This window comes from Pseudomonas sp. Leaf129 (genome assembly GCF_001423465.1).
Classification (GTDB): domain Bacteria; phylum Pseudomonadota; class Gammaproteobacteria; order Pseudomonadales; family Pseudomonadaceae; genus Aquipseudomonas; species Aquipseudomonas coleopterorum.
The window spans coordinates 287,726-342,865 of record NZ_LMOC01000008.1; the positions used below are offsets into that span (position 1 = coordinate 287,726).

A 55,140-nucleotide genomic window follows, 5' to 3' on the forward strand; every position below is an offset into this window, starting at 1 on the left:
GGCAAGGAACTGGTCGCCCACGCCCTCCACCGGCACAGCCCACGGGCCGCTTCTCCCTTCATTGCGCTGAACATGGCGGCGATCCCCAAGGACCTGATGGAGTCGGAGCTGTTCGGCCATGAAAAGGGCGCCTTCACCGGCGCGGCCAACCTGCGCCGTGGACGCTTCGAACAGGCCGACGGCGGTACGCTGTTTCTCGACGAAATCGGCGACATGCCGGCCGATACCCAGACGCGGCTGCTGCGCGTGCTGGCCGATGGCGAGTTCTATCGCGTTGGCGGGCACATTCCGGTCAAGGTCGACGTGCGTATCATCGCCGCCACCCACCAGAACCTGGAAACCCTGGTGCACGCCGGCAAGTTCCGCGAAGACTTGTTCCATCGCCTCAATGTGATCCGCATCCACATCCCGCGCCTGTCGGACCGCCGTGAAGACATCCCGACCCTGGCCCGCCACTTCCTCAGCCGTGCCGCCCAGGAACTGGCGGTCGAGCCCAAGCTGCTCAAGAGCGAAACCGAGGAATACCTGAAAAACCTGCCGTGGCCCGGCAACGTGCGTCAGCTGGAGAACACCTGCCGCTGGATCACCGTGATGGCATCGGGTCGGGAAGTGCACACCAGCGATCTGCCGCCCGAACTGCTGAGCCTGCCGCAGGACGCAGCACCGGTGACCAACTGGGAGCAGGCGCTGCGCCAGTGGGCCGACCAGGCCCTGGCACGCGGCCAGTCGAGCCTGCTCGACAGCGCCGTGCCCAGTTTCGAGCGGATCATGATCGAGACGGCCTTGAAGCACACCGCCGGACGCCGTCGCGACGCCGCCGTGCTCCTGGGTTGGGGTCGCAACACCCTGACCCGCAAGATCAAGGAGCTGGGCATGAAAGTCGATGGCGCCGACGAGGACGAAGTCGAGGAAGCCTGACGTCCCGCACACCGCCTCGGGCATACCCGATCCCTGTAGCAGCGGCGCAAACCGCGTCCGGCCTCACCGCGGTGAGTCTGATGCACCGCACATACCGCCGACGCGGCTTGCGCCGCTGCTACAGGGGGGGCTTGAAGAAACTCTCCGCTTTTGTGCATTCGCGGTGTGCACTGCACCCACACGATGCGCTGTTGAACATCGCTGATCGCTCGGATGAAACCTCGTTCGTTTCAATGAGCTAAAAGACTGTTATCCGATAAAAATATTTTTCCTTATATTTCAATCAGATAGACAGTACGGCAAAAAATTTTGGGGTATTCAGAAAGCTTCTGCAACAAAACTGGCACGCGCGCTGCAATGTACTAATCATTACCCAGTTTCGGGAACCTTGGTACAGGCAGGCCGGGGATTCCCTCTTTACACCGCGACTCCAGCCAAGGCTGGAATACCGCACAACTGTTTTGGGGACCTTGGTACAGGCAGGCCGGGACTCCCCTTCTTTACACCGAAACACCTGGCCCCGCGCCAGGTATTTCATCCCCGCTTGGGGGGCTCCGGTACAGGCAGGCTGGAGTCCCCTCTTTTATTGCTCGCCCAGCTCGATGGTGGTTTGCCAACGTCCATCGACCTGCACCGCGCGCCAGTGCAGCTGCAAGGGGCGCGCCGCCACGGCGGTCAACAACAACCCCTCATCACTGCGCTGAATGCGCCAGGTCACCGGCTTGCCGTCCACCAGCAACCGCCCGCTGGCCGGCGCACCCGTGGCGTCGAACAGCATTGCCACCGTTCCTTCGACCAACTCGGCATGCACCTTCGGCTCGTCGTTGAACCACAGCACCAACTGGTCGCGGTGCACTTCGATGTTGTCCAGGCGAGCAGGCTCGGGATTGGTCAGGCGGCCAATCATCAGGCCGATCAGCAGGCCGAACAGGGCCAGCGAGCCCAAGACCCGTGGCCACAGTTGCGAACGCTCGCTCGGATCAGGAGTAGAATGCTGCCCGTCCTTCAGTTCGGTGCCGCGCATGTTTCACGTGATCCTTTTTCAACCAGAGATTCCACCCAATACGGGCAACATTATCAGGCTGTGTGCCAACAGCGGGTGTGCCCTGCACCTGATAGAGCCGATCGGCTTCGAGCTGGACGACAAGCGCTTGCGTCGGGCCGGCCTGGATTATCACGAATATGCCACGCTGCAGCGCCATGCCGATGTGGCCAGTTGCCTGGAAAGTTTGGGGCAGCCACGGGTGTTCGCGTTCACCACCAAGGGTTCGCGACCGTTTCATGATGCCAGCTTCGAGAAGGGCGATGCGTTCCTGTTCGGTCCGGAAAGCCGTGGGCTGCCGGCCGAGGTGCTGGACGCGCTGGACAGCCAGCACAAGTTGCGCCTGCCGATGCGCGAGGGGTGCCGCAGTTTGAATCTGTCCAATACCGTGGCGGTCGCGGTGTATGAGGCTTGGCGACAGCTGGGGTTTGAGTAGGGCTTGAGGGCCTCTTCGCGGGCAAAGGGCTCGCGAAAGAGGCAGCACGCACACACAAAAAAAGCGCCCCGAAAGGCGCTTTTCGTTCACAGCACGGCCATGCTTACTGGGCCGAAGGGGCTTCGCCCGATTCCTGCATGCGTTGCAGTTCCTGCGCGTAGAGCATGTCGAAGTTCACCGGAGCGAGCATCAGCGCCGGGAACGAACCGCGGGTTACCAGGCTGTCCAGGGTCTCACGGGCATACGGGAACAGGATGTTGGGGCAGAAAGCACCCAGGGTGTGGCTCATCGAGCCTTCGTCCAGACCCTTGATCAGGAAGATACCGGCCTGTTGCACTTCGGCGATGAACGCCACTTCTTCGCCGTTCTTGACCGTGACCGACAGGGTCAGCACGACTTCGTGGAAGTCACCTTCCAGGCCTTTCTGGCGGGTGTTCAGGTCCAGGGAAACGCTGGGCTCCCACTGCTGGCGGAAGATCGCCGGGCTTTTCGGGGCTTCGAACGACAGGTCACGCACGTAGATGCGCTGCAGCGAGAACTGCGGTTCGTTTTCGGCGGCAGCGCCATTGTTCGCTTGATCGGTCATCGCTGATCCTTGTGATCTTCAGAGGTGTGGGGGTAAAGGGGACCGAATCAGGCCCCCAGCAACGCGTCCAGTTTGCCGGCGCGCTCGAGGGCGAACAGGTCGTCGCAGCCGCCGACGTGCAAGTCGCCGATCCAGATCTGTGGCACCGAGGTGCGGCCGGCCTTGGCGGCCATTTCGCGGCGCAGCTCGGACTTGCCGTCGACCTTGATCTCGGTGAACTTCGCTTTCTTGCTTTCCAGCAGGTACTTGGCGCGCGAGCAGTAGGGGCAATAGTCACTGGAGTAGACGACGATCGGCTTCATGTCACTTCACCACGGGCAGGTTGTCGGCGCGCCAGCTCGATACGCCACCGGCCAGCTTGGCGGCGGTGTGGCCGGCCTTGACCAGCTCGGCACAGGCAGTACCGGCGTGCTGGCCGATGGCGTCGACCACGATCAGGGTCTTGCCCTTGTACTTTTCCAGCTCGCCGACGCGGCTGGCCAGCTTGTCCTGAGGAATGCTCAAGGCACCGACGATGTGGCCGGCGGCGTATTCCTTCTTGTTGCGGATGTCCACGACCACGCCCTGCTCGCTGTTGACCAGCGCAGTCAGCTCGCGGGGGCTGAGGCTTTTGGCACCCTTGCTCATTTCCAGCATGATCAGCATGACCAGCAGGACCACGAACGCGGTCACGAGCAGATAGTGATTTGTGGCGAATTCAATCAGGTGAGCAACCATCAGCGGGTTCCAGGGCGTTAAAATGTCGGCCAGTATACACAGCCGCCAAGTCCGGCCAAAGCCCGCCGGACGGAACCGCTCGGCCTCATTGCGGGTCTGTGCTTGTTGTTCTTGCGTCCGCGATGAAATAAACCGCCATGATTCGTCACACAGCCCCGCAATGCCCTAAAATGCCGGGCTTCTCCTGAATGCTCTTCTGACATAGCGAGTGGGATCCATGACAACCACGCCCAAACCCCTGGTCCTGATCATCCTCGATGGTTTCGGTCACAGCGAAAACCACGAGTACAACGCGGTCTATTCGGCGCGCAAGCCGGTGCTCGATGCACTCACGGCAAGCCAGCCCAACGGCTTGATCTCGGGCTCGGGCATGGATGTCGGCCTGCCCGACGGGCAGATGGGCAACTCGGAAGTCGGCCACATGAACCTGGGCGCCGGGCGTGTGGTGTATCAGGACTTCACTCGCGTGACCAAGGCCATCCGCGATGGCGAGTTCTTCACCAACCCCACCATCTGCGCGGCCGTGGACAAGGCCGTCGCAGCCGGCAAGACGGTGCACTTCATGGGTCTGCTGTCCGACGGTGGCGTGCACAGCCATCAGGACCACCTGGTCGCCATGGCCGAGCTGGCCGCCGGTCGCGGCGCGCAGAAGCTCTACCTGCATGCTTTCCTCGACGGCCGCGACACACCGCCCAAGAGCGCGCAGGCCTCGCTGGAACTGATGGACGCGACCTTCGCCCGTCTCGGCCACGGCCGCACCGCCAGCCTGATCGGGCGTTACTTCGCCATGGACCGCGACAACCGTTGGGATCGCGTCAGCGCCGCGTACAACCTGATCGTCGACGGCACCTCGGAATTCCATGCCGCCACTGCCGTGCAGGGTTTGCAGGCCGCCTACGAGCGTGGCGAGAGCGACGAATTCGTCAAGGCCACCACGGTAGGCGAGCCCGTCCGTGTCGAAGACGGCGACGCCGTGATCTTCATGAACTTCCGCGCCGACCGCGCGCGCGAGCTCAGCCGCGTATTCGTCGAAGACGATTTCAACGATTTCCCGCGCGCACGCCAGCCCAAGCTGGCCGGCTATGTCGGCCTGACCCAATACTCGGCGAAGATCCCGGCACCGGCGGCATTTGCCGCTACCGGCCTGAACAACGTGCTGGGCGAGTACCTGGCGAAGAACGGCAAGACCCAGCTGCGCATCGCCGAAACCGAAAAGTACGCCCACGTGACGTTCTTCTTTTCCGGCGGTCGCGAAGAAGAGTTCCCTGGCGAAGAACGCATTCTGGTGCCTTCGCCGAAGGTTGCAACCTACGACCTGCAGCCGGAAATGAGCGCGCCGGAAGTGACCGACCGCATCGTCGAAGCCATCGAGCAGCAGCGCTATGACGTCATCGTGGTCAACTATGCGAACGGCGACATGGTTGGCCACAGCGGCATCATGGCCGCCGCGATCCAGGCGGTAGAGTGCCTGGACACCTGCGTAGGCCGTATCACCGCCGCACTCGACAAGGTCGGTGGCGAAGCGTTGATCACCGCCGACCACGGCAACTGCGAGCAGATGGAAGACGTCTGCACCGGTCAGGCACATACCGCGCACACTACCGAGCCGGTGCCTTTCATCTATGTCGGCAAGCGCGACGTCAAGGTTCGCGAAGGCGGCGTGCTGGCCGACGTGGCGCCGACCATGCTCTGGTTGATGGGCCTGCCCAAGCCCGAAGAAATGACCGGCACCTCGATCCTGGTACAAGGCTGACCCATGCTCCGCGCCCTGACGTTCCTGACCCTGACCTGCCTGCTCGGCCCGGCCTTCGCCGACGAGCGCGCGCAAACCCAGCAGCAGATCGATGCCACCCGCAAGGACATCGCCGAGCTGCAGAAAACCCTTGGCACGCTGCAGGCAGAAAGATCCGGGGTGCAGAAAGAGCTGCGCACGACCGAAACCGAGATGGGCAAGCTGGAAAAGCAGGTGGAGGCCCTGCAGAAAGAACTAAAAAAGACTGAGGGCGAGCTGGAGCGTCTCGATGGCGAGAAAGCCAAGCTCCAGGCCGCCCGGGTCGAACAGCAACGCCTCATTGCCATCCAGGCCCGCGCGGCCTATCAGAGCGGGCGCCAGGAATACCTCAAGCTTCTGCTCAACCAGCAGAACCCGGAGAAGTTCGCCCGCACCCTGACCTATTACGACTACCTGAGCCAGGCCCGCCTGGAACAGTTGAAACGCTTCAACCAGACCCTGCAGAAGCTGGCCGGTGTGGAAAAGGACATCAATCTGCAGCAGGCGCAGCTGTTGGTGCAGCAAGGCAACCTAGACAGCCAGCGCGAAGACCTCGACAAGGTGCGCAAGGAGCGCCAGGTCGCCCTGGCCAAGCTCAACGACCAGTACAAGCAAGGCGATCAGAAGCTGCAGGCCCGCCAGCAGGATCAGGAAGACCTGGCCAAGGTGCTCAAGACCATCGAGGAAACCCTGGCCCGCCAGGCACGCGAGGCCGAGGAAGCGCGGCAGAAGGCCCTGCTCGCCGCTCAGGAGGCCGAACAGCGTCGCCAGCGTGAAGCGGCTGCAGCCGCAGCCCGAGAAGCCCCAACACCCGCGCCCCAGGCGCCTCGTGCGCCAACGGGCCCCATGGTGTCGAGCAGCGGCGAGAGCTTCGGCGGTGCATTTGCCTCGGCGCGGGGAAAACTTCCATGGCCTGTCGATGGTCGACTGTTGGCACGCTTCGGGGAAACCCGCGGTGACGACGTTCGTACCAAATGGGATGGGGTGATGATCAGTGCATCGGCCGGCAGCCAGGTGCATGCGGTGCACGGTGGCCGCGTGGTCTTCGCCGACTGGTTGCGTGGCGCCGGGCTTCTGGTCATTCTCGACCATGGCAATGGCTATCTCAGCCTGTACGGTCACAACCAGACCCTGCTCAAATCGGCCGGCGACGTGGTCAAGGCCGGTGATGCCATCGCCACCGTAGGAACCAGCGGCGGGCAGAGCACGCCAGCGCTGTATTTTGCAATACGCCAGCAAGGCAAACCGACCGACCCTTCGCAGTGGTGTCGCGGTTGACTGGCGCAGTCGTTCAAAAGCAGCCCTCAAAGGCGCGAACCCGTATCAGGAGTCTGTTAGACATGCCGCATCTGTCCCGCCTTACCTCGCTGGCCCTGACGATCGCCGTGGCCACCGCCGCCCCTGCGGTGGTCGCCGCCGATCTGTCCCCCCAGCCCGCCCGGGCGGCGAGCGCGGCACCAGCCGCCGCGCCTTTGCCATTGGACGAGCTGCGGACCTTCGCCGAGGTGATGGACCGCATCAAGGCGGCCTATGTCGAGCCCGTGGATGACAAGACCCTGCTGGAGAACGCCATCAAGGGCATGCTCAGCAACCTGGATCCCCACTCGGCCTACCTGGGCCCCGAGGACTTCCAGGAGCTGCAGGAAAGCACCAGCGGCGAGTTCGGCGGCCTGGGTATCGAAGTGGGCAGCGACAACGGCATGATCAAGGTGGTCTCGCCCATCGACGATACGCCAGCCTCCAAGGCCGGCATCGAGGCGGGCGACCTGATCGTCAAGATCAACAACCAGCCGACCCAGGGCCTGAGCATGACCGAGGCCGTCGACCTGATGCGCGGCAAGCTCGGCGAGAAGATCACCCTGACCCTGGTGCGCGACGGTGGCACGCCCTTCGACGTGACGCTTGCGCGCGCCACCATCCAGGTCAAGAGCGTCAAGGCGCAATTGCTGGAAAACGGCTATGGCTACCTGCGCATCACCCAGTTCCAGGTGAAAACCGGCGAAGAAGTCGGCAAGGCCCTGGCGAAGCTGCGCAAGGACAACAACGGCAAGCTCAAGGGGCTGATCCTCGACCTGCGTAACAACCCAGGCGGCGTGCTGCAAAGCGCGGTGGAAGTGGCCGACCACTTCCTGACCAAGGGCCTGATCGTGTACACCAAAGGCCGTATCGCCAACTCGGAACTGCGCTTCTCCGCCGACCCGGCAGACGCCAGCGAGCGCGTGCCTCTGGTCGTGCTGATCAACGGCGGCAGCGCCTCGGCGGCGGAAATCGTTGCCGGTGCGTTGCAGGACCAGAAGCGCGGCATCCTCATGGGCACCGACAGCTTCGGCAAGGGCTCGGTGCAGACCGTGCTGCCGCTGAACAACGACCGCGCCCTGAAGATCACCACGGCGTTGTACTACACGCCCAATGGTCGCTCGATCCAGGCCCAGGGCATCGTCCCGGACGTCGAGGTGCGCCAGGGCAAGGTGACCCGCGACGCCGATACCGAAAGCTTCAAGGAAGCCGACCTGCAGGGTCACCTCGGCAACGGCAACGGTGGCGCCGACCGGCCTTCGGGCAAGACAGCGATCGGCGCCCGCAAGGCGCGGCCGCAGGACGACGACTTCCAGATCAGCCAGGCGCTCAGCCTGCTCAAGGGCCTGAGCGTGACGCGCGGCAACTGACATGCGCCATGTTCTGTTGCTGGCCATGTTGCTGCTGACGGCCGGACCGGCCTTCGCCGGTCCGGCCTACCTGAGCCTGATCATCGACGACCTTGGCCAGTCACCTGCCCGAGACAGTCGCACCCTGGCCCTGCCCGGTCCGGTGACCCTGGCGATCATGCCCGATACCCCGCATGCGGCCGATTTCGCCCGTCAGGCGCACAAGGCCGGCAAGACCGTGATAGTGCACATGCCAATGGACCCGGCGACCGGCCCGTTCGCCTGGCGTCCCGACATGCCTGCCAGTGAATTGCTCGGCCGCCTGCAGGCTGCATTGCGGGCCGTGCCCTATGCCGCCGGCCTGAACAACCATGAAGGCAGCCGCATGACGTCGCAGCCCGAGGCCATGGCCCTGCTGATGAACGAATTGCAGCAACACGGCATGTTCTTCGTCGACAGCCGTACCAGCGCAGCCACCGTGGCCGCCGCCAAGGCCCAGAGCATTGGCCTGGCCAGCCTGTCGCGGGACGTCTTCCTGGACGACACGCGCACCGTCGAGGCCATCGCTGGCCAGCTCGAGAAAGCCATTGCCTTGGCGCACAAGCAAGGCACGGTGGTGATCATCGGCCACCCTTATCCACAGACCCTGGAAGTGCTGGAGCGCGAACTACCGCGCTTGAAGGCCAAGGGAGTGGAGTGGGTACCGGTCCGGCAGATGATCGGCGAGCGCGGCAACCGCGCGACGGCCGCTCACGGCAAGGGTGGGATCTACCACTGATCCACGCTTGCCGAGTGTCATAGATACTTGGCGAAGACCCGGTCGACCACGCCTTCGCGACGCATGTCATCGAGCGCTCGCTGCAGGCGCTCGACCACCTCCGGCGGCGTCTCCTTGTTCAGCGCCAGAAACAGCTCGGCGCTGTTGAAACGCAGCACCGTCTTGAGCCCATTGATCCCTTCCAGACGAGCCAGGTATCGACCCGCCGGGTCACCCGTGGCCCACAGGTCGATCTGCCCGTCGAGCAGCTTGCGCGCGTTGTCCTGGTCGCGCAGCGCGAGGATCGGACGCATGTCCCGCTCGGCCAGACTTTGCGCGATGGCATCGCCCTTGTAGGCGCCGATCCGATACGGCCGGGCCTGGTCGAGATTCTCCAGGGTGATCGGGCTGTCCCCCCGGGCCAGCATGATCCAGTCATCCGGCCCCAGAGGACCGACCCACTTGAAGGCCTGTTCGCGCTCGGGCAGACGGGCGGTGACGAACACCCCATAACCGGGATTGTTCAGGGCCAGCTTGTAGATACGGTCCCAGGGAAAGCGCAGGGTCATACTGTAGGGAATCCCGGCACGCCGATACATTTCCTGCACCAACTCGGTCGCGATCCCGCGAATGTTGTCTTCCTGAGCGAAGTTCTTGTCGTTGCTGGCCATGTTGTAGGGCGGAAAATTCTCGGTCAGCAACACCATCGAATAACCCGCCGGAACTTCGGCGCGCACGGCACTGCCACTGAACAGCGCAGCACAGAAGGCGAAGGCGAGAAAGGTGCGGTCGAGCATTACGAGGTCTCTGCAGCAATGACAATGGCCAGAGTGCCGGGCGCATCGACCGCTGTAAAGCGCTGCAACGATTACGCGACAATGTGTCTACAACGCGCTGTGCAGCAGGTTTTCCAGAGCGGCCAGGTCCGGCACCCGGGCTACGGTTTCGCCGACCTGCACGGCGGCCATTTCCAGCGGCTTGAGCGGCACGTCCACGTAGCTCAACTGACTGTCGACCCGGCACGAGCGAGGCACGTGCTGGATCAACACGGCGATGAAACGCATCGAGGTTTCGCCCAAGGCGTTGAGCACGACGATGCGTGCGCGCTCGCCGATCACCGCCTCGCCGCCACTGGCGGCCTCGAAGCTGACCAGCGGCAGGCGCAGGTTGCGCCACTCGATCATCCCCAGGTGCCAACGCGGGGCTCCCAGCACCGGCTCGCCGGGCAGGTAGTCAATCAGCTCGGCCACCGCCACGTTGGGCAGCAGCAGATTGCGGTCGGCAAGGGGCAGCATCAGCGCGGTGAGGCTGTCGCGACGACCGATCGCCCGGTCAAGCATGGGAGTCACCCCAGCGTTCGATGCATTCGAGCAACTGATTCTCCTGATAGGGCTTGCCCAGGTATTCGTTGACGCCAATGGCCATCGCCCGCTCACGATGCTTCTGCCCGGTGCGTGACGTAATCATAATGATGGGCAGATCCTTGAGCGTAGGATGCTGGCGAACCCGGCGCGCCACTTCGAAACCGTCCATGCGCGGCATCTCGATGTCCAGCAGGAGAATGTCGGGGCTGTACTCCTGCAGCAGCGCCATGGCATCGACCCCATCCTTGGCCGTCAGCACCTGCATGCCGTGGCGCTCCAGCAGGCGGCTGGTGACCTTGCGCACGGTCACCGAGTCGTCCACCACCAGTACCTGCAAGCGCCGCACCTGCGCGCCGTGCTGGTAGCCGGTACGGGGCACGTGCACCCCCTGGCGGGCCCGCAGCTGCGCCAGCAGATCGAGAATCAGGACCACGCTGCCATCGCCGAGAATGGTCGCCCCACCCAGGCCTGGTACCGCTGCGAACTGAGTGCCCAGGCTCTTCACCACGATTTCGCGGGAGCCGGCCAGGGCATCGACCTGTACCGCCACCTGCTGATCGAAGGCGCGCACCAGCAGTACCGGCAAAGGCTGGCTTTGCGCGGTCAGCGAGGGCACGGCAAGCCCATGCAGCAAGGTACCCAGGTAGCGCAGGTCGTAGACCCGCCCGGCGTAGCCGTAGCGCGGTGGAGCGGATTGGTAGGCGTCGTGCAACTCGCCGGGCAAGACCCGCACGATGCCCTCGATGCTGTTCAGCGGGATCGCGTACTGTTCCTCACCGCACTGCACCATCAAGGCACGATTGACCGACACAGTGAACGGCAGGCGAATCTGGAACCGTGCGCCCTGCCCTGGCCGCGAGTCGATACTCATGGCGCCGCCCAACTGCTTGACCTCTTCATGGACCACGTCCATGCCCAGGCCCCGGCCGGAAATCTGTGTGACCTTGGTGGCCGTGGAGAAACCGGGTTGCAGGATGAACTGCAGCACGTCGTGATCGCTGAGCTCGCTGTGCGGATCCAGCAAGCCGCGCTTGATCGCCTTGGCCCGCACCGCAGCCAGGGGCACCCCGGCACCGTCATCACTCATTTCGATGACGATGTCGCCGCCCTGGTGCAGCAAGGCCAGGCGAATGTGCCCCACAGCGGGCTTGCCGGCCGCCATTCGCATCTCGACCGGCTCCAGGCCATGGTCGACGGCGTTGCGCAGCATGTGTTCGAGCGGCGCGATCATGCGCTCCAGCACACTGCGGTCCATCTCGCCCTGGGCCTCGCTGACTTCGAACTCGACCTCCTTGCCCAATTCCTCGGCGACCTGCCGCACCACCCGCTGCAAGCGCGGCACCAGGCGCTCGAACGGCACCATGCGCGTTCGCATCAGGCCCTCCTGCAACTGGCTGTCGACCCGCGCCTGCTGCTGCAGCAAGGTCTGCGCCTCCAGGTTGCGTCCGGCCAGGGTTTCCTTGAGGTCGAGCAGGTCCGACGCGGATTCGAACAAGGCACGTGACAGCTGCTGCAACTGCGAATGACGATCCATTTCCAACGGGTCGAAATCTTCGTAACCCTGGCCCTCCACCTGCTGGCGGCTGAGGATGCGGCTTTGGGTTTCGGTGTCCAGACGGCGCAACTGGTCGCGCATGCGTTCGATGGTGGTTTCCATTTCCTGCAACGCCACCTGAGCGTCATTGACCTGCTGTTCGATGCGCCCGCGAAAGATGGATGTCTCGCCAGCCAGGTTGCCCAACTCGTCGAGCAGCTCGGCGCCGACCTTGATCACATCGACCGGACCACGCTCCGCCGCCACCGGTTCGGCAGCCGCAGGCTTGGGCAGGTTGGCAGGCGCTGGCTCACTGCCCGTAGCGAACTCGGCGATCGCGGCAATCAGCTTCCCGGCCGCCGGCAAGGGTTGCCCGGAGCGAACCGCATCGAGCATCTGCGCCAGACGGTCGTGACCTTTGTGCAGCAAGCCGAACAACTGCGTCGAGGCCTGCAGCTGGCCTTGAGAGATGCGTTCGTAGACCGATTCCAGTTCATGGGCCAGATCGCCCAGCGGACCGATCTCCACCATCCGCGCCCCGCCCTTGAGTGTGTGCAGGTCGCGCAGCAGGTTTTCCGCTTCGAGGTGGTTGGCGGGCTCGGCCTGCCAGCGCAGAAGCGCAGCGCCGGCGCTTTCGACGATGTCCAGGCCTTCTTCGATGAAGATACTCAACAACTCGCCGTCGTCGTCGGCGTCCTCGGCCTCGCTGTCAGCGTCCGACTCGCTCAGCCAGCGCCGCTGGGTCTGTTCAATCGATTCTTCGTCGCCAGCGTTGGCAACCCCGCTGCCAAGCCGGGCGAGATCGATCATCGCCCCACCGTCGCGCGGCACTACGCCCATGGCGTGCGGATCCAGAGACCCCTGCAGCAACGTGCGCAGGGCGCGCACAGGGATGGGCTGCGCCTTGACCTCCTGGCCTGCGGCCAACTGGTCGAGCATGCCGATCATGGCTTCCTGGGCCTGCTCGGCTTCCTGGAAAAAGCCGGGGCTAACGCTCAGGCTGCTTTCTTCGACCGCACCGTAGAGGTCGAGCAAGGCCTCGCACAGCTCGTCGAGCGCTTGCACATCGGTCAATTGCGCCTGTTCGCCCAACAGCGTCAGTTGGTCGAGCAGAATCGGCAATTCCTGGCGGCTGTCCGGGTGCTGCTGCCAGCGCTGCAGCAGACGCTCGGCATCCAGGAGGATATCCATGCCCTCGTCCAGCAGCCGCTCGATCAGCTGCGGCGCCTGGACCTGCCGGGCATCACCTTGCGCCTGCACGCCCTGCAGACGCTCGGCGGTGCGTTCCTGCACACGCTGGATCAACTCGACAGCGCCAGGGATGGCTGTCAATGGCTGCGTGGGCAACTGCAGGAGCTTCTGCCGCATCAGATAGTGGGCGTCGCCCAGCAGGCTCAACTCCCGGGCCTGGAACGGTAGCCGGTGGGCACGCAGCTCGCGGGCCATGACGTCGAACGCGGTGGCCAACTCGGCCAACGGCGTGACACCAGCCACCAGCGCACTGCCCTTGAGCGTGTGCAAGGCCCGCTGCAACTCGTCAGTGATCGCTACATCGCTGCCCTGCTCGTCCAGCGCGAGAAACCGCTCGACACCGCTCAGGTGGCTCAGGGCTTCACTATGAAAGATCTCCAGCAGTTGCGTATCCAGCGGTTCGGGCTCCAGGCCCCGCTCGGCCGCTGGCGTGCCGAGAGGCTCGGCTTGCGGCGCCGTCATTGCCAACGCCGCCTCAGCTACTTCCAACACAGCCTCATGGGCCAGTTGCGGTGTCTCGCTGGTGCGCTGCAGATAGTCCTCGACGGCTGTCAGGCCGGTCACGACCCGTTCCCAGGAAGCCTGCGGGCCGGCCAGCAGGCTGTCTTGAACGGCCTGGTTGCACGCTTGCAGCACGGCAGCCGCCCGGGGCAGTGCCAGCATGACCAAGGCGCCGCGCAACTGCGTCAGCAGCGGGGCCAGTGTCCGCAGGCGTGGCAGATCCCATTGCCCGTCAGTGGAGTCAATCAGGACGTCCCTGGCCTCCTGCAGCCCGAAGCGGGTTTCGCGCATCACCACCTGGCGAATCTGCATCAGGTCGGTGCTGGACGCCTGCGGCTCGTCGCGGCCGGGCGCATCGCTGGGGCCGGCCATGCCGGCCAGTGTGGACTCGACATAGAGCAGGGCTCCGGCGACGTCCATCAACACCGCATCGTTGGGTTCGCGCGTGCCCTGCACCAGACCCTGAATGACTGCCAACTGATCGATGATCACCTTGCGCGGCTGACCGAAACCCAGCACCGCCAAGGCGTCGGCAATCTGCCGCAACGGTGCCATCAGGGCGTTCAGTTCCTGGGTGTACTCGCGCCCGCCGCGCACGAACAGGTCCAGCTGCGACTTGACCTTGAGCAACTCCTCGCACAAGGCCGGGAGTACGTATTCGTGCCGTTCAGCCATGATCACTCCGGGTTCGCATCGGGGCTGGGCGCAGGCAGGGTGAAGCCGGACACCGAACGGCGCATCTCGCTGGCCATCTGCGCCAGGTTGCCGATGCTTTCAGCCGTGGCACTGGAGCCTGAGGACGTCTGCTCGGTGATCTGCTGGATCACCGACATGGTGTGCGAGATCTGCCCTGCCGAGCTAGTCTGCTGCTGGGCCGCGCTGGAAATGATCTGGATCAGCTCGGCCAGATCCTGGGATACGCCTTCGATCTCTTCCAGGGCAATGCCAGCATCGTGGGCCAGGCGCGCACCGCGCACCACCTCGAAGGTGGTCTGTTCCATGGAAGTGACCGCCTCATTGGTGTCGGCCTGGATCGCCCGCACCAGCGTCTCGATCTGCCGGGTCGCGGAGGACGAGCGCTCGGCCAGGCGCTGCACTTCATCCGCCACCACGGCAAAACCACGACCGGCCTCGCCCGCCATGGAAGCCTGGATCGCCGCGTTCAGGGCGAGAATGCTGGTCTGGTCGGCAATGTCGTCGATCAGGCTGACGATATGGCCGATCTCCTGGGACGATTCACCCAGCCGTTTGATGCGCTTGGCCGTGTCCTGAATCTGCTCGCGAATGTTGTCCATGCCCTGGATGGTGTTGTTCACCACCTCGCTGCCCTTGTTGGCGATGGTCACCGAACGATCGGCGACCTTGGCCGATTCCCAGGCGTTGGTCGACACCCGGTCGATCGACTGGGCCATGTCGCTGATCGCCACCGACGCATCGCTGATCTGCTGCGCCTGATGCCCCGACGCACGTGCCAGTTGGTGGGCAGTGGCCTGGGTGTCCTGGACGGCAGTCGCCACTTCTTCGGCGGTCAGGTTGATGGTGGCGACCAAGTCGCGCAGCTGGTCGATGGAGTGATTGATCGAGTCGGCAATGGCACCGGTGAATTCTTCGGTCACCGAGGCGGTCACGGTCAGGTCGCCATCGGCCAACCCGCCGATCTCGTCGAGCAGGCGCATGATCGCGGCCTGGTTGCGCTCGCTTTTCTCGGCCGTTTGACGCAGTTGCCGCTTGGTTTCACGCACCATCACCAGCGCGATCAGAATGATCGAAGCCAGCGCCAACAGGCCGAGGATATAGCCTCCGACCGTGCCGGCAGAACGGCCGTTGGCCAGATTCTCGAAGCCGCTGGCCAGGCGCGAGGCTTCTTCGAGCAGGGTCTGCGACTGGTTGAAGATGTTGCTGGCCGAAGCCCGCACCTGAAACAGTTCGGGCGAGGTTTCCAGGATCTCGTCGACACTGCCCGAGACGAACTGGAACAGCTCGGCGATCTCGCGCAAGCGGGCACGCGCTTCCGGGTCCTGCACCTGGGTCACCCGGATCAGCGCATTGCCGTCGAGCATGCCGCCCAGCACTTGACCGAAGCGGTTGGCGTCGCGACCAAAGCTCTCCGCTGCCTGGGCCGCGCTTTCATCGCCGGACAGCACCGTATTGACGGCGCCCAGAATGCGCTCGGCCAGCAGCGACTGACGTTGCGCCACGGCCACCTGGCTGGCAGGCGCTGCCCCGCGCAGCAGGGTGTCGACGACCTTGTCGTATTCGACCTGCAGCTGCGGCACCGTTTCGGCCAGGGTCGCGGCCACCTGGTGCAGCGACAACACGGTCTGTTCGCTGGCCAGGATGGCATCGGCATTCTGTCGCAACTCGTCCCAGTCACGCTGCACCAGGCGCATCTGCTCACGCATCGCCGCGGGGGCTGCAGGCAGCCCGGTGGCGCTGTCGCCTTCCTTGAGAAAGCCCCAGCGCCGCTCGAAATCGTTGCGCGCATCCGCCAGCAGCTTGAACGCTGCGGTCTTGCCGGCGGCGGCCTCGGTGGCGTTCTTGGCGATGCGCTGAGACAACACGCGCAACTCGCCAGCATGGCCGATGTACTGCTTGTCGTAGGTGGACTGGGTGTTGAGGTAGGTGAAGTTGGCGAACAACAACACGATGAAGATCACCAGGGCCACGAACAGACCGATGATCTGCGCACCGGCTCGGGAGCCCAGCAGGGAATTGCCTGGCCAGCGCTTGATCATCGCGCGGGCCTGCGCATGAAGAACTCGGTGCAAAAGATGGAGATACGCATAGGCATGGTCAGAGTGCTACATCCAGAAAAACGCGGGCTTGTACCAGGCGGTCCGGGCTGAACACGCACCAGCGGTGTTCACGCACGAAGTGCCCTTGCAGGAACGGCACGGCCGCAGGGAGTGCCGTGTCAGGCACTGAAGGCTCGTGGCTGGCCGAACCGAAGTGCTGCAGGCCGGCCACTTCGTCCACCAGAAGACCGACGAAGATGTCCGCGCGGTCCACCACTAATACTCGATGCTGTTTGCGCTGCGGCGACAGGGCATGGCCAAAGAAGCCGCCCAGGTCGATGACCGGCAGCAGGCGCCCACGCAGATTCGACACACCCACGACCCAAGGCCTGACGCCCGGCAAGCGGGTGCTGCGTGGTTCGGGCAGCACTTCGGCGACCTCGCCCATCGGCGCGACGTACCAGTGCCCGGCCAGGCGAAAGCCAATGCCGCTCCACGTCTGCAGACGCAGTTCCTGAGAAGGCAATTCGGCGGCCAGCAAACGGCAGCGCTGGTCGATATCCAGCAGCAGGTCGAATGCGGTGCGTGACTCCAGCATCGGCGCGGGTCAACCGGCCAGTACGGTGTTCAACGTCTGGATCAGGGTCTCCTCATCCACCGGCTTGGTCAGGTAGCCCTTGGCGCCCTGGCGGGTGCCCCAGACCTTATCGGTTTCCTGATCCTTGGTAGTGATCATGATCACCGGAATGCCCACGGTTTCTTCATCCTTATGCAACTGGCGTGTCGCCTGGAAGCCGTTCAGGCCCGGCATGACGATGTCCATCAGGACCGCGTCGGGCTTTTCCTGCCGGGCCAGGGCCACGCCATCGGCACCGTTCTGAGCCTTGAGCACTTCATGACCGTGCTTTTCCAGCATGCCGGTGAGTTTGTAGGTTTCCGTCTGCGAATCATCGACGATCAGGATTCGAGCCATGCTGTTCCCCATGCGGTGAAGACCCTGGCACGCGCCAGGGCCGGACATCGTTCGCTACGCGGCGAAACCCGGCACATGGGCACGGATCGCGGCGAGCAGTTCTTGCTTGCTGAAAGGCTTGGTCAGAAATTGATCCGAGCCTGCGGTGCGGCCGCAGGCCTTGTCGAACAGGCCATCACGCGACGACAACATCACGACCGGAATCGCACTGAAGTCACTGTTGCTCTTGAGCAGCGTGCAGGTCTGGTAGCCATCCAGGCGCGGCATCATGACATCGATGAAGATGATATCGGGACGCTCGTCGACGATCTTGGCCAAGGCGTCGAAACCATCGAGGGCCGTGATCACCTGGCAGCCTGCCTGTTCGAGCAACAGCTCGGCGGTGCGACGAATCGTCTTGGAGTCGTCGATCACCATGATCTTGAAGGCGTCAGGCGTTTTCATGGAGGCTCTGGTGTGCGATTTTTCCGATGGGCCCATTCGCGGGCAGACGGCTCGCGAAAGGGCCATCCGGCCAATAGAGATGCCCGAGCCTTTTTAGCACACTCTCCCACGGCGTTCCATGGCCGCTGCCCCTTGACCTGCGGGCCACGCGGCGCCACCCTGACGCCACTTTCCAAGACCCATTCGCAAGCGGCACGTCCCGCGTACAGGAGCTACCCCATGAGCGTTCGCCTCGGCATTGTCATGGACCCGATCGCCAACATCTCCTACAAGAAGGACAGCTCGCTGGCCATGCTGCTGGCCGCACAGGCGCGTGGTTGGTCGCTGTTCCACATGGAAATCCAGGACCTGTATCAAGGCCAGGGCCAGGCCCGCGCCCGGATGCGTCCGCTCAAGGTCTTCGCCGATCCGCAGCACTGGTTCGAGTTCGAGTCGGAATTCGACGCACCGCTGGCCGATCTCGACGTCATCCTGATGCGCAAGGACCCACCCTTCGATCTCGAATTCGTCTACAGCACCTACCTGCTCGAACAAGCCGAAGCCGCTGGCGTGCTGGTGGTGAACAAGCCGCAGAGCCTGCGCGACTGCAATGAGAAGATGTTCGCCACGCTGTTCCCGCAACTGACTCCGCCCACGCTGGTCAGCCGCCGCGCCGACATCCTGCGCGAGTTCGCTGCCGAGCATGGCGACGTCATCCTCAAGCCGCTGGACGGCATGGGCGGCACCTCGATCTTCCGCCATCGGGTGGGCGATCCGAACCTGTCGGTGATCCTCGAAACCCTGACGGCCATGGGCACCCAGCAGATCATGGCGCAGCGCTACCTGCCGGCGATCAAGGACGGCGACAAGCGCATCCTGATGATCGACGGCGAGCCGGTGCCCTACTGCCTGGCGCGCATTCCGGCCAGCGGTGAAACCCGCGGCAACCTGGCCGCCGGTGGTCGCGGCGAAGCTCGCCCGCTGAGCGACAAGGACCGCTGGATCGCCGAACAGGTCGGCCCGTCGCTGCGCGCCAGGGGCCTGCTGTTCGTCGGCCTGGACGTGATCGGTGAGCACCTGACCGAAATCAACGTCACCAGCCCCACCTGCATTCGCGAAATCGACGCGGCTTTCGGCACCGATATAGGTGGCCAATTGATGGAAGCCATCGATCGCAAGCTCAAGGCACGCTGACCCTACGTCCCTGCTACGGGTTATGATGCACGCCCTTTCAGTTGCCGGGCACGCATCGTCGCCCGGGTTGCATGCCTGCCGGATTCTTCATGACGCTGCCCGCCGACCTCCCTGCTGAACTGACCCGCATCGGTGCTCGCCCTGCGGATCGGCTGGGTTTTACCCTGTTTCTTGCGGCATTGCTGCACGTCGCCCTGATCGCCGGGGTGGGCTTCGGCATCCAGCCACCGACTCAGATCAGCAAGACGCTGGAAGTGACCCTGGCACCGCTCAAGAGCCAGACCGCGCCCAAGGATGCGGACTTTCTGGCCCAGGACAACCAGCAGGGCAGCGGCACCCTGGACAAGAAGGCGGTGCCCAAGACCACCGAAGTGGCGCCCTTCCAGGACGACAAGATCAACAAGGTGACGCCACCGCCCGCGCCCAAGCCGGTCACCCAGCCCGAGCCTGCGCCGGTCAAGAAGGCCATCGCCACCACGGCGCCCAAACCTGTGAAGACCGAGGCGCGACCGCCGCCGGTCAAGCCCGAGCCCAAGCCCAAGGCCGCCACCCCCGAATTCGACAGCTCGCAGCTGTCCAGCGAGATCGCCAGCCTGGAAGCCGAGCTGTCCCACGAACAGCAGGCCTATGCCAAGCGCCCGCGCATCCACCGCTTGAGTGCGGCCTCGACCATGCGCGACAAGGGCGCCTGGTACAAGGACGACTGGCGCAAGAAGGTCGAACGTATCGGCAACCTCAATTACCCCGACGAAGCGCGGCGCCAGCAGATCTACGGCAGCCTGCGCCTGATGGTCTCGATCAACAGCGACGGGTCGCTCTACGAGGTGCTGGTGCTGGAGTCGTCCGGCCAGCCGCTGCTCGACCAGGCCGCTCAGCGCATCGTACGCCTGGCTGCGCCGTTCGCACCGTTTACCGGCGATCTGGCCGACGTCGATCGCCTGGAGATCATCCGTACCTGGCGCTTCGCCAAGGGCGACCGTCTGCAAAGCAACTGAAGCGGATGAAACTGTGCCCCCACGCTTGTCAGGCCGACGAGGCAACGCCACACTACAAAGTATGAAAAACCTCGAAACCAGCTACCTCAGGAACCAGTTCCTGATCGCCATGCCACACATGGCGGACCCCAATTTCGCCCATACCTTGACCTACATCGTCGAGCACACGCCCAATGGCGCGATGGGCCTGGTGGTGAATCGCCTGCAGGACCTGAACCTGGCGGATATACTCGAGCAACTGCGACCGGAAACCGAACCCGCAGCCTCCTGCCAACAGGTGCCGATCCATAATGGCGGACCGGTGCAGACCGACCGCGGTTTCGTCCTGCACCCCAGCGGCCCGGTGTTCCAGGCCACGGTGGACTTGGGCGAGGTTTCGCTGTCCACTTCCCAGGACATCCTGTTCGCCATCGCCGACGGCGAAGGCCCCACGCAAAGCCTGATCACCCTGGGTTACGCGGGCTGGGAAGCCGGCCAGCTGGAGGCCGAGCTGGCCGACAACGCCTGGCTGACCTGTCCGTTCGACCCCGATATCCTGTTCAACACCGACAGCGAACAGCGCCTTGGCGCCGCCGCAGCACGCCTGGGCATCAATCTCAGCCTGCTCACCAGCCAGGCGGGACACGCCTGATGGCCGCCCCCAGACTGCTGCTCGGCGTCGACTACGGCACCAAGCAGATCGGCTTCGCGGTGGGCCAGGTCATCACCGGCCAGGCGCGCGAACTGTGCACCCTGAAGGCCCAGAACGGGGTGCCTGACTGGACTCGTGTCGAAGCGCTGATCAAGGAGTGGCAGCCGGACGCCATCGTCGTCGGCCTGCCGTTGAACATGGACGGCAGCCCCAGCGAAATGAGCGAGCGCGCGGAAAAGTTCGCTCGCCGCCTGAACGGCCGCTTCAATATCCCGGTGCACACCCACGACGAACGCCTGACCACCTTCGAAGCCAAGGGCGAACGCATGGCCCGCGGTGGCCAGCGTGGCAGCTACCGCGACAACCCGGTCGATGCCATCGCCGCCAAGCTGCTGTTGCAGGGCTGGCTGGAGGCCAACGCGCTGGGTGACAACGCCTGAAGATGACAGCCGCCGCACCCCGCCCCCCTGTAGCAGCGGTGCAAGCCGCGTCCGGCCTCGACGCATTTTTCCAGATACACCGCACGACCGCCGACGCGGCTCGCGCCGCTGCTACAGGTGCGGTGCAAGCCGCGCCACGTTGCACCCCTCTCTTCGGACGATCTCAACCACAGGAGCACACATGAGCCTTCCCAACCCGGCCGAGCTGATCGGCGCGATGGCTGTCGACCTCAAGGCCCATCTGGCCAGGCGCTCCATTGCCGAGCCACGCTACATCGGCATTCACAGCGGCGGTGTCTGGGTCGCTCAAGCGTTGCTGCAGGCCATGGACAGCGAAGCACCGCTGGGCACCCTGGACGTATCGTTCTACCGCGACGACTTCAGCCAGAACGGTCTGCACCCGCAAGTGCGCCCCTCGGCCCTGCCCTTCGAGATCGAGGGCCAGCATCTGGTGCTGATCGATGACGTGCTGATGAGCGGCCGCACCGTCCGCGCAGCTCTCAACGAGCTGTTCGACTACGGCCGCCCCGCCAGCGTGACCCTGGTCTGCCTGCTCGACCTGGACGCTGGCGAACTGCCGATTCGTCCCGACATCGTCGGCGCCACCCTGTCACTGGCCGCCCATGAGCGGGTAAAATTGCTCGGCCCGTCCCCGCTCGCCCTCGAGCGCCAGGACCTCGCTTCCGCCTCCAGCCTTTAAGAGCCCCCGCCATGACGCCTATCGACGCCAAGCGCCCGCTGCAGCTCAATGACCAGGGCCAGCTACGCCATTTTCTTTCCCTCGACGGCTTGTCCCGCGAACTGCTGACCGAAGTGCTCGACACGGCCGACTCGTTTCTGGAAGTCGGCGCGCGTGCGGTCAAGAAAGTCCCGCTGCTGCGCGGCAAGACCGTGTGCAACGTGTTCTTCGAGAACTCCACGCGCACCCGCACCACCTTCGAACTGGCCGCCCAGCGCCTGTCCGCCGACGTGATTACCCTGAACGTGTCGACCTCCTCGACCAGCAAGGGTGAAACCCTGTTCGACACCCTGCGCAATCTCGAAGCGATGGCCGCCGACATGTTCGTCGTGCGCCATGCCGACTCCGGAGCCGCGCATTTCATCGCCGAGCACGTCAGCCCGGAAGTGGCCATCATCAACGGTGGCGACGGCCGCCACGCCCACCCGACCCAGGGCATGCTCGACATGCTCACGATTCGTCGGCACAAGGGCGGCTTCGAGAACCTGTCGGTGGCGATCGTTGGCGACATCCTGCATTCGCGCGTGGCCCGCTCGAACATGATCGCACTCAAGACCCTGGGCTGCCGGGACATCCGCGTGATCGGGCCGAAGACGCTGCTGCCCGTGGGCGTCGAGCAATATGGCGTCAAGGTGTTCACCGACCTGGAACAGGGCCTCAAGGACGTCGACGTGGTGATCATGCTGCGCCTGCAGCGTGAACGCATGAGCGGCGGCCTGCTGCCCAGCGAAGGCGAGTTCTATCGGCTCTACGGCTTGACCACCGCACGCCTGGCTGGCGCCAAGCCCGATGCCATCGTCATGCACCCCGGACCGATCAACCGCGGCGTCGAGATCGAATCGGCCGTCGCCGACGGCCCCCATTCGGTGATTCTCAACCAGGTCACCTACGGCATCGCGGTCCGCATGGCGGTGCTGTCGATGGCCATGAGCGGGCAGACAGCCCAGCGTCAATTCGAGCAGGAGAACGCCCAGTGAGCCTCAGTATTCTTGGCGCCCGGGTGATCGACCCGGCCAGCGGCCTGGACCAGATCAGTGACCTGCACATCAGCCAGGGCCGGATCGTGGCGATCGGCGACGCACCCGCCGATTTCACCGCCAGCCAGCGCGTGGACGCCACTGGCCTGGTCGCCGCCCCCGGCCTGGTCGACCTCAGCGTGTCGCTGCGCGAGCCCGGCTACAGCCGCAAGGGCACCATCGCCAGTGAAACCCGTGCCGCCGCGGCCGGTGGCGTCACCAGCCTGTGCTGCCCGCCGCTGACCAAACCGATTCTGGATACCTCGGCGGTGGCCGAACTGATCCTGGATCGCGCCCGCGAAGCCGGCCATGCCAAGGTGTTCCCGATCGGCGCCTTGAGCAAGGGTCTGGAAGGGGAGCAACTGGCCGAGCTGATTGCCCTGCGCGATGCCGGCTGCATCGCCTTTGGCAACGGCCTGAACAGCTTCGGCAACAATCGCACGCTGTGCCGCGCGCTGGAATATGCCGCCACCTTCGACCTGACGGTGATCTTCCATTCTCAGGACCGTGATCTGTCTGCGGGCGGGCTCGCCCACGACGGGCCAACCGCTGCCTTTCTGGGCTTGGCGGGCATTCCCGCCACCGCAGAAACCGTCGCCCTGGCGCGCGACCTGCTGCTGGTCGAGCAGAGCGGCGTGCGCGCGCACTTCAGCCAGTTGACCACCGCCCGCGGCGTGGAGCTGATCGAACAGGCGCAGGCGCGCGGGCTGCCGGTCACGGCTGACGTGGCGCTGTACCAGTTGATTCTGACCGACGAAGCGTTGACCGGATTTTCCAGCCTGTACCACGTGCAACCGCCACTGCGATCCGTAGCGGATCGGGAAGGCCTGCGCGCGGCGGTGAAGAAGGGCGTGGTGCAGGCGATTGCCAGCCACCACCAGCCGCACGATCGCGACGCCAAGCTGGCGCCATTCGGTGCGACCGAGCCAGGCATCAGCAGTGTGGAACTGTTGTTGCCCTTGGCTCTGACGTTGGTGCAGGACGGCCTGCTCGACCTGCCGACCCTGCTGGCGCGCCTGGGTCAAGGCCCGGCCGACGCCATGCGGCTACCGGCAGGGCGCCTGCAAGTGGGCGCGGCGGCGGATCTGGTGCTGTTCGATGAAAACGTCTCGACGGTGGCCGGCGAGCGCTGGCTGTCCAAGGGCGCCAACTGTCCGTTCCTCGGTCACACCTTGCCGGGTGCCGTGCGTTACACCCTGGTGGACGGGCATATCAGCTTCAGTCACTGATACCGCAGCGCACCCTTCGCGGGCAGAGGGCTCAGCCCGCGAAGAGGCCACAAGCCTTAACCCATCCCCTACCGACGCTGCGCATTCTTCATCGACACCTGATCATTCAGGGTCCAGAAGTCATACAGCACACCCACCAGAAACAATCCCCCGGTCAGCAGGTAGATCACACCCGTGATCCACTTGCCCTGGTACATGCGGTGCACACCGAACAAACCGAGGAACGTCAGCAACACCCACGCCACGTTGTAGTTGGTATCGCCGCTGTGAAAGCGCATGTCGGCCTGCCGGTCCATGGCCGGGATCAGGAACAGATCGATGATCCAGCCGATACCGAACAGGCCTAGGGTGAAGAACCAGATCGTTCCGGTGACCGGCTTGCCGTAATAGAAGCGATGAGCGCCGGTGAAGCCCAAAATCCACAGCAGATAGCCCATGATCTTGCTGTGGGTATCATGGATCCGATAGGTGTTCATTCTCGATGCAAGTCCTCTGATATAAAAATTTTCTAAACAAATTTGTGACTTTTTTGTCCCGTCCCGACGTATGGCATTTCTGTGACCGACATCGGCTGAACCCTTGCAGCACCTGACTTGCGTGCCGCACAACAGACAATTCTGCGCCGAAATGGTGCCATTTGCGACCTTCGAGCCTCGACCAGCGGATTAAAAACCCTACAAAAAGCTGTTATAAAGTCGCGCGCCTACCCATATGAGCCCTGCCGAATGCGTCCATTTTTCAAGACATGGCTGACCATCTGCCTATTATTGCCCCTGGCCGCCCACGCCACCAATCGTGAGCAACGACTTCCCGCTGGCTTCAATGGCTACACCGCCAAGCCGGCTTCCGAACAATCGCAACGTGCGCCACGCATCGTCGTGACCCGCCCCGCCGGTAACAACCAGGCCCTGGCCAAGGTCACCACCGTCAAGGTTGGCACCTCGGCCTCCAGGCAGAGCAGCGATGTACTCAGCCGCGCCGTCAACGTGCTCGGCACGCCCTATCGCTGGGGCGGCAGCAGCCCGAGCAAGGGTTTCGACTGCAGCGGTCTGGTCAAGTATGCCTTCAACGATGTGAAGGCCGTCGACTTGCCACGCACGTCCAACGCCATGGCCGCTGGCCACGGCATCAAGGTCGAGCGCAAGGACCTGAAGCCGGGTGACCTGGTGTTCTTCAACATCAAGAGCCGCAAGGTCAACCACGTTGCCATCTACCTGGGCAACGACCGCTTCATCCACGCCCCGCGCCGCGGCAAGGCCGTGACCATCGACACCTTGAAGAAGCCGTACTGGAACACCCACTACGCCGTCGCCAAGCGCGTCCTGCCCAAGGAACCTGCGCTGCGCATCGTGCAACGCTGATCCCCATCGACTGCGGCGCGCCCTTCGCGGTCGCTGACCGTTCCCCCGGGATGCTGAGGTACCCCGTAGGAGCGGTCTGTGGCCGCGAAAGGAACACCGCCGTCCAGCCGGATTGATGCAGATCAGAAGTTGTCCGGCGACTTGGCCTTTTCACGGGCCGAGTCGCGGCTGATGACACCTTGGGCGAGCAGGTTCTTCAGGCACATGTCCAACGTCTGCATGCCCAGCGACCCGCCCGTCTGAATCGATGAGTACATCTGCGCGACCTTGTCTTCGCGGATGAGGTTACGAATCGCCGGCGTACCGATCATGATTTCATGCGCCGCCACCCGCCCGCCGCCGATCTTCTTCAGCAAGGTCTGGGAAATCACCGCCTGCAGCGATTCGGACAGCATCGAACGCACCATCGACTTCTCTTCCGCCGGGAACACGTCGACCACCCGGTCGATGGTCTTCGCCGCCGACGTGGTGTGCAGCGTGCCGAACACCAGGTGACCCGTCTCGGCTGCGGTCAATGCCAGCCGAATGGTTTCCAGGTCACGCATCTCGCCCACCAGGATCACGTCCGGGTCTTCGCGCAGCGCCGAGCGCAGGGCGTGGGAGAAGCCCAGGGTGTCGCGATGCACCTCACGCTGGTTGACCAGGCACTTCTTCGACTCATGGACGAATTCGATCGGATCCTCAACGGTCAGGATATGGTGGTGCTTGTTGCTGTTGAGGTAGTCGATCATGGCGGCCAGGGTGGTCGACTTGCCCGAACCGGTCGGCCCGGTGACCAGCACCAGCCCGCGCGGCACTTCGGTAATCTTGCGAAACACATCTCCCATGCCCAGGTCGTCCATGCTCAGCACCTTGGACGGAATGGTCCGGAACACCGCACCGGCGCCGCGGTTCTGGTTGAACGCGTTGACCCGAAAGCGCGCCACACCCGGCACCTCGAAGGAGAAGTCAGTCTCCAGGAACTCCTCGAAGTCCTTGCGCTGCTTGTCGTTCATGATGTCGTAGATCAGCGCCTGGACCTGTTTGTCGTCCAGCGCCGGCAAGTTGATGCGGCGCACGTCGCCATCCACCCGAATCATCGGCGGCAGGCCTGCGGACAGGTGCAGATCGGATGCGCCTTGTTTCGCACTGAAGGCCAACAGCTCGGTAATGTCCATGAGACTCCCCAAATACAGACAAGCAGGTAGAATGCCGCAGACCTGAAACCCGCCGGCACGAATTCAATGTCCACGATAGCAGACAACATTTCGCAAGTGAGTGCCCGAATCGCAGCCGCTGCCCGGCAGGCGCAGCGGGAGCCGAGCCAAGTCGGCCTGCTCGCGGTCAGCAAGACCAAACCGGCCACGGCCATCCGCGAGGCATTCGCTGCAGGTGTCCGCGATTTCGGCGAAAACTACCTGCAGGAAGCGCTGAGCAAACAAGAAGAACTTGTCGACCTGCCCTTGATCTGGCATTTCATCGGCCCCATTCAGTCGAACAAGACGCGTGCAATCGCCGAACACTTCGCCTGGGTACATTCCGTGGACCGCCTCAAGATCGCCCAACGGCTCAGCGAGCAGCGCCCGAGCACCCTGGCACCGCTCAATGTCTGCATTCAGGTCAACGTCAGCGGCGAGGCCAGCAAGTCCGGTTGCGCGCCGGACGATGTGCACGCCTTGGCCACCGCCATTGCGGCGCTGCCGAACCTGCACCTGCGTGGCCTGATGGCGATTCCGGAACCCACCGATGATCCGGCGGCGCAGAACGCTGCCTTTGCCCACGTTCGCGCGCTGCAACACGACCTGCAATTGCCGCTGGATACGTTATCCATGGGCATGAGCCACGACCTGGAGGCTGCCGTCGCCCAGGGCGCCACCTGGGTGCGCATCGGCACGGCATTGTTCGGCGCCCGCGACTACGGCCAGCACACTCCACCAGCGGACACGGGCGCGGCCCCTTCGCCTTTCACCAAGGATCCTTCATGAGCAAGACTCGTATTGCCTTCATCGGCGCCGGTAACATGGCCGCCAGTCTGATCGGCGGCCTGCGTGCGCAGGGTGTCGAAGCCAGCCACATCCGCGCCAGCGATCGCGGCGCCGAGCAGCGTGACAAGGTCGCGGCCGAACACGGCATCGACGTGTTCGCCGACAACGCCCAGGCGATCGAAGGGGTTGACGTCGTGGTGCTGGCGGTCAAGCCGCAGGGCATGAAAGAGGCCTGCCAGGCACTGGCGCCCAGCCTCGCACCCGGTCAGCTGGTGGTCTCGATTGCCGCTGGCATCAACTGCGCCAGCCTGCAACGCTGGCTCGGCGAGCAACAGCCGATCGTGCGCTGCATGCCCAATACACCGTCACTGCTGCGCCAGGGCACCAGCGGTCTGTACGCCACCGCCGACGTCAACGCCGAACAACGCCAACAGGCCGAAGACCTGCTGGGCGCCGTCGGCCTGGCCCTGTGGCTGGACGAAGAGCAGCAGTTGGATGCCGTCACCGCCGTGTCCGGCAGCGGCCCGGCGTACTTCTTCCTGCTGATCGAGGCCATGACCGCCGCCGGGGAAAAACTGGGCCTGCCCCACGAGACGGCAGCCAAGTTGACCTTGCAGACCGCGCTGGGCGCCGCACACATGGCGGTTGCCAGCGATGTCGATGCCGCCGAGCTGCGCCGTCGCGTCACGTCACCCGCCGGCACCACCGAGGCGGCCATCCAGTCATTCCAGTCCGAGGGTTTCGAAACCCTGGTGCAGAACGCCCTGAACGCGGCAGCCCGGCGCTCGGCCGAACTGGCCGAGCAGTTGGGTCAATAAGGAGCTTTCATGTACGGTCTCAATACTGCGGCAATCTATGTCGTGCAAACCCTGGGCAGTCTGTACCTGCTGATCATGCTGCTGCGCTTCGTGCTGCAACTGGTGCGTGCCGACTTCTACAACCCGCTCAGCCAGTTCATCGTGCGCGCCACGCAGCCGCTGCTCAAACCGGTGCGGCGCATCATTCCCAGCCTGTTCGGGCTAGACATGTCGTCGCTGCTGCTGGCCATCGTCATCCAGATGATCATCATGGCGCTGACCCTGCTGCTGGCCTACGGCACCACGGGCAACCCCTTGCAATTGCTGGTGTGGGCGATCATCGGGGTGACGGCGCTGTTCCTGAAGATCTTCTTCTTCGCCATGATCATCAGCGTGATCCTCTCCTGGGTCGCGCCGCAGAGCCACAACCCCGGCGCCGAGCTGGTCAACCAGATCTGCGAACCGGCCCTGGCGCCGTTCCGGCGCATCGTACCCAACCTGGGCGGCCTCGACATCTCGCCGATCCTGGCCTTCATGGTGCTCAAACTGCTGGACATGCTGGTCATCAACAACTTGGCCATGACCACCGGCATGCCGCAGATTCTGCGCCTGCTGATCTGACCGCTGCACGCCAGCTGCGCGAGCGCTCCAACGAGCGCTGGCGCAGCTGGCAAGCCTGCCTGCACACTCGTCTGCACCCCCGCCAAGCGCTGCTTGCCCCTCTGCCCTGCGCTCTTTAGACTTACGCCTCATTCAAGCGTGAGCAGGGTCGATGTCCACTGTCTTTCCCGATGATTGCGTCGGTCTGGTCGTTCCACAAATTGCCCACTTCAGCGAACCCCTGGCCCTGGCCTGCGGCCGGTCGCTGCCCGCCTACGACCTGATCTACGAGACCTACGGCCAGCTCAATGCCAGCGCCAGCAATGCGGTGCTGATCTGCCACGCGCTGTCGGGTCATCACCATGCAGCCGGTTATCACTCCACCGAAGACCGTAAGCCGGGCTGGTGGGACAGCTGCATCGGCCCCGGCAAGCCCATCGACACCAACCGCTTCTTCGTGGTCAGCCTGAACAACCTCGGCGGCTGCAACGGTTCCACCGGCCCCAGCAGCATCGATCCCGAGACCGGCAAGCCGTTCGGCGCCGATTTTCCGGTCCTGACCGTGGAAGACTGGGTGCACAGCCAGGCCTGTCTGGCGGACGCGCTGGGCATCGCCCAGTGGGCAGCGGTGGTCGGTGGAAGCCTGGGCGGCATGCAGGCGCTGCAGTGGACCATCACCTACCCCGACCGCGTCCGCCACTGCCTGGCGATCGCTTCAGCGCCCAAGCTCAGCGCGCAGAACATCGCCTTCAACGAGGTGGCCCGCCAGGCCATCCTGTCCGACCCCGAATTCCATGGCGGCGATTTCCAGGCCCGTGGCGTGATTCCCAAACGCGGCCTGATGCTCGCGCGCATGGTCGGGCACATCACCTACCTGTCGGACGATTCGATGGGCGAGAAATTCGGACGTGGCCTGAAGAGCGAGAAGCTCAACTACGACTTCCACAGCGTCGAGTTCCAGGTTGAAAGCTACCTGCGCTATCAGGGCGAGGAGTTTTCCGGTCGGTTCGACGCCAACACCTACCTGCTGATGACCAAGGCGCTGGACTACTTCGACCCGGCCGCTGCCCATGGCGATGACCTGGCCGCGACCTTTGCCAACGTCAAGGCCAAGTTCTGCGTGATGTCGTTCACCACCGACTGGCGCTTCTCGCCGGCCCGCTCGCGCGAACTGGTGGATGCGTTGATGGCCGCCAAGAAAGACGTCTGCTACCTGGAAATCGATGCACCTCAGGGTCATGACGCCTTCCTGATCCCCATTCCACGGTATCTGCAGGCGTTCAGCAGCTACATGAACCGCATTGCACTGTGAGGCATCCATGAGAGCTGACCTAGAAATCATCCAGGATTGGATCCCCGCCGGCAGCCGCGTGCTCGACCTGGGCTGCGGCAACGGCGAACTGCTCGCCTGGTTGCGCGACCACAAGCAGGTCACCGGCTACGGCCTGGAAATCGATGCCGACAACATCACCGAGTGCGTGCGCAAGGGCATCAACGTCATCGAGCAGGACCTGGACAAGGGCCTGGGCAACTTCGCCAGCAACAGCTTCGACATCGTGGTCATGACCCAGGCGCTGCAGGCCGTGGAATACCCGGATCGCATTCTCGACGAGATGCTGCGGGTCGGTCGGCAGTGCATCATCACCTTCCCCAACTTCGGTCACTGGCGCTGCCGCTGGTACCTGGCCAGCAAGGGCCACATGCCGGTGTCCGAGTTTCTGCCGTACACCTGGTACAACACGCCGAACATCCACTTCTGCACCTTCGCCGACTTCGAAGCCCTGTGCAGCGAGCGCCGGGCGCAGGTCCTCAATCGCCTGGCGGTGGATCAACAGCACCGGCACGGGTGGGCGAGCAAGATCTGGCCTAACCTTTTGGGTGAAATCGGCATCTACCGGGTCAGCAGCCCTGGTCTGCAGGAGCATCGGGTGGCGGTGTAACACTCGACGACCATGGCGCCTTCTTCGCGGGCAGAGCCCCGCTCCCACAAGGTGAGTTTTGCGCACGATCCTGTGGGAGCAGGGCTCTGCCCGCGAAGAAGGCGACCCGATACCTCAGGCCGCCCGCATGAACTGGCTCTTTGAACCCTTCGGAACCCATTCACAACCATGATCAATTTCACTCAACTCGTCCTCGCCAGCCACAACGCCGGCAAGCTCAAGGAACTCCAGGCCATGCTCGGCGGCGCGGTGCAGCTGCGTTCGGTCGGCGAATTCAGCCAGGTCGAGCCTGAGGAAACCGGGCTGTCGTTCGTCGAGAACGCCATCCTCAAGGCCCGCAACGCCGCCCGTCTCTCAGGTTTGCCTGCGCTGGCCGACGATTCCGGCCTGGCCGTGGACTTTCTCGGCGGTGCCCCCGGCATCTATTCGGCGCGCTACGCCGATGGCCAGGGCGATGCCGCCAACAACGCCAAGCTGCTCGATGCCCTGCAGGGCGTCCCGGACGAACAGCGCGGCGCGCAGTTCGTCTGCGTGCTGGCGCTGGTCCGGCATGCCGACGATCCGTTGCCGATCCTCTGCGAAGGGCTCTGGCACGGCCGCATCCTGCACGCCGCCAGCGGTGCCCATGGGTTTGGCTACGACCCATTGTTCTGGGTGCCCGAACGCAACTGCTCCAGCGCCGAGCTCGACCCCACGCAAAAGAACCAACTGAGTCATCGCGCCCGCGCCATGGCCTTGCTGCGTCAACGCCTGAGCCTGGCATGAACGATTCACTGATCTACCCAGCGGCGCCGCCTCCCAGCCAGGTGCTGACGCAGCTGCCGCCGCTGGCGCTGTACATCCATATCCCCTGGTGCGTGCGCAAATGCCCGTACTGCGACTTCAATTCCCACGCGGCCAGTCCCGTACTGCCAGAAGAGGAATACGTCGACGCACTGCTGGCGGACCTGGATCAGGACCTGGCAGCGGTCTACGGACGGCCACTGAGCTCGATCTTCTTCGGCGGCGGCACGCCCAGCCTGTTCAGTGCTGCGGCATTGGGCCGACTGCTCGCGGGCGTGGAACAACGCATCCCGTTCACGGCGGATATCGAGATCACCCTGGAGGCCAACCCCGGCACATTCGAACAGGACAAGTTCGTGGCCTATAGCAAGCTGGGGATCAATCGCCTGTCCATCGGCATCCAGAGTTTCCAGCCGAATAAGCTCGAAGCCCTCGGGCGTATCCATACCGGAGACGAAGCGCTGCGCGCTGCTGAAATGGCGCGCCGCGCCGGTTTCGACAACTTCAACCTGGACCTGATGCACGGTCTGCCCGACCAGTCCCTGGAAGAAGCCCTGGACGACCTGCGCCAGGCCATCGCTCTGGCGCCCACGCACCTGTCTTGGTACCAGCTGACCCTGGAGCCCAACACAGTGTTCTGGAACCAGCCGCCCGAGCTCCCCGAGGACGATATCCTCTGGGACATCCAGGAGGCCGGCCAGGCCTTGCTCGCCGAGCACGGCTTCAGCCAATACGAAGTGTCGGCCTATGCTCGACCGGGCAAGGCCGCGCGTCACAACCTCAACTATTGGAGCTTCGGCGACTTCATCGGCATTGGCGCCGGCGCCCACGGCAAGCTGAGCCACCCCGACGGCCGCATCGTGCGCACCTGGAAAACCCGTCTGCCCAAGGATTACCTGAACCCTGGCAAGCAGTTCAAGGCGGGCGAGAAAACCCTGACCGCCGACGAGTTGCCCTTCGAGTTCCTGATGAACGCGCTGCGCCTCACGCCAGGCGTCGACGCCGAGCTGTTCGCGCAGCGGACCGGCCTGCCCTTGCAGACCCTGGCCGCAGCACGCGCCGAGGCCGAACAAAAAGGCCTTTTACAGGTCGAACCGACGCGTCTGGTCGCCACCGCCCGCGGGCAGTTGTTCCTCAACGACCTGCTGCAATACTTCCTGGTATAAGGATTGTCCTGATGGATTTCGTGCTCGATCTGCTCGCCACCGTTTCACGCTGGGGCCGAGGCAACCTTTCGGAGATTTCCCTGGCCTTGGTAGGCTGCGTGCTGGTGTTGTTTGGCGCCGATGTGAAGGCGTGGGCCGAAGGCCGCCTGGGCTCGCTTTCGGGCGCGCTGCGAGTACCACTGATTGCCCTGATGTGCGTGATCGGCAGTGGCGCGGCATTGATCTATGCCACGCCCTGGGTGCTGAAGGGGTTGAGCCAGTTCAACAACTACAGCCTGGCGCCGGTGCTGTTGGTGGTGCTTGTGCTGCTGGGGATTGTCGCTGATCGCAAGTGATGCGTGAGCCATGCGGGCCTCTTCGCGGGCAGAGGCCTCGCCGCCCGCCCCGCTCCCACAAGGCGTGGTTTTGTGCAAGACCCTGTGGGAGCAGGCTCTGCCCGCGAAGAGGCCCGCCAGAGCACTACATAACCCTCAGTCAACCCTCTCGAATTTCAAATCCCACACTCCATGCCCCAGCCGCTCGCCGCGGCGTTCGAACTTGGTGACCGGCCGCTCGGCCGGACGCGGTACGCAGCCACCGTCGGCCGCCTGGTTGCGGTAACCGGGCGCCACGTTCATGACTTCCAGCATGTACTCGGCATAGGGCTCCCAATCGGTCGCCATGTGCAGCACACCCCCCACCTTGAGCTTGCTGCGGACCAATTCGGCGAATGCCGGCTGGACGATGCGCCGCTTGTGGTGGCGCGCCTTGTGCCAAGGATCCGGGAAAAACAGCAGTAGGCGATCCAGGCTGTTGTCGGCCACACACTGCTTGAGCACTTCGATGGCATCGCAGTCGTAGACCCGCAGGTTTTTCAGACCTTGAGTCAATACGCCGTTGAGCAGCGCGCCAACGCCGGGACGGTGCACCTCCACGCCGATGAAATCCAGTTCCGGCGAGGCCGCTGCCATTTCGAGCAGCGAGTGGCCCATGCCGAAGCCGATTTCCAGGGTGCGCGGGGCACTGCGACCGAACACCTGGTCGAAGTCCGTCGGTGCGTCGGTCAGCGGCAGCACGAACAACGGCTTGCCTTGGTCAAGGCCGCGTTGCTGGCCTTCGGTCATGCGCCCAGCGCGCATCACGAAGCTCTTGATAGCGCGGTGCTGGCGCGGTTCGCCTTCGTCGGCCGTTGGCGTTTCTTGCGAGTCAGTCATCGGGGTCTCTTACTTGATCAGACCATCCAGCGGCGAAGAGGCGCTGGCATAGAGTTTTTTCGGCATACGACCGGCCAGATAGGCCATGCGCCCGGCAATGATGGCGTGCTTCATGGCCGCGCCCATCATGATCGGATCCTGCGCGTGGGCGATGGCCGAGTTCATCAGCACGGCCTCACAGCCCAGTTCCATGGCGATGGTGGCATCGGACGCGGTACCCACGCCGGCATCCACCAGCACGGGCACCCTGGCTTCTTCCAGAATGATCTGCAGGTTGTATGGATTGCAGATGCCCAGGCCCGTGCCGATCAGGCCAGCCAGCGGCATGACCGCGATGCAGCCGATCTCGGCCAGTTGGCGGGCAATGATCGGATCGTCGCTGGTGTAGACCATCACATCGAAACCGTCCTTGACCAGCACTTCGGCGGCCTTGAGGGTTTCGATCACATTGGGGAACAGCGTCTTCTGGTCGGCCAGGACTTCCAGCTTGACCAGGTTGTGACCGTCGAGCAGCTCGCGGGCCAGGCGGCAGGTGCGCACCGCTTCCACGGCGTCATAGCAGCCAGCGGTGTTGGGCAGAATGGTGTAGCGATCCGGCGGCAGCACGTCGAGCAGGTTCGGCTCGCCAGGGTTCTGGCCGATATTGGTGCGGCGCACGGCAACCGTGACGATCTCGGCACCCGAAGCCTCGATGGCCAGGCGGGTCTGCTCGAGGTCGCGGTACTTGCCGGTGCCGACCAGAAGGCGCGACTCGAAGGTGCGACCGGCCAGGGTGAATGGCTTGTCAATGCGAGCATTGCTCATCGGAATTCCTCTGCTGAGGTAAAGATACGGACGTGGAAGGTGCTGGCGACTCGATCAGCCGCCGCCGATGGCGTGAACCACCTCGATCTGGTCACCTTCGCCCAGTACGGTGTCACCGTGCTGGCTGCGCGGGACGATGTCCTGGTTCAGCTCGACGGCGACGCGGCGCCCGACCAGTTCGAGGCGGGCAAGCAGCCCGGCAACGGTTTCGCCGTCGGGAAGTTCGAAAGGGTCGCCGTTCAATTGAATGCGCATGCGGTCGGCAGCCATCATTTTTTGGGGGTCGTTATTCTAGCCCGATCGCCGAGGATTCCCAAGGCCAAGCCGACCACGCGTGCGATCAACCCAGGCGCCAGGCCATCAGGCCCAGGCACAGCCACCCGGCCAGCAGGGCCAGACCGCCGAACGGCGTGACGATACCCAGCTTGCTGAAGCCGGTCAGGGTCAACAGGTAGAGGCTGCCCGAGAACAGGACGATGCCCAGACAGAACAGCGCGCCTGCCCACCCCACCAGACGCCCTGGCACATGGACGCTGAGCAGCGCGACGCCGAACAATGCCAGGGTGTGGATAAGTTGGTAGCTGACGCCAGTCTGGAAAATGGCCAGGTAATCGGCGCTCAGCCGGTTCTTCAGCCCGTGTGCGGCAAACGCGCCGAGCGCCACGCCGGTGAAGCCGAAGAACGCGGCCAGCATCATGAACGTACGCAGCATCCAGGTTTGTCCTCATAAAGCCGTGTTGCATCGCAGGGTCTGTATAATGGCCCGCTCACCCGGCCAGGCCAAGCCCTTCATGCTGCAATCCCTTTTCCGTCGTCTGTGCAAGGCACTGCTCTGGTTTGTCGCCGCAAGCGTGGCTCTGGTGGTGATCTTTCGCTTCATCCCGCCGCCGGGCACCATGCTCATGGTCGAACGCAAGATCGAATCCTGGGCCGACGGCCAGCCAATCGATCTGCAGCGAGACTGGCAATCCTGGGCGAACATTTCCGACGATTTGAAGGTAGCGGTCATCGCCGGTGAAGATCAACGCTTTGCCGAGCACTGGGGGTTCGATATCGCCGCCATCCGCGCAGCCTTCGCCCATAACGAGGAAGGCGGTTCATTGCGAGGCGCCAGCACCCTGAGCCAGCAAGTGGCGAAGAACGTATTCCTCTGGTCGGGGCGCAGTTGGCTGCGCAAGGGCCTGGAAGCCTGGTTCACCGGATTGATCGAAATCTTCTGGTCCAAGCAGCGCATCCTCGAGGTCTACCTCAACAGCGCCGAATGGGACGACGGTGTGTTCGGCGCTCAAGCAGCGGCGCGCCATCATTTCGGCGTTGATGCGGCTCAGCTGTCTCGGCAGCAAGCCAGCCTGCTCGCCGCCGTACTGCCCAATCCGCGCAACTGGAGCGCCAGTCGGCCCAGCCCCTATGTGAGCCGTCGCGCTGGCTGGATTCGTCAGCAGATGGGCCAATTGGGCGGCCATGACTACCTCCTGCGCCTTGACCAGCCACGCCCCGCACCCTGGGCCGATTAGGCCGCGATCACGCCCTGCCAGACAACAAAAAGCCCCGAACCAGTCGGGGCTTTTGCATGCAGCGCGTCAACGGCTCACATCAGGCAGCGATGGAGACCTTCAGCTTGTTCATCGCGCTTTTTTCCAACTGACGAATACGCTCGGCCGACACGTTGTACTTCTCGGCCAACTCGTGCAGCGTCGCCTTTTCCTCGGCAAGCCAGCGCTGGTAGAGAATGTCGCGGCTGCGATCGTCCAGCACCTGCAGAGCTTCGTGCAGGTTGGTATTGGAGTTGTCGCTCCAGTCGGCGTCTTCGAGCTGACGCGCCGGATCGTAGCGATGATCTTCCAGGTAGTTGGCTGGCGATTGGAACGCGCTGTCGTCGTCGGCTTCGGCAGCCGGATCGAAGGCCATGTCATGGCCGGTCAGACGGCTTTCCATTTCGCGTACTTCACGCGGCTCCACGCCCAGGCTTTCGGCTACGCGGTGGACTTCTTCGTTGTTCAGCCAGGCCAGACGCTTCTTCTGGCTGCGCAGGTTGAAGAACAGCTTGCGCTGCGCCTTGGTGGTCGCCACTTTGACAATACGCCAGTTGCGCAGGATGAACTCGTGGATTTCAGCCTTGATCCAGTGCACGGCGAACGACACCAGGCGCACACCCATTTCCGGGTTGAAACGCTTCACGGCCTTCATCAGGCCGACGTTGCCTTCCTGGATAAGGTCGGCTTGAGCCAGGCCGTAGCCCGAATAGCTGCGCGCGATATGCACGACGAAACGCAGGTGAGCGAGCACCATCTGCCGAGCCGCTCCAAGATCCTGCTCATAGTAGAGACTCTCGGCCAGTTCACGCTCCTGCTCGGGCGTCAGCAAGGGAATGCTGTTCACCGTATGCACGTAGGCTTCCAGGTTCGCACCCGGGACCAGCGCATAAGCAGGTTGCAAAGAAGTGGTCATACGAAAAAACCTCCGACTCACATGACTCGTGCCCGTAGGCACTGCGAAAAATAGACCGGGAACCAGTTGACAAGTTCCCTATGACGCTTTAACGGTCCATGACAATAAAGTTAACTCAACTACACACTCAAAGAGCCTACATAGGTACTGCACAGATACTGCGGGCTAACGCGGCGCCAGTTCGCGCAGGTGCCGCCAGACCGCAATCCACGCACCGATATACCCTAACAATACCGCGCCTAGCAAGAGCGACAATCCGTCCGCCACAGGCACACCGCCCAGCGCGAAGTCACTGCCGTACAAGCCGGACAATCCAGTGACCGCATCGTTGAGCCAATCCAGGCCGAAGGCCAGGATGCCCCAGGCGAAAATGCCTGCACCGAAGCCGTACAGCGCACCCATGTACAGAAACGGCCGACGCACATAGCTGTCCGTGCCGCCTACCAACTTGATGACCTCGATTTCGATGCGGCGGTTCTCGATGTGCAGACGAATGGTGTTGCCGATCACCAGCAACAACGCAGAAACCAGCAGCAGGGTCAGGCCGAAGACGAATCGATCACCCAGCTTCAGAATGGCTGCGAGCCGCTCCACCCATACCAGATCAAGCTGCGCCTGCTGCACCTTCGGCAACTCGGCGAGCTGCTGGCGCAGGCTCTCCAACGCAGCCTTGTCGATCTCCAGAGGCGTCACTACCACCACGCCGGGCAGCGGGTTTTCAGGCAGCTCCTTGAGCGCCTCGCCCAGCCCGGACTGCTGCTGGAACTCACTCAGCGCCTGCTCGCGGCTGACGAACTCGGCCTGGGCCACGCCCGACAGCCCCTTGATCTGGGTCACCAACGCCTGGCCTTCCCGCTCGCCGGCGTCGAGGTCCAGGTACAGCGAAATCTGCGCCGCACGCTGCCAGGAACCGCCCAGGCGCTCGACGTTCTTGAGCAGCAGGGACAGCCCCATGGGCAAACTCAGGGCCACCGCCATGACCAGGCAGGTAAAGAAACTGCCGATCGGCTGCTTGCCCAGACGGCGCAGGCTGTCGGTCCAACTGGCCCGATGGCTTTCGATCCAGGCGCGCAGCAGGCTGCTGAAATCCGGCCCGTCATCGTCGTCATTGCGACGTTTCTTCGGCTTCTGCGGTTGGGGCTCGCCTCCCTTGGGCGCTACCCGGTCCGCGACCTTGGGACTGCGTGTCGCACTCATTGTCCTGCCTCTCCGTCACCGATCAGACGCCCACGCTGCAAAGTCAGCATGCGATGACGCATGCGCGCGATCAGCGCCAGATCGTGGCTGGCAATCAAGACGCTGGTGCCAAGCCGGTTGATGTCTTCGAAGACCCCCATGATCTCGGCCGCCAGACGCGGATCGAGGTTGCCGGTAGGTTCATCGGCGAGCAGCAAGGCTGGCTGATGGACGATGGCGCGGGCAATGCCCACACGCTGTTGCTGGCCCGTGGACAAGTCGCCGGGGTACAGCTCGGCCTTGTCCGCCAGCGCCACACGCTCCAGCGCCGAATCGACCTTCTTGGCGATTTCCGGCTTGCTCAGGCCGAGGATCTGCAACGGCAGGGCGATGTTGTTGAACACCGTACGATCGAACAGCAACTGGTGATTCTGGAACACCACGCCGATCTGCCGACGCAGAAACGGAATCTGCGCGTTGGTGATCTGCCCCAGGTCCTGGCCGGCCAGCAGCAGCTTGCCGCTGGTGGGTCGCTCCATCGCCAGCAACAGACGCAGCAGGGTACTTTTGCCCGCGCCGGAATGACCGGTAACGAACAGGAATTCGCCACGCCGGACCCAAAAGCTCAGTTCATGCAGACCGACATGGCCATTGGGATAGCGCTTGGCAACCTGTTCGAATCGAATCATGAAGGCTCCCGCTCGGCGAACAATGCCTGGACGAAGGGTTCTGCCTCGAAGGTGCGCAGGTCGTCGATACCTTCGCCCACGCCGATGTAGCGGATGGGCAAGCCGAACTGCTTGGCCAGGGCGAAGATCACCCCCCCCTTGGCGGTACCGTCGAGCTTTGTCAGGGCCAGGCCGGTCAGGGCCACCGTCTGGTTGAACTGCTTGGCCTGGTTGATCGCGTTCTGCCCGGTGCCGGCGTCGAGCACCAGCAGCACTTCGTGCGGTGCCTGCTCGTCGAGTTTGCCCATCACCCGGCGGACTTTCTTCAGCTCTTCCATCAGGTTGTCTTTGGTGTGCAGACGGCCGGCGGTGTCGGCGATCAACACGTCGATGCCGCGCGACTTGGCAGCCTGCACGGCATCGAAGATGACCGACGCCGAATCGGCGCCGGTGTGCTGGGCGATGACCGGGATCTTGTTGCGCTCGCCCCACACCTGCAGTTGCTCCACAGCCGCAGCACGGAACGTGTCGCCCGCCGCCAGCATGACCTTCTTGCCTTCGAGCTGCAGCTTCTTGGCCAGCTTGCCGATGGTGGTGGTCTTGCCGGCGCCGTTGACGCCCACCACCAGAATCACGAACGGCTGGTGCTCGGCCTTGATCACCAGCGGTTGCTCGACCGGACGCAACAGTGCCGTCAGCTCACCTTGCAGCGCCTTGTACAAGGCGGCGGCATCGGTGAGTTCCTTGCGCGCGACCTTGCGGGTCAGGCTCTGGATGATCACCGAAGTGGCTTCAACGCCCACGTCGGCGGTCAGCAGTCGGGTTTCCAGCTCTTCGAGCAGATCGTCATCGATGATCTTGCTGCCCAGAAACAGGCTGGCCATGCCCTCGCCAAGGCTGGCGCTGGTCTTGGCCAAGCCCTGCTTGAGGCGCGCGAAGAAGCCCGTCCTGGCCTGCCCTGCAGGTTGCGGAGCGATGACCGCAGGGGGTGACGCTTCGATAACGGGCGGCACGATGGTTGCCACAGGCGCTGGAATCGGAGCTGGTGCAGGGGCTGGTGCGCTGGGCGCTGCAGGAGCAGGTGGCGGAACAGGAGCGGTAACCGGCTCTGCCGCGGCTGGGGCCGACACTTCCGGCCGTGGGGCGATGGCCGGCGGTGTCTGCGGCGCATCGTCCTCGACCAGCGCCACCGGTTCCTCGGGCACCGGCAGCACCAACCCGTGCGCAACGGGCTGCTCGATTGGCGTCGGTACGGGCTCAGGTTCGGCTTCGGTCTTGGGCGGCAGCACCGGCTCCGGGGCGAGCGCCACGGCGGCTTGCGCAGCCGTCTCGGCTTCGGTCGGGAGCTCCTGGGCGGCAGGGGGCGATGGCGGTTCGGCGACAGGTGTCTGCGGCTTCTTGCGCAGCCATCCGAACAGGCCTTTCTTTTCACCGGCCGGGGCCGGGGTCTTTTTGTCGTCGTTGGAACCAAACATGGAAGACGGCTATCTCAAGGTAGCGACACGCCAGGCGGCTTGTCGGAAAAAATTCGAAGACGCAACACAGACTGCTTTTACGCCGGCTCGTTCACGCGCAACATTTTGTCGAGTTGCCCGCGCAGGTTCATGCCAACCAGGCATGGCCCCCAGCGAACCGGATCAGTATCCTAGCACCTCCTCGCCCGTAGACGCTAAGGCCAAGCGGGTAGCTCTCAAGGTTCTGAATCCCATGAATGTCCTCGCCCGCCGCGCCGCAGGCCTGCTGCTCTGCACGCTCAGCCTGCCCTTGGCAGCTTTTGCCGCCGATACACAGCCCACGCACGAATTCACCCTGGACAACGGCCTCAAGGTCATCGTGCGCGAGGACCACCGCGCCCCGGTGGTGGTGTCCCAGATCTGGTACAAGGTCGGTTCCAGCTACGAAACGCCGGGCCAGACCGGCCTGTCCCACGCGCTCGAACACATGATGTTCAAGGGCACCGAAAAACTGGGCCCCGGTGAAGGCTCGCGCATCCTGCGCGACCTCGGCGCCGAGGAAAACGCCTTCACCAGCGACGACTACACCGCCTATTACGAAGTGCTGGCCAAGGACCGCCTGGCCGTGGCGTTCGACCTCGAAGCCGACCGCATGGCCAGCCTAAGCCTGCCCGCCGAAGAATTCGCGCGTGAAATCGAAGTCATCAAGGAAGAACGCCGCCTGCGCACCGACGACAAGCCCAGCGCCAAGGCCTACGAGATGTTCAAGGCCATGGCCTTTCCCGCCAGTGGCTACCACACGCCCACCATCGGCTGGATGGCTGACCTCGATCGCATGAAGGTCGAAGAGCTGCGCCACTGGTACCAGGCCTGGTACGTGCCCAACAACGCCACTCTGGTGGTGGTGGGCGACGTCCAGCCTGACGAGGTGAAGGCGCTGGCTCAACGTTTCTTCGGCAACATCGCCAGCCGTGCCACGCCACCGGCGAAGATCCCGCTGGAACTGGCCACCCCTGGCCAGCGCCTTGCCACATTGCATGTGCGCACCCAACTGCCGAGCCTGATGTACGGTTTCAACGTTCCGGCCCTGGCCACTGCCGACAAGCCGCGTGATGTCCAGGCCTTGCGGTTGATCTCGGCATTGCTCGACGGTGGCTACAGTGCACGCATGGCGACACGCCTGGAGCGCGGCCAGGAGCTGATTTCCAGCGGCGGCGCCCAGTACGACCCTTTCACCCGCGGCGACAGCCTGTTCTTCATTTCCGCAACCGCCAACGCGCAGAAGAAAAAAACCCTGGCCGATGTCGAGAAAGGCATCTGGAAGCTGCTCGATGAGCTCAAGACCACGCCGCCCTCGGCCGAGGAGCTCGAGCGCGTGCGGGCCCAGGTCATCGCCGATCTGGTCTACAGCCGCGACTCCATCAGCAGCCAGGCCACCACCATCGGCATGCTGGAAACCGTGGGGCTGTCGTGGAAGCTGATGGACAGCGAACTCGAAGATCTCAAGAGCGTGACGCCGCAGGACATCCAGAGCGCCGCCCGTACCTATTTTACCCGCGATCGCCTGAGCATCGCCCACGTTCTGCCCGAGGAAGCCGCTCATGAGTGAGCCCATCACCCCCCGTCGCCTCCTGGCTGGCTCGACCCTTCTGGTGCTGGCCGGCTGGCTCGTGACTTTCGGAGCCCAGGCCGCAGACACTGCCAGCGCCAGCCAACCCGCGCGCGGCCTGCAATCGGTGAGCGAGTTGGGCAACACCGCCCCCAGCCATCGCCGCCTGGACATCCAGAACTGGACAACGGCCGAAGGCGCCAAGGTCTTGTTCGTCGAAGCTCACGAATTGCCGATGTTCGATCTGCGCCTGACTTTCGCCGCCGGTAGCAGTCAGGATCAGAACCACCCTGGCATCGCTCTGCTGACCAACGCCATGCTCAACGAAGGTGTGGCCGGCAAGGACGTCAACGCCATCGCCCAAGGTTTCGAGGGCCTGGGCGCGGACTTCTCCAACGGTGCCTATCGCGACATGGCCGTGGCCTCGTTGCGCAGCCTCAGCGACACCGACAAGCGCACCCCGGCCCTCAAGCTGTTCGCCGAAGTCGTCGGCAAGCCGACCTTTCCGGCCGATGCGCTGGCCCGCATCAAGAACCAACTGCTCGCCGGCTTCGAGTTCCAGAAGCAGAACCCCGCCAAGCTGGCCAGCAACGAGCTGTTCACACGCCTGTATGGCAGCCACCCGTATGCACACCCCAGCGAAGGCGACGCCAAGAGCCTGCCCGGCCTGAGCATCGAGCAGATGCGTGCCTTCCATAAGCGTGCCTATGCTGCCGGCAATGCGGTCATCGCCATCGTCGGCGATCTGTCGCGAAACGAAGCCGAGCAGATCGCCGCACAAGTCTCCAGCGCCCTGCCCAAGGGCCCTGCGCTGGCCAAGCCGGCACAGCCAGCCGTACCAGCGGCCGGCGTGACCCATATCGACTTCCCGTCCAAGCAGACGCAGATGTTCATTGCGCAGCTGGGCATCGATCGCAAGGATCCTGATTTCGCCGCGCTGTCCATGGGCAACCAGATCCTTGGGGGTGGCGCGTTCGGTACGCGGCTGATGAGCGAAGTCCGGGAGAAACGCGGCCTGACCTACGGCGTCTACTCGGCTTTCACCCCGATGCAGGTCCGTGGACCGTTCATGGTCAACTTGCAGACCCGCGCCGAACTCGGCGATGGCACCCTGAAGCTGGTGCAGGACATCCTGCGCGACTACCTCAAGACCGGCCCTACTCAGGAAGAACTGGACAACGCCAAGCGTGAACAGGCCGGCAGCTTCCCGCTGTCCAATGCCAGCAATGCGAGCATCGTTGCGCAGCTAGGTGCCACCGGGTTCTATGACATGCCGCTGACCTGGATGGAAGACTTCCTGCAGCAGTCACAGGCGCTGACCGTGGAGCAGGTGAAAACCGCGATGAACAAACACCTGGATGCCGATAAACTGGTGATCGTCACGGCTGGCCCCAAGGTTGCGCAGCAACCCTTGCCGGCCCCAACGGACAAACCTACCGAGCAACCGCTCGGCGTACCGGAGCATTGATGGCCAGCGTCAAACCCAAGCAACCCCATGGTGGCCAAGGCCACCTGCGCATCATCGGTGGCCAGTGGCGCAGCCGCAAGCTGGGCTTCCCGGAAGCGCCTGGCTTGCGTCCGACCCCTGATCGAGTACGCGAAACGCTGTTCAACTGGCTGGCGGCGCACATCGAAGGTGCCAAGGTGCTGGACGCCTTCACTGGTAGCGGTGCTCTGTACCTCGAAGCGCTGTCCCGCGGCGCCAGCATGGCATTGGCGCTGGATGCCAATGCCACCGCCATCGCCAGCCTTCGGCACAATCTGGACCTGCTCGGTTGCGCCACGGGCCAGTTGCTGCAAAGCGATGCGTTGAAGTATCTGGAAACCCAGACTCCGAGCGCATTCGATCTGGTGTTCCTCGACCCACCCTTCCACCAGAACCTGCTGCCGGCAACCTGCATGCTGCTGGAAGAAAAAGGCTGGCTGGCCGAGCGCGCCTGGATCTACACCGAGAGCGAGACACCGCCTTCGGCCTTGCAGATGCCGGCTACCTGGCGCTTGCACCGCGAGAAGAAAGCCGGGCAGGTCTACTACTCCCTGTGGCAGCGCGGCTGACATCGGCTTGGCAGGGTATTCACGTTGAACGCAGCACATCCTCGCTTTCGCCCAGCCCTCGGGCTGGGCAACCCACACATACAGACGCTGTGGGGCCCCTTGTGGCGCAAGCAGCCAGCGTTGCAGCGCGAGCGTGAGCGCTTGTGGCTGGCGGACGGTGATTTCGTCGACCTCGACTGGCACGGCCCCCACACACCCCACGCCCCGTTGGTGGTGGTACTGCACGGTCTGACCGGATCATCCAACTCGCCCTACGTCGCCGGCCTGCAAAGGCAATTGGGCAAGTACGGGTGTGCCAGCGTGGCCGTCAACTGGCGCGGCTGTTCCGGCGAGCCCAATCTTCTGGCGCAAAGCTACCATTCGGGCGCCAGCGAAGACCTGCAGCACGTACTCGATCACCTGGGCGCACAGAGGCCCCAGGCACCGCTGTTCGCCGTAGGCTACTCATTGGGCGGCAACATTCTGCTCAAGCACCTGGGCGAAAGCGGGCTGAACAGCCCGTTGCAGGCGGCCGTGGCGGTCTCTGTGCCGTTTCGCCTGGATCAGTGCGCCGACCGCATGACCCAAGGTTTCTCCAAGGTGTACCAGGCCCATTTCATGCGCGCCATGCTCGCCTACCTGACCGACAAGCGCAGTCGCTTCCAGCAGGAAGGCCATCACGAAGGGCTGGCGGCGCTGGAGGCGCTTGGGTCACTGCAGGGCATCAAGACCTTCTGGGACTTCGATGGCCAGGTCACGGCGCCGCTGCACGGTTTCAAGGATGCACAGGACTACTATCGACGTTCTTCGAGTCGGTACTACCTGGGCGGCATTGCAAAACCCACGTTGATCATCCAGGCGCAGGACGATCCGTTCGTGTTCCCCCACAGCCTGCCGACCGCCGACGAGATGTCGCCGTGCATAGAATTCGAACTGCATGCACGGGGTGGACATGTCGGTTTCGTCGATGGCAGCCTGCGCCAACCCGGCTATTACCTGGAGCGGCGCATACCACAATGGCTGAATCAGTGGATCGAGTTCATGAGCCCTTCTGCACAGGTCGCTGCGGATCGGTGATCCAGTCGCTCCAGGAGCCTGCATACAGTGTCGCCAACGGGTAACCGGCCAGGGCCATGGCGAACAGGTTGTGGCAGGCGGTGACGCCGGAACCGCAATAAGCCACCGCCTGTTCCGCGGTCCGGCCCTGCAACTGAGCGTCGAAGCGCTCACGCAATTGCGCTGCCGGCAGGAAGCGTCCATCCGGACCCAGGTTTTCGGTGAAGGCTGCACATTGCGCACCGGGGATATGCCCGGCCACAGGATCGATGGGCTCCACCTCGCCCAGAAATCTGGGCAACGCGCGTGCATCCAGCAGGGTCAATTGCGGATCTTCCAGGCGTGCCTGCAGATCGGTCGCATCGACCACCCGTGCGCCATCCGGTGTGCCGACAAAATCGCCCGGCTCGGTGGGCGCAGCATCCAGGCTCAAGGGCAGACCGGCGGCGTGCCATGCGGCCAGCCCACCATCGAGCAGAAAGACGCCATCGCGCTTGCCCAGCCAGGCCAGCAGCCACCACGCCCGCGCCGCATAGGCGCCAGGTCCGTCGTCATAGACGACGACTCTGCTGTCTGCATCGATGCCCCAACGCTGCAACCGTTCCTGCAAGTGCGCAGGTTCAGGCAACGGATGACGCCCGGTCACACCCTTGATCACCGGCGCACTGAGGTCGCGGCCCAGGTCGGCGAAATGGGCACCGGCGATATGGCCTTCGGCATAGCTGCGCTGGCCATAGTCGGCGTCTTCGAGGCTGTAGCGGCAGTCCAGCAGGACCCATTCGGGGGAGTCGAGGTGTTCGGCGAGTGCTTGCGGGCTGATCAGTTGCGCGAGGGGCATGAAGGACTCCAGCGGTGAATGAATGATGGACTTGCCCTTCGCTGGACCAGCTCAGACAGCATCCATCGCGGCATGATTCACTGTAGCAGCAGGCACGTCGGCGCACGCAGCGCACCCGGCCTGTCCGCCATCCTACCGCGGACGCGCGCGCACCGCGACAGCGTGCCACAGGCGATCACCCTTGCATTGCGCCCGCGATGCAGGCTTGGCCGACCTCTCCGGCTGCGATACCATCGCACTCCCCAACCGATTCCCGCCAGGACGCCGTGATGAACCGAGTGTTGTACCCAGGTACCTTCGACCCGATCACCAAGGGTCACGGTGATCTGGTCGAACGCGCTTCGCGCCTGTTCGATCACGTGATCATCGCGGTCGCCGCGAGCCCCAAGAAGAATCCGTTGTTCGCCCTCGAACAACGCGTGGAGTTGGCGCGCGAAGTGACACGGCACTTGCCGAACGTCGAAGTCGTCGGTTTCTCGACCCTGCTCGCGCACTTCGCCAAGGAGCAGAACGCCAACGTGCTGCTGCGTGGCCTGCGAGCGGTGTCCGATTTCGAATACGAGTTCCAGCTGGCCAACATGAACCGGCAATTGGCGCCGGACGTGGAAAGCCTGTTCCTCACGCCTTCGGAACGCTATTCCTTCATTTCTTCGACGCTGGTGCGAGAAATCGCCGCGCTGGGCGGAGACATCACCAAGTTCGTTCACCCGGCCGTGGCCGAGGCCTTGACCCAGCGTTTCAGCAAGAAGTAGGCATCCGGTGTTGCGCCCGCGTGCACTGCGGGCGCTAATGCGGCACAATTGCGGCCATTGGTTTTCACATGCCTGGGCCGCAGTCTCGGGCCGGAGTTTTCATGTCCCTGATCATCACCGACGATTGCATCAATTGCGACGTCTGCGAACCCGAGTGCCCGAACGCTGCCATTTCCCAGGGGGAGGAGATCTACGTGATCGATCCCAACCTGTGTACCCAGTGCGTGGGCCACTACGACGAGCCGCAGTGTCAGCAGGTCTGCCCGGTGGATTGCATTCCACTGGACGAAGCGCACCCTGAATCCCAGGAACAGCTGATGGCCAAGTACCGCCAGATCACCGGCAAGCACTGAATTCCCATATCAACGCCGGCTCAATTGCCGGCGTTGTTATAGCCGCTCTGCGTACAGCCCAGGCAACGCACGAACGCTGCCTTGCCTGGATCCACCACCAGGGCCTTGCCGCTGGCCCCGACGTTGCCACCGGCTGCGGTGAACGGTAACGAGATCACGAAAAGACCTGCGCCCACGATGGTGGCGGCGACCAGCAACGGCCGCGCAATCAGCAGATCGCCGATCATCGCGTAGGCTGGCGGATTCTGGATCTGGTAGGTCGGGTCACCGCTGCTTGCGCTCATGCTCGAGTCGGCAGCGATGGCCGGCACGGCGTGCAGGCCGAAACTGACGATCAGCGCCAGCGACAGGGTTCGAAACAGCTTCATGGCACAATCCTTCTGCTCACGTGGGCGACTGCGATTTGCGATGCGGTAACTATATCAGTTGCTCGGGATTGTGCAGGACAGGGGCGAGCCGCTTCTTGAAGAACCGAAGGCTTGGCTATCCCTGCCCCTCTCGACACCGTCCGTGCAGCACCGTCATTTCTGGCAACGCGGGCAATACACGCTGGCACGCTGGCCCAGCTTGACCTCGCGCAAGGTGGTGCCGCAGACCTTGCACAGCTGCCCACCGCGACCATAGACGAACAACTCCTGCTGAAAGTAGCCCGGCTGGCCATCTCCGCCGATGAAATCACGCAACGTGGTGCCGCCGCGCTCGATCGCATAGGTCAGGATGCGCTTGATCTCGACCGCCAGGCGCAGGTAGCGGGCACGGGATATGCCTCCCGCCGCGCGGCGCGGATCGATACAGGCGGCGAACAGCGCTTCGGTCGCGTAGATATTGCCCACACCCACCACCACGGCGTTGTCCATGATGAACGGCTTGACCGCCATGCTGCGCCCACGCGACAGCTGGAACAGCCTTTCGCCGTCGAACAGCTCGGTCAACGGCTCGGGGCCCAGGCGCAGGAGCAGTTCGTGGTTGAGCGGATCCTGGCTCCAGAGCATGGCGCCGAAGCGCCGAGGATCGGTATAGCGCAAGGCCATGCCCGACTCCAGCTCGATATCGACGTGCTCGTGCTTGAGCGCCGGCAGGCCGGCTTCGACCAGGCGCAGATTGCCCGACATCCCCAAATGGCTGATCAAGGTACCCACTTCGGCGTTGATCAGCAGGTACTTGGCCCGCCGCTCGACCGCCACGATCCGCTGCCCGGACAGGCGCGCATCCAGGTCTTCGGGAATCGGCCAGCGCAAGCGTCGATCGCGCACGATGACGCGGCTCACACGCTGCCCTTCCAGGTGCGGGGCGATGCCCCGACGGGTGGTTTCTACTTCGGGTAATTCAGGCATGGGGCTCCTGACGGGAAACGCGGATCGATAGGCAAGCCTGCCCCAGGCTCCACGCCTCGGACAGCGCGGATTCTAACCGCTGCGGCCCCTAGCGCCCACCGTGCGCGGCGGGTCATTTGTCGAATCCTCCATTCGAGGCCGGGACCAAAGGGGTATACTCCCGCTCTTTTTTACCCGGAGCGACTTCATGTCCCTGCCCAGCCTTCGCCTTAAAGCCAACGCCGACCGCCGCCTGCGCGCCGGCCACCTGTGGGTCTACAGCAACGAGATCGACGTGGCCGCGACCCCGCTGAACGGTTTCCAGGCGGGCGACCAGGCCATTCTGGAAGCGGCCGGCGGCAAGCCTCTGGGCATCGTCGCACTGAGCCCGAACAACCTGATCTGCGCCCGCCTGCTGTCGCGCGACGTCAAGCTGAGCCTGGACAAGTCGTTGCTGGTGCATCGCCTCAACGTCTGCCTGTCGTTGCGCGAGCGGCTGTTCGACAAGCCGTTCTATCGCCTGGTGTACGGTGATTCCGACCTGCTGCCGGGCCTGGTCGTGGATCGCTTCGGCGACATTCTGGTGGTGCAGCTCGCTTCGGCCACCATGGAACGCTACAAGGCCGATGTCATGGCCGCGCTGATCCAGGTGATCAAGCCCAGCGGCATCCTGTTCAAGAACGATTCCGCCGCCCGCGATGCCGAAGGCCTGGAACGCTACGTGGAAAGCGCCTTTGGTGTGGTGCCGGAGTGGGTCGCACTGGAAGAGAACGGCGTGAAGTTCGAAGCCCCCGTGATGGAAGGCCAGAAGACCGGCTGGTTCTACGACCACCGCATGAACCGCGCGCGCCTGGCGCCGTACGTCAAGGGCAAGCGCGTGCTCGACCTGTTCAGCTACATCGGCGGTTGGGGCGTGCAGGCCGGCGCCTTCGGCGCCAGCGAAGTGTTCTGCGTCGACGCTTCGGGCTTCGCCCTCGATGGCGTCGAGCGCAATGCCGCGCTCAATGGCTTCGCCGAGAAAGTCACCTGCGTGGAAGGTGACGTGTTCGAGGCCTTGAAAGAACTCAAGGCCGCCGAAGAGCGCTTCGACGTGATCGTCGCCGACCCACCTGCGTTCATCAAGCGCAAGAAGGACTTGAAGAACGGCGAAGGCGCCTACCGCCGCCTCAACGAGCAAGCCATGCGCCTGCTCAGCAAGGACGGCATCCTGGTCAGCGCTTCGTGCTCCATGCACCTGCCCGAGGACGACCTGCAGAACATCCTGCTGACCAGCGCCCGCCACCTGGACCGCAACATCCAACTGCTGGAACGCGGCGGCCAGGGCCCGGACCATCCGGTGCATCCAGCGATTCCGGAAACGCGGTACATCAAGAGCATTACATGCCGGTTGTTGCCCAACAGCTGATGCAACGGCGCTTTTGACGCGGCTCGCGCCGCTGCTACAGGGGCTTTGTAGCAGCGGCGCGAGCCGCGTCAGGCATCACTGGCGATTACTTGCCCTGCCCCACGTTCCATCCTTCCCCCATGGGTGTAGAATCGCCCTACTCTTCGCCAATCATCCCCCGGCGGGTTTATGAGCTCGGCCGAACGCGTGGCGATCCCGCAGCGTTACCGGCCTCATCCGCAAGCACGGCAACACACCGACCGAGCGTGCCGCGGACCAGGAAAAGCTCACTCCCTCACTGAAACCCGATTAGCCGCCCGGAGTCGTTCCATGCCTGACTATCGCTCGAAAACATCCACCCACGGCCGCAACATGGCCGGTGCCCGCGCGCTCTGGCGTGCCACTGGCATGAAGGATGACGATTTCAAGAAGCCGATCATCGCCATCGCCAACTCGTTCACCCAGTTCGTGCCGGGCCATGTGCACCTCAAGGACCTGGGTCAGCTGGTTGCACGCGAGATCGAGCGCGCGGGTGGCGTGGCCAAGGAATTCAACACGATTGCGGTGGACGACGGCATCGCCATGGGCCACGACGGGATGCTGTATTCCCTGCCCAGCCGCGAGATCATCGCCGACTCGGTCGAGTACATGGTCAACGCCCACTGCGCCGACGCCATCGTGTGCATCTCCAACTGCGACAAGATCACCCCGGGCATGCTGATGGCTGCCTTGCGCCTGAACGTGCCGGTGATCTTCGTTTCCGGCGGGCCGATGGAAGCGGGCAAGACCAAGCTGGCCAGCCACGGCCTGGACCTGGTCGACGCCATGGTCATCGCTGCCGACCCCGCCGCCTCGGATGAAAAAGTCGCCGAATACGAGCGCAGCGCCTGCCCGACCTGTGGTTCGTGCTCCGGCATGTTCACCGCCAACTCGATGAACTGCCTGGTGGAAGCGCTGGGCCTGGCTTTGCCAGGCAATGGCTCGACTCTGGCAACCCACAGCGACCGCGAGCAGCTGTTCTTGCAGGCGGGCCGCACCATCGTCGAGCTGTGCAAGCGCTACTATGGTGAGAACGACGAATCGGTCCTGCCGCGCAACATCGCCAACTTCAAGGCGTTCGAAAACGCCATGATGCTGGACATCGCCATGGGCGGCTCGACCAACACCATCCTGCACTTGCTGGCCGCAGCCCAGGAAGCCGAGATCGACTTCGACCTGCGCGACATCGATCGTCTGTCGCGCAGCGTGCCGCAGCTGTGCAAGGTGGCGCCGAACATCCAGAAATACCACATGGAAGACGTGCACCGTGCCGGTGGCATCTTCAGCATCCTCGGTTCGCTGGCCCGTGGCGGCCTGCTGCACACCGACCTGCCGACCGTGCACAGCCGCAGCATGGCCGAAGCCATCGCCAAGTGGGACATCACCCAGACCACCGACGAAGCGGTGCATCACTTCTTCAAGGCGGGCCCGGCGGGCATTCCGACACAAACCGCATTCAGCCAGTCGACACGCTGGGACACGCTGGACGACGACCGCGAGAACGGCTGCATCCGCAGCTTCGAACATGCCTACTCCCAGGAGGGCGGCCTGGCCGTGCTCTACGGCAACATCGCGCTGGACGGTTGCGTGGTGAAAACCGCCGGTGTGGATGAGTCGATCCATGTGTTCGAAGGCAATGCCAAGATCTTCGAAAGCCAGGACAGCGCGGTGCGCGGCATCCTTGCCGACGAAGTGAAGGCCGGTGATATCGTGATCATTCGCTACGAGGGCCCCAAAGGTGGTCCGGGCATGCAGGAGATGCTGTATCCCACCTCCTACCTCAAATCCAAGGGCCTGGGCAAAGCCTGCGCATTGCTGACCGACGGCCGTTTCTCGGGCGGCACCTCGGGCCTGTCCATCGGTCACGCTTCGCCTGAGGCAGCCGCCGGTGGGGCCATCGGTCTGGTGCAGGACGGCGACAAGGTGCTGATCGACATCCCCAATCGCTCGATCAACCTGCTGGTGGACGATGCCGAGTTGGCAGCCCGTCGTGCCGAGCAGGACAAGAAGGGCTGGAAGCCGGTCGAGGTGCGTCCACGCAAGGTGACCACCGCGCTCAAGGCCTACGCCCTACTGGCCACCAGCGCCGACAAAGGTGCCGTGCGCAACAAGGCGATGCTCGACGGGCTGTAAGCACACGTCGTTTCCTGGCTATGGGTGGGTCTTCACAGCGCTAGTGTGAAGATCCACTCCAGGCCTTGGAAAGGTGCCTGACGCTTATTCCAAAAAAACCTAAGCATCTTCCATTCCGGTATTAATCGGCTTTCGATTCAAGGTGTTAGCATCCGCGATTGACCAGCGCCCGCAGAGGTGCGGTCCTTCATTTTCCGGAGCTGACATGAACCTGCCCCTGTTGTTGAATCTGCTGATCTTCGCAGCGCTGCTGCTGGGTTTGGCACAAACCCGTCGCACCGATTGGAGCCTGGCCAAGAAGGTCCTGCTGGGCCTGGGTCTGGGCGTGCTGTTCGGTATCGGCCTGCACACCGTCTACGGCGCCGGGCACCCCGTTCTCAAGAGCACCATCGGCTGGCTGGAACTGGTTGGCAACGGCTATGTGCAGTTGCTGCAGATGATCGTCATGCCGCTGATCTTCGCGTCCATCCTCAGCGCCGTGGCGCGTCTGCACAACGCATCCTCGCTGGGCAAGATCAGCTTCCTGACCATCGGCACGCTGCTGTTCACCACCGCCATCGCCGCGCTGATCGGCATCGGCCTGACCAACCTGTTCGGCCTGACCGCCGAAGGCCTGGTGGCCGGGACTCAGGAAGCTGCGCGCCTGGCCACGATCCAGAGCGATTACGCGGGCAAGGTCGCCGACCTCAACGTGCCGCAACTGTTGCTGTCGTTCATTCCGCAGAACCCCTTCGCCGACCTGGCGCGCGCCAAGCCCACCTCGATCATCAGCGTGGTGATCTTCGCTGCGTTCCTCGGGATGGCGGCACTGCAACTGCTCAAGGACGATACGGACAAGGGCACAAAAGTGCTCGCCGCCATCGACGTGCTGCAAGCCTGGGTGATGCGCCTGGTGCGCCTGGTGATGAAGCTGACGCCCTACGGCGTGTTGGCGCTGATGGCCAAGGTGGTCGCCAGTTCCAACGTGCAGGACATCGTCAAGCTGGGCAGTTTCGTGGTGGTGTCGTACATCGGCCTGGCGCTGATGTTCGCGGTGCACGGGCTGCTGCTGAGCCTGGCCAGGGTCAACCCGCTGCGGTTTTTCCGCAAGGTGTGGCCGGTGCTGACCTTCGCCTTCACCAGCCGCTCCAGTGCGGCAACCATTCCACTGAGCATCGAAGCGCAGACCCGGCGTCTGGGCGTGCCTCAAGCGATTGCCAGCTTCGCGGCATCGTTCGGCGCGACGATCGGCCAGAACGGTTGCGCCGGTCTTTATCCAGCCATGCTGGCGGTGATGGTCGCGCCCACGGTTGGGATCAATCCACTGGATCCGCTGTGGATCGCCACGTTGGTGGGCATCGTCACCCTGAGTTCGGCCGGTGTGGCCGGGGTCGGCGGCGGCGCGACGTTCGCAGCGTTGATCGTGCTGCCGGCCATGGGCTTGCCGGTCACCCTGGTGGCGCTGTTGATTTCCGTCGAACCATTGATCGATATGGGCCGCACCGCCCTGAACGTGAGCGGTTCGATGGCGGCGGGCACCATCACCAGCCAGGTGATGGGTCAGACCGACAAGGCGCTGCTGGCGGCCGATGAGCACAAGGAGCTGGCCTCGGCCTAACCAGTGTTGCCTGTTCGCGGGTGCCTTCTGGTAAAGGCAGCGCGAACAGGCAACCCGATCACCTGCGTTCCCACACCTCGAACGCATAGGCCGGTTTTTCATCGACCGCTTCGTTCGCCACGCTCGACACCTTTTGCCACTGGTTCTCGTCGAACTCGGGAAACCAGGCGTCCCCTTCCGGCTGCAAGGCGACTCGCGTCAAGTACAGACGGTCCGCCTGAGAAAGGCCCAGCTCGTACAGCTGAGCACCACCGATGAGCATTACCTCGTCCGCGCCCTGTTCGTGAGCCCAGGCTTCGGCCCGCTCGATGGCCGCGTCCAGCGAAGCGAACACTTCCGCACCCGGCAGTTGCAGGCCCGGCTGGCGGCTGACCACCAGGTTCAGGCGGCCGGGCAGTGGTCGGCCCAGCGAATCCCAGGTCTTGCGACCCATGATGATCGGCTTGCCCAGGGTGGTGGCCTTGAAATACTTGAAATCGCCCGGCAGGTGCCAGGGCATGCTGTTGTCGATGCCGATCACGCGGTTCTCGGCGAGTGCCGCGATCAGGCTTAAAGGGAGAGATGTCTTCATGGCCGGCAGAATAGCAGAGCCTCCTTGGGTTATGCTCATGGCGAATCCGCCGCCTGGAAAAACGCGTGAGCGCACCCACTCCCTTGCACACACTCTGGCTCAGTGAAGCTATCCGCCTGCGCGAAGAACAGGCAGGCCCCCTGGAAGACCTGGAAGCCAACCGCCGAGCGCGGCAACAGGGGGGCGACCTGGCCGCACGCATCGAACATCGCGCCCTGATACTGGCCGACCGCGATGGCCAGCGCCAGGCCCTGCGCCACTGGCTGCAGGGCGCACGGCTGGCGATGCTGCTGCTGGCTGTGCTGGCCGTGTTCAGTGGGGCAGGATTGGCGTTCGCGGCGCTGGGCAATGGCCAGCAGCCGGTCAATGTGTTCTGGGCGCTGGGCAGCCTGCTGGGGCTCAATCTCATTCTGCTGCTGAGCTGGTTGCTGGGGCTGGTTGCCGCCGGTGGCCACGGCGCGGTGTTGGGGCGGCTGTGGTTGTGGCTCAGCGAGAAACTGGCGCGCGATGCGCAGGCCGTGCACCTGGCGCCGGCGCTGGTACTGCTGCTGCAACGTCGTCGGCTCAACCGCTGGGCACTGGGCACGCTGGTGCATGGCTTGTGGCTGCTGGCCCTGCTCAGTGCGCTGGCCGTGCTGCTGTTGCTGCTGGCCACCCGTCGCTACGGCTTCGTCTGGGAGACCACTATTCTTGGCGCGGACACCTTCATCAGCCTGACCCAGACCCTGGGCGCCGTGCCCGCGCTGCTGGGTTTCAGCGTGCCGGACATCGACATGATCCGCGCCAGTGGCGATCAGGCGACCAACGTCGAAGGGGCACGCCAGGCCTGGGCCGGCTGGCTGGTCGGCGTGCTGCTGGTCTACGGAATCGGCCCGCGCCTGCTGCTGGCCGCCTTCTGCCAGTGGCGCTGGCGCCAAGGCCGGGCACGCCTGACGCTGGATACCACTCTGCCGGGCTACAGCCAGTTGCGTGAACGGCTGATGCCCAGCAGTGAGCGCCTTGGTGTGCGCGATGAAGCGCCTGACGTCCTGCCCCAGGTTACGACGGCGCCAGCCAGCGAGCCGAGCGATGGCGCGTTGCTGGTAGGTCTGGAACTCGACGGCCAGCACCCATGGCCGCCCACCCTGGCCACCGGCATTCAGGACGCTGGCGTGCTCGACAGCCGCGAGTCGCGCCAGCGGCTGCTGGAACAGATGACCCGCCTCCCGCC

57 protein-coding genes and 1 pseudogene (2 of these 58 only partly in view) are annotated in these 55,140 nt (G+C 63.9%); 33 read left to right on the forward strand and 25 right to left on the reverse strand.

Annotated elements, in window-relative coordinates; translation table 11 throughout:
* A protein-coding gene (gene ntrC, locus ASF66_RS15325) for a nitrogen regulation protein NR(I) (RefSeq protein ID WP_049861720.1) crosses the window boundary here: on the forward strand, positions 1–918 show its 3' portion. 519 nt of this gene lie to the left of the window's left edge; the window shows 918 of its 1,437 coding nt (coding positions 520–1,437); the start codon falls outside the window, past its left edge; its stop codon occupies positions 916–918.
* 583 nt (positions 919–1,501) lie between these two features.
* Here ntrC and ASF66_RS15330 read toward each other — a convergent pair.
* Positions 1,502–1,942 carry a hypothetical protein gene (locus ASF66_RS15330; protein ID WP_056844451.1) on the reverse strand — a complete coding sequence of 147 codons (441 nt, stop codon included), beginning with the start codon at positions 1,940–1,942 and terminating at the stop codon, positions 1,502–1,504.
* Between ASF66_RS15330 and trmL the strand changes: the two genes are divergently transcribed.
* Entirely contained in the window at positions 1,941–2,396 is a 456-nt protein-coding gene (gene trmL / locus ASF66_RS15335; RefSeq protein WP_056844452.1) for a tRNA (uridine(34)/cytosine(34)/5-carboxymethylaminomethyluridine(34)-2'-O)-methyltransferase TrmL, read from the forward strand. The two genes, ASF66_RS15330 and trmL, sit on opposite strands and share 2 nt — an antisense overlap.
* A gap of 103 nt (positions 2,397–2,499) precedes the next feature.
* Here the strand turns inward: trmL and secB are convergent, their stop codons facing one another.
* Genes secB through ASF66_RS15350 form a run of 3 tightly spaced genes read right to left on the reverse strand, consistent with a single transcriptional unit; the run spans position 2,500 to position 3,699 of the window.
* On the reverse strand, positions 2,500–2,982 hold the full coding sequence (secB, locus tag ASF66_RS15340) for a protein-export chaperone SecB (RefSeq protein ID WP_049861717.1): 483 nt from the start codon (positions 2,980–2,982) through the stop codon (positions 2,500–2,502).
* Positions 2,983–3,029: 47 nt separating this feature from the next.
* Positions 3,030–3,284, reverse strand: coding sequence for a glutaredoxin 3 (grxC, locus tag ASF66_RS15345; RefSeq protein WP_056844453.1), 255 nt, complete (start codon positions 3,282–3,284; stop codon positions 3,030–3,032).
* 1 nt (position 3,285) lies between these two features.
* Positions 3,286–3,699: a rhodanese-like domain-containing protein gene (locus ASF66_RS15350; protein ID WP_056844454.1), complete on the reverse strand. Its 414-nt coding sequence runs from the start codon at positions 3,697–3,699 to the stop codon at positions 3,286–3,288.
* 217 nt (positions 3,700–3,916) lie between these two features.
* Between ASF66_RS15350 and gpmI the strand changes: the two genes are divergently transcribed.
* From gpmI to ASF66_RS15370, 4 genes are all read left to right on the forward strand, one after another.
* A complete protein-coding gene (gene gpmI, locus ASF66_RS15355; protein ID WP_056844455.1) occupies positions 3,917–5,452 on the forward strand; it encodes a 2,3-bisphosphoglycerate-independent phosphoglycerate mutase in 1,536 nt (511 codons plus the stop codon).
* A gap of 3 nt (positions 5,453–5,455) precedes the next feature.
* Positions 5,456–6,748 (forward strand): murein hydrolase activator EnvC family protein, encoded by a 1,293-nt coding sequence (locus ASF66_RS15360; RefSeq protein ID WP_056844456.1) that lies wholly within the window; start codon positions 5,456–5,458, stop codon positions 6,746–6,748.
* Positions 6,749–6,810: 62 nt separating this feature from the next.
* On the forward strand, positions 6,811–8,136 hold the full coding sequence (locus ASF66_RS15365) for a S41 family peptidase (protein WP_049861712.1): 1,326 nt from the start codon (positions 6,811–6,813) through the stop codon (positions 8,134–8,136).
* Position 8,137: 1 nt separating this feature from the next.
* Entirely contained in the window at positions 8,138–8,893 is a 756-nt protein-coding gene (locus ASF66_RS15370) for a divergent polysaccharide deacetylase family protein (RefSeq protein ID WP_082484686.1), read from the forward strand.
* A gap of 17 nt (positions 8,894–8,910) precedes the next feature.
* Here the strand turns inward: ASF66_RS15370 and ASF66_RS15375 are convergent, their stop codons facing one another.
* The 7 genes and pseudogenes from ASF66_RS15375 to ASF66_RS15405 all read right to left on the reverse strand — a co-directional run bounded on the left by ASF66_RS15375 (position 8,911) and on the right by ASF66_RS15405 (position 17,674).
* The gene (locus tag ASF66_RS15375; protein ID WP_056844457.1) at positions 8,911–9,669 is read right to left on the reverse strand and encodes a substrate-binding periplasmic protein; all 759 of its coding nucleotides are present in this window, start codon (positions 9,667–9,669) and stop codon (positions 8,911–8,913) included.
* An 87-nt stretch (positions 9,670–9,756) separates the two neighbouring features.
* Positions 9,757–10,212: a chemotaxis protein CheW gene (locus ASF66_RS15380; RefSeq protein ID WP_056844458.1), complete on the reverse strand. Its 456-nt coding sequence runs from the start codon at positions 10,210–10,212 to the stop codon at positions 9,757–9,759.
* A pseudogene (locus tag ASF66_RS15385) lies at positions 10,205–14,104 on the reverse strand (response regulator); the annotation flags it as partial. The pseudogene ASF66_RS15385 and the gene ASF66_RS15380, both read right to left, overlap by 8 nt.
* A gap of 95 nt (positions 14,105–14,199) precedes the next feature.
* The gene (locus tag ASF66_RS15390) at positions 14,200–16,257 is read right to left on the reverse strand and encodes a methyl-accepting chemotaxis protein (protein ID WP_049861708.1); all 2,058 of its coding nucleotides are present in this window, start codon (positions 16,255–16,257) and stop codon (positions 14,200–14,202) included.
* Positions 16,258–16,315: 58 nt separating this feature from the next.
* Positions 16,316–16,855 (reverse strand): chemotaxis protein CheW, encoded by a 540-nt coding sequence (locus tag ASF66_RS15395; RefSeq protein ID WP_056844460.1) that lies wholly within the window; start codon positions 16,853–16,855, stop codon positions 16,316–16,318.
* Between the two features lie 9 nt (positions 16,856–16,864).
* Complete coding sequence (gene pilH, locus ASF66_RS15400; RefSeq protein WP_049861745.1) at positions 16,865–17,230, reverse strand: twitching motility response regulator PilH; 366 nt, start codon at positions 17,228–17,230, stop codon at positions 16,865–16,867.
* A 54-nt stretch (positions 17,231–17,284) separates the two neighbouring features.
* Complete coding sequence (locus tag ASF66_RS15405) at positions 17,285–17,674, reverse strand: response regulator transcription factor (protein WP_049861706.1); 390 nt, start codon at positions 17,672–17,674, stop codon at positions 17,285–17,287.
* 219 nt (positions 17,675–17,893) lie between these two features.
* On the opposite strand from ASF66_RS15405, the gene gshB reads away from it, so the two are divergent.
* The 7 genes from gshB to ASF66_RS15440 all read left to right on the forward strand — a co-directional run bounded on the left by gshB (position 17,894) and on the right by ASF66_RS15440 (position 23,897).
* A complete protein-coding gene (gene gshB, locus ASF66_RS15410) occupies positions 17,894–18,847 on the forward strand; it encodes a glutathione synthase (RefSeq protein WP_049861705.1) in 954 nt (317 codons plus the stop codon).
* A gap of 89 nt (positions 18,848–18,936) precedes the next feature.
* Complete coding sequence (locus tag ASF66_RS15415; protein ID WP_049861704.1) at positions 18,937–19,842, forward strand: energy transducer TonB; 906 nt, start codon at positions 18,937–18,939, stop codon at positions 19,840–19,842.
* 61 nt (positions 19,843–19,903) lie between these two features.
* Positions 19,904–20,473, forward strand: coding sequence for a YqgE/AlgH family protein (locus ASF66_RS15420; RefSeq protein ID WP_056844461.1), 570 nt, complete (start codon positions 19,904–19,906; stop codon positions 20,471–20,473).
* Positions 20,473–20,913 carry a Holliday junction resolvase RuvX gene (gene ruvX, locus ASF66_RS15425; protein WP_049861702.1) on the forward strand — a complete coding sequence of 147 codons (441 nt, stop codon included), beginning with the start codon at positions 20,473–20,475 and terminating at the stop codon, positions 20,911–20,913. The genes ASF66_RS15420 and ruvX overlap by 1 nt, the downstream gene beginning before the upstream one ends.
* A gap of 181 nt (positions 20,914–21,094) precedes the next feature.
* Positions 21,095–21,613, forward strand: coding sequence for a bifunctional pyr operon transcriptional regulator/uracil phosphoribosyltransferase PyrR (pyrR, locus tag ASF66_RS15430; protein WP_049861700.1), 519 nt, complete (start codon positions 21,095–21,097; stop codon positions 21,611–21,613).
* An 11-nt stretch (positions 21,614–21,624) separates the two neighbouring features.
* Entirely contained in the window at positions 21,625–22,629 is a 1,005-nt protein-coding gene (locus ASF66_RS15435; RefSeq protein WP_049861699.1) for an aspartate carbamoyltransferase catalytic subunit, read from the forward strand.
* Positions 22,626–23,897 (forward strand): dihydroorotase, encoded by a 1,272-nt coding sequence (locus tag ASF66_RS15440; RefSeq protein WP_056844462.1) that lies wholly within the window; start codon positions 22,626–22,628, stop codon positions 23,895–23,897. Before ASF66_RS15435 ends, ASF66_RS15440 begins: the two co-directional genes overlap by 4 nt.
* 68 nt (positions 23,898–23,965) lie before the next feature.
* Here the strand turns inward: ASF66_RS15440 and ASF66_RS15445 are convergent, their stop codons facing one another.
* Complete coding sequence (locus ASF66_RS15445; RefSeq protein WP_049861697.1) at positions 23,966–24,373, reverse strand: NINE protein; 408 nt, start codon at positions 24,371–24,373, stop codon at positions 23,966–23,968.
* Positions 24,374–24,622: 249 nt separating this feature from the next.
* On the opposite strand from ASF66_RS15445, the gene ASF66_RS15450 reads away from it, so the two are divergent.
* Complete coding sequence (locus ASF66_RS15450; protein ID WP_049861696.1) at positions 24,623–25,258, forward strand: C40 family peptidase; 636 nt, start codon at positions 24,623–24,625, stop codon at positions 25,256–25,258.
* Positions 25,259–25,380: 122 nt separating this feature from the next.
* Here the strand turns inward: ASF66_RS15450 and ASF66_RS15455 are convergent, their stop codons facing one another.
* Complete coding sequence (locus ASF66_RS15455) at positions 25,381–26,415, reverse strand: type IV pilus twitching motility protein PilT (RefSeq protein ID WP_043191513.1); 1,035 nt, start codon at positions 26,413–26,415, stop codon at positions 25,381–25,383.
* Positions 26,416–26,481: 66 nt separating this feature from the next.
* On the opposite strand from ASF66_RS15455, the gene ASF66_RS15460 reads away from it, so the two are divergent.
* The 8 genes from ASF66_RS15460 to ASF66_RS15495 all read left to right on the forward strand — a co-directional run bounded on the left by ASF66_RS15460 (position 26,482) and on the right by ASF66_RS15495 (position 32,843).
* A complete protein-coding gene (locus ASF66_RS15460; protein WP_056844463.1) occupies positions 26,482–27,222 on the forward strand; it encodes a YggS family pyridoxal phosphate-dependent enzyme in 741 nt (246 codons plus the stop codon).
* A complete protein-coding gene (gene proC / locus ASF66_RS15465) occupies positions 27,219–28,040 on the forward strand; it encodes a pyrroline-5-carboxylate reductase (protein WP_056844464.1) in 822 nt (273 codons plus the stop codon). The genes ASF66_RS15460 and proC overlap by 4 nt, the downstream gene beginning before the upstream one ends.
* Before the next feature lie 9 nt (positions 28,041–28,049).
* Positions 28,050–28,640 carry a YggT family protein gene (locus ASF66_RS15470; protein WP_049861693.1) on the forward strand — a complete coding sequence of 197 codons (591 nt, stop codon included), beginning with the start codon at positions 28,050–28,052 and terminating at the stop codon, positions 28,638–28,640.
* A gap of 151 nt (positions 28,641–28,791) precedes the next feature.
* Positions 28,792–29,931, forward strand: coding sequence for a homoserine O-succinyltransferase MetX (gene metX, locus ASF66_RS15475; protein WP_049861692.1), 1,140 nt, complete (start codon positions 28,792–28,794; stop codon positions 29,929–29,931).
* Positions 29,932–29,938: 7 nt separating this feature from the next.
* Positions 29,939–30,559: a methionine biosynthesis protein MetW gene (metW, locus tag ASF66_RS15480; protein ID WP_043191520.1), complete on the forward strand. Its 621-nt coding sequence runs from the start codon at positions 29,939–29,941 to the stop codon at positions 30,557–30,559.
* 168 nt (positions 30,560–30,727) lie between these two features.
* Positions 30,728–31,324 carry an RdgB/HAM1 family non-canonical purine NTP pyrophosphatase gene (gene rdgB, locus ASF66_RS15485; RefSeq protein WP_043191521.1) on the forward strand — a complete coding sequence of 199 codons (597 nt, stop codon included), beginning with the start codon at positions 30,728–30,730 and terminating at the stop codon, positions 31,322–31,324.
* On the forward strand, positions 31,321–32,508 hold the full coding sequence (hemW, locus tag ASF66_RS15490; protein WP_056844465.1) for a radical SAM family heme chaperone HemW: 1,188 nt from the start codon (positions 31,321–31,323) through the stop codon (positions 32,506–32,508). Before rdgB ends, hemW begins: the two co-directional genes overlap by 4 nt.
* An 11-nt stretch (positions 32,509–32,519) precedes the next feature.
* On the forward strand, positions 32,520–32,843 hold the full coding sequence (locus ASF66_RS15495; protein WP_043191527.1) for a DUF3392 domain-containing protein: 324 nt from the start codon (positions 32,520–32,522) through the stop codon (positions 32,841–32,843).
* A 135-nt stretch (positions 32,844–32,978) separates the two neighbouring features.
* Here the strand turns inward: ASF66_RS15495 and trmB are convergent, their stop codons facing one another.
* From trmB to ASF66_RS15515, 4 genes are all read right to left on the reverse strand, one after another.
* Positions 32,979–33,701, reverse strand: coding sequence for a tRNA (guanosine(46)-N7)-methyltransferase TrmB (gene trmB / locus ASF66_RS15500; RefSeq protein WP_049861689.1), 723 nt, complete (start codon positions 33,699–33,701; stop codon positions 32,979–32,981).
* Positions 33,702–33,710: 9 nt separating this feature from the next.
* The gene (locus ASF66_RS15505; RefSeq protein ID WP_056844466.1) at positions 33,711–34,505 is read right to left on the reverse strand and encodes a thiazole synthase; all 795 of its coding nucleotides are present in this window, start codon (positions 34,503–34,505) and stop codon (positions 33,711–33,713) included.
* A 54-nt stretch (positions 34,506–34,559) separates the two neighbouring features.
* The gene (thiS, locus tag ASF66_RS15510) at positions 34,560–34,760 is read right to left on the reverse strand and encodes a sulfur carrier protein ThiS (protein ID WP_049861744.1); all 201 of its coding nucleotides are present in this window, start codon (positions 34,758–34,760) and stop codon (positions 34,560–34,562) included.
* An 85-nt stretch (positions 34,761–34,845) separates the two neighbouring features.
* Positions 34,846–35,217 (reverse strand): DUF423 domain-containing protein, encoded by a 372-nt coding sequence (locus tag ASF66_RS15515; protein WP_049861688.1) that lies wholly within the window; start codon positions 35,215–35,217, stop codon positions 34,846–34,848.
* Positions 35,218–35,263: 46 nt separating this feature from the next.
* Between ASF66_RS15515 and mtgA the strand changes: the two genes are divergently transcribed.
* Positions 35,264–36,019 (forward strand): monofunctional biosynthetic peptidoglycan transglycosylase, encoded by a 756-nt coding sequence (gene mtgA, locus ASF66_RS15520; protein ID WP_056844467.1) that lies wholly within the window; start codon positions 35,264–35,266, stop codon positions 36,017–36,019.
* Positions 36,020–36,098: 79 nt separating this feature from the next.
* Here mtgA and rpoH read toward each other — a convergent pair whose 3' ends face one another.
* The 4 genes from rpoH to ftsY form a co-directional block, all read right to left on the reverse strand.
* The gene (gene rpoH, locus ASF66_RS15525; protein ID WP_043191535.1) at positions 36,099–36,953 is read right to left on the reverse strand and encodes an RNA polymerase sigma factor RpoH; all 855 of its coding nucleotides are present in this window, start codon (positions 36,951–36,953) and stop codon (positions 36,099–36,101) included.
* Positions 36,954–37,118: 165 nt separating this feature from the next.
* Positions 37,119–38,150 (reverse strand): permease-like cell division protein FtsX, encoded by a 1,032-nt coding sequence (gene ftsX / locus ASF66_RS15530; protein WP_049861686.1) that lies wholly within the window; start codon positions 38,148–38,150, stop codon positions 37,119–37,121.
* On the reverse strand, positions 38,147–38,818 hold the full coding sequence (gene ftsE, locus ASF66_RS15535) for a cell division ATP-binding protein FtsE (protein WP_056844468.1): 672 nt from the start codon (positions 38,816–38,818) through the stop codon (positions 38,147–38,149). Before ftsE ends, ftsX begins: the two co-directional genes overlap by 4 nt.
* Positions 38,815–40,272: a signal recognition particle-docking protein FtsY gene (gene ftsY, locus ASF66_RS15540; RefSeq protein WP_056844469.1), complete on the reverse strand. Its 1,458-nt coding sequence runs from the start codon at positions 40,270–40,272 to the stop codon at positions 38,815–38,817. The genes ftsE and ftsY overlap by 4 nt, the downstream gene beginning before the upstream one ends.
* Before the next feature lie 232 nt (positions 40,273–40,504).
* Here ftsY and ASF66_RS15545 point away from each other — a divergent pair, with 232 nt between their 5' ends.
* The 4 genes from ASF66_RS15545 to ASF66_RS15560 are packed head-to-tail and all read left to right on the forward strand — an operon-like array spanning position 40,505 to position 44,971.
* Complete coding sequence (locus ASF66_RS15545) at positions 40,505–41,860, forward strand: M16 family metallopeptidase (protein ID WP_049861684.1); 1,356 nt, start codon at positions 40,505–40,507, stop codon at positions 41,858–41,860.
* On the forward strand, positions 41,853–43,328 hold the full coding sequence (locus ASF66_RS15550) for a M16 family metallopeptidase (protein WP_056844470.1): 1,476 nt from the start codon (positions 41,853–41,855) through the stop codon (positions 43,326–43,328). Before ASF66_RS15545 ends, ASF66_RS15550 begins: the two co-directional genes overlap by 8 nt.
* Entirely contained in the window at positions 43,328–43,915 is a 588-nt protein-coding gene (rsmD, locus tag ASF66_RS15555; protein WP_056844471.1) for a 16S rRNA (guanine(966)-N(2))-methyltransferase RsmD, read from the forward strand. The genes ASF66_RS15550 and rsmD overlap by 1 nt, the downstream gene beginning before the upstream one ends.
* Positions 43,916–43,939: 24 nt before the next feature.
* Positions 43,940–44,971 carry a hydrolase gene (locus ASF66_RS15560; RefSeq protein WP_056844472.1) on the forward strand — a complete coding sequence of 344 codons (1,032 nt, stop codon included), beginning with the start codon at positions 43,940–43,942 and terminating at the stop codon, positions 44,969–44,971.
* Here the strand turns inward: ASF66_RS15560 and ASF66_RS15565 are convergent.
* On the reverse strand, positions 44,934–45,788 hold the full coding sequence (locus tag ASF66_RS15565) for a sulfurtransferase (RefSeq protein ID WP_056844473.1): 855 nt from the start codon (positions 45,786–45,788) through the stop codon (positions 44,934–44,936). The two genes, ASF66_RS15560 and ASF66_RS15565, sit on opposite strands and share 38 nt — an antisense overlap.
* Positions 45,789–46,057: 269 nt before the next feature.
* On the opposite strand from ASF66_RS15565, the gene coaD reads away from it, so the two are divergent.
* Positions 46,058–46,540, forward strand: coding sequence for a pantetheine-phosphate adenylyltransferase (coaD, locus tag ASF66_RS15570; RefSeq protein ID WP_049861679.1), 483 nt, complete (start codon positions 46,058–46,060; stop codon positions 46,538–46,540).
* 101 nt (positions 46,541–46,641) lie between these two features.
* The gene (locus tag ASF66_RS15575) at positions 46,642–46,893 is read left to right on the forward strand and encodes a YfhL family 4Fe-4S dicluster ferredoxin (RefSeq protein WP_049861678.1); all 252 of its coding nucleotides are present in this window, start codon (positions 46,642–46,644) and stop codon (positions 46,891–46,893) included.
* Between the two features lie 20 nt (positions 46,894–46,913).
* Here ASF66_RS15575 and ASF66_RS15580 read toward each other — a convergent pair whose 3' ends face one another.
* Positions 46,914–47,261, reverse strand: coding sequence for a hypothetical protein (locus ASF66_RS15580; RefSeq protein ID WP_056844474.1), 348 nt, complete (start codon positions 47,259–47,261; stop codon positions 46,914–46,916).
* A gap of 153 nt (positions 47,262–47,414) precedes the next feature.
* Positions 47,415–48,227, reverse strand: a complete 813-nt coding sequence (gene mutM / locus ASF66_RS15585; protein WP_056844475.1) for a bifunctional DNA-formamidopyrimidine glycosylase/DNA-(apurinic or apyrimidinic site) lyase — start codon at positions 48,225–48,227, stop codon at positions 47,415–47,417.
* 187 nt (positions 48,228–48,414) lie between these two features.
* On the opposite strand from mutM, the gene ASF66_RS15590 reads away from it, so the two are divergent.
* From ASF66_RS15590 to ASF66_RS15600, 3 genes are all read left to right on the forward strand, one after another.
* On the forward strand, positions 48,415–49,611 hold the full coding sequence (locus tag ASF66_RS15590) for a class I SAM-dependent rRNA methyltransferase (protein ID WP_049861675.1): 1,197 nt from the start codon (positions 48,415–48,417) through the stop codon (positions 49,609–49,611).
* Positions 49,612–49,920: 309 nt separating this feature from the next.
* Positions 49,921–51,762 carry a dihydroxy-acid dehydratase gene (ilvD, locus tag ASF66_RS15595; RefSeq protein WP_056844476.1) on the forward strand — a complete coding sequence of 614 codons (1,842 nt, stop codon included), beginning with the start codon at positions 49,921–49,923 and terminating at the stop codon, positions 51,760–51,762.
* A 205-nt stretch (positions 51,763–51,967) separates the two neighbouring features.
* Positions 51,968–53,359 carry an L-cystine transporter gene (locus tag ASF66_RS15600; protein ID WP_056844477.1) on the forward strand — a complete coding sequence of 464 codons (1,392 nt, stop codon included), beginning with the start codon at positions 51,968–51,970 and terminating at the stop codon, positions 53,357–53,359.
* Between the two features lie 58 nt (positions 53,360–53,417).
* Here the strand turns inward: ASF66_RS15600 and ASF66_RS15605 are convergent, their stop codons facing one another.
* Positions 53,418–53,930 carry a dihydrofolate reductase gene (locus ASF66_RS15605; RefSeq protein WP_056844478.1) on the reverse strand — a complete coding sequence of 171 codons (513 nt, stop codon included), beginning with the start codon at positions 53,928–53,930 and terminating at the stop codon, positions 53,418–53,420.
* 65 nt (positions 53,931–53,995) lie between these two features.
* On the opposite strand from ASF66_RS15605, the gene ASF66_RS15610 reads away from it, so the two are divergent.
* A protein-coding gene (locus ASF66_RS15610) for a DUF2868 domain-containing protein (protein ID WP_056844479.1) crosses the window boundary here: on the forward strand, positions 53,996–55,140 show its 5' portion. 235 nt of this gene lie beyond the right edge of the window; only the first 1,145 of its 1,380 coding nucleotides appear in the window; the start codon lies at positions 53,996–53,998; its stop codon lies off the right edge, out of view.

Coding starts and splice junctions, on each gene's coding strand:
- trmL (WP_056844452.1), top strand. CDS start 1,941: ATGTTTCACGTGATCCTTTTTCAACCAGAGATTCCACCCAATACGGGC.
- ASF66_RS15330 (WP_056844451.1), bottom strand. CDS start 1,942: ATGCGCGGCACCGAACTGAAGGACGGGCAGCATTCTACTCCTGATCCG.
- secB (WP_049861717.1), bottom strand. CDS start 2,982: ATGACCGATCAAGCGAACAATGGCGCTGCCGCCGAAAACGAACCGCAG.
- grxC (WP_056844453.1), bottom strand. CDS start 3,284: ATGAAGCCGATCGTCGTCTACTCCAGTGACTATTGCCCCTACTGCTCG.
- ASF66_RS15350 (WP_056844454.1), bottom strand. CDS start 3,699: ATGGTTGCTCACCTGATTGAATTCGCCACAAATCACTATCTGCTCGTG.
- gpmI (WP_056844455.1), top strand. CDS start 3,917: ATGACAACCACGCCCAAACCCCTGGTCCTGATCATCCTCGATGGTTTC.
- ASF66_RS15360 (WP_056844456.1), top strand. CDS start 5,456: ATGCTCCGCGCCCTGACGTTCCTGACCCTGACCTGCCTGCTCGGCCCG.
- ASF66_RS15365 (WP_049861712.1), top strand. CDS start 6,811: ATGCCGCATCTGTCCCGCCTTACCTCGCTGGCCCTGACGATCGCCGTG.
- ASF66_RS15370 (WP_082484686.1), top strand. CDS start 8,138: ATGCGCCATGTTCTGTTGCTGGCCATGTTGCTGCTGACGGCCGGACCG.
- ASF66_RS15375 (WP_056844457.1), bottom strand. CDS start 9,669: ATGCTCGACCGCACCTTTCTCGCCTTCGCCTTCTGTGCTGCGCTGTTC.
- ASF66_RS15380 (WP_056844458.1), bottom strand. CDS start 10,212: ATGCTTGACCGGGCGATCGGTCGTCGCGACAGCCTCACCGCGCTGATG.
- ASF66_RS15390 (WP_049861708.1), bottom strand. CDS start 16,257: ATGATCAAGCGCTGGCCAGGCAATTCCCTGCTGGGCTCCCGAGCCGGT.
- ASF66_RS15395 (WP_056844460.1), bottom strand. CDS start 16,855: ATGCTGGAGTCACGCACCGCATTCGACCTGCTGCTGGATATCGACCAG.
- pilH (WP_049861745.1), bottom strand. CDS start 17,230: ATGGCTCGAATCCTGATCGTCGATGATTCGCAGACGGAAACCTACAAA.
- ASF66_RS15405 (WP_049861706.1), bottom strand. CDS start 17,674: ATGAAAACGCCTGACGCCTTCAAGATCATGGTGATCGACGACTCCAAG.
- gshB (WP_049861705.1), top strand. CDS start 17,894: ATGAGCGTTCGCCTCGGCATTGTCATGGACCCGATCGCCAACATCTCC.
- ASF66_RS15415 (WP_049861704.1), top strand. CDS start 18,937: ATGACGCTGCCCGCCGACCTCCCTGCTGAACTGACCCGCATCGGTGCT.
- ASF66_RS15420 (WP_056844461.1), top strand. CDS start 19,904: ATGAAAAACCTCGAAACCAGCTACCTCAGGAACCAGTTCCTGATCGCC.
- ruvX (WP_049861702.1), top strand. CDS start 20,473: ATGGCCGCCCCCAGACTGCTGCTCGGCGTCGACTACGGCACCAAGCAG.
- pyrR (WP_049861700.1), top strand. CDS start 21,095: ATGAGCCTTCCCAACCCGGCCGAGCTGATCGGCGCGATGGCTGTCGAC.
- ASF66_RS15435 (WP_049861699.1), top strand. CDS start 21,625: ATGACGCCTATCGACGCCAAGCGCCCGCTGCAGCTCAATGACCAGGGC.
- ASF66_RS15445 (WP_049861697.1), bottom strand. CDS start 24,373: ATGAACACCTATCGGATCCATGATACCCACAGCAAGATCATGGGCTAT.
- ASF66_RS15450 (WP_049861696.1), top strand. CDS start 24,623: ATGCGTCCATTTTTCAAGACATGGCTGACCATCTGCCTATTATTGCCC.
- ASF66_RS15455 (WP_043191513.1), bottom strand. CDS start 26,415: ATGGACATTACCGAGCTGTTGGCCTTCAGTGCGAAACAAGGCGCATCC.
- ASF66_RS15460 (WP_056844463.1), top strand. CDS start 26,482: ATGTCCACGATAGCAGACAACATTTCGCAAGTGAGTGCCCGAATCGCA.
- proC (WP_056844464.1), top strand. CDS start 27,219: ATGAGCAAGACTCGTATTGCCTTCATCGGCGCCGGTAACATGGCCGCC.
- ASF66_RS15470 (WP_049861693.1), top strand. CDS start 28,050: ATGTACGGTCTCAATACTGCGGCAATCTATGTCGTGCAAACCCTGGGC.
- metX (WP_049861692.1), top strand. CDS start 28,792: ATGTCCACTGTCTTTCCCGATGATTGCGTCGGTCTGGTCGTTCCACAA.
- metW (WP_043191520.1), top strand. CDS start 29,939: ATGAGAGCTGACCTAGAAATCATCCAGGATTGGATCCCCGCCGGCAGC.
- rdgB (WP_043191521.1), top strand. CDS start 30,728: ATGATCAATTTCACTCAACTCGTCCTCGCCAGCCACAACGCCGGCAAG.
- hemW (WP_056844465.1), top strand. CDS start 31,321: ATGAACGATTCACTGATCTACCCAGCGGCGCCGCCTCCCAGCCAGGTG.
- ASF66_RS15495 (WP_043191527.1), top strand. CDS start 32,520: ATGGATTTCGTGCTCGATCTGCTCGCCACCGTTTCACGCTGGGGCCGA.
- trmB (WP_049861689.1), bottom strand. CDS start 33,701: ATGACTGACTCGCAAGAAACGCCAACGGCCGACGAAGGCGAACCGCGC.
- ASF66_RS15505 (WP_056844466.1), bottom strand. CDS start 34,505: ATGAGCAATGCTCGCATTGACAAGCCATTCACCCTGGCCGGTCGCACC.
- thiS (WP_049861744.1), bottom strand. CDS start 34,760: ATGCGCATTCAATTGAACGGCGACCCTTTCGAACTTCCCGACGGCGAA.
- ASF66_RS15515 (WP_049861688.1), bottom strand. CDS start 35,217: ATGCTGCGTACGTTCATGATGCTGGCCGCGTTCTTCGGCTTCACCGGC.
- mtgA (WP_056844467.1), top strand. CDS start 35,264: ATGGCCCGCTCACCCGGCCAGGCCAAGCCCTTCATGCTGCAATCCCTT.
- rpoH (WP_043191535.1), bottom strand. CDS start 36,953: ATGACCACTTCTTTGCAACCTGCTTATGCGCTGGTCCCGGGTGCGAAC.
- ftsX (WP_049861686.1), bottom strand. CDS start 38,150: ATGAGTGCGACACGCAGTCCCAAGGTCGCGGACCGGGTAGCGCCCAAG.
- ftsE (WP_056844468.1), bottom strand. CDS start 38,818: ATGATTCGATTCGAACAGGTTGCCAAGCGCTATCCCAATGGCCATGTC.
- ftsY (WP_056844469.1), bottom strand. CDS start 40,272: ATGTTTGGTTCCAACGACGACAAAAAGACCCCGGCCCCGGCCGGTGAA.
- ASF66_RS15545 (WP_049861684.1), top strand. CDS start 40,505: ATGAATGTCCTCGCCCGCCGCGCCGCAGGCCTGCTGCTCTGCACGCTC.
- ASF66_RS15550 (WP_056844470.1), top strand. CDS start 41,853: ATGAGTGAGCCCATCACCCCCCGTCGCCTCCTGGCTGGCTCGACCCTT.
- rsmD (WP_056844471.1), top strand. CDS start 43,328: ATGGCCAGCGTCAAACCCAAGCAACCCCATGGTGGCCAAGGCCACCTG.
- ASF66_RS15565 (WP_056844473.1), bottom strand. CDS start 45,788: ATGCCCCTCGCGCAACTGATCAGCCCGCAAGCACTCGCCGAACACCTC.
- coaD (WP_049861679.1), top strand. CDS start 46,058: ATGAACCGAGTGTTGTACCCAGGTACCTTCGACCCGATCACCAAGGGT.
- ASF66_RS15575 (WP_049861678.1), top strand. CDS start 46,642: ATGTCCCTGATCATCACCGACGATTGCATCAATTGCGACGTCTGCGAA.
- ASF66_RS15580 (WP_056844474.1), bottom strand. CDS start 47,261: ATGAAGCTGTTTCGAACCCTGTCGCTGGCGCTGATCGTCAGTTTCGGC.
- mutM (WP_056844475.1), bottom strand. CDS start 48,227: ATGCCTGAATTACCCGAAGTAGAAACCACCCGTCGGGGCATCGCCCCG.
- ASF66_RS15590 (WP_049861675.1), top strand. CDS start 48,415: ATGTCCCTGCCCAGCCTTCGCCTTAAAGCCAACGCCGACCGCCGCCTG.
- ilvD (WP_056844476.1), top strand. CDS start 49,921: ATGCCTGACTATCGCTCGAAAACATCCACCCACGGCCGCAACATGGCC.
- ASF66_RS15600 (WP_056844477.1), top strand. CDS start 51,968: ATGAACCTGCCCCTGTTGTTGAATCTGCTGATCTTCGCAGCGCTGCTG.
- ASF66_RS15605 (WP_056844478.1), bottom strand. CDS start 53,930: ATGAAGACATCTCTCCCTTTAAGCCTGATCGCGGCACTCGCCGAGAAC.